Consider the following 56,704-nt stretch of genomic DNA (forward strand, 5'->3'; position numbering starts at 1 on the left):
TTGCCTACAAGGCTTACGGTAACTGGCAGGCCCAGCAGGGCACTGCATCTCGGGGCGAACCGCAAACGGTGGACCGGGTTCCGGCCGCCCAGGTCGAGCAACACAGTCAGGCGATCCTCAAGGCGCTGGTGGCCGCGGCCAAGGCTGATGGTCATGTCGATGAGCGCGAGCGCGCGTTGATCGAAGGCGAGTTCACCAAACTCGACAACGATCAGGAGCTGCAACACTGGTTGCACGCCGAGCTCAACAAGCCGCTCGATCCAACCGATGTGGCGCGCGCCGCCAGCACCCCGGAAATGGCCGCCGAGATGTACATCGCCAGCGTGATGCTGGTGGACGAAGAGAACTTTATGGAGAAGTCCTACCTGGATGAACTCGCTCGGCAGCTGAAGCTGGAGCCGGGTTTGAAGGCCGAGCTGGAAAAGCAGGTACGCCAGGCTGCCCTTTAAGGCTCAAGATCGCCATCGTCGGAATGCCGCCCAGACCTAGCCCGCGATGGCGTCACCAGGCGCGTCACTTCATTCAAAGCCACCGCCAACGTTTTTCCTCGAGATGAGAAGCGCCACGCATCCGTCTTATAAATGAAACACCGCCCTCGGCTATACTCCCCGGCATTTGAAATGGCCCCGAGGACTGACTGTGAAGAACTGGACGTTGCGCCAACGCATTTTGGCGAGCTTTGCGGTGATTATCGCCATCATGCTGCTGATGGTCGTCGTCTCGTATTCGCGGTTGCTGAAGATTGAAGCGAGCGAAGCCAGCGTTCGCGACGACGCGTTGCCCGGTTTGTATTACAGCTCAATGGTGCGTAGCGCCTGGGTAGACACTTACCTGCAAACCCAGGAAATGCTCGGCTTGAAAGAAGGGCAGGGTTTTAGCGCTGAAGAGGCCGAAAAATCCAAAACCTATCAAGCGCACCTGCAGGAGCAGATGGCCCGATATCAGGAAACCGTGACGACCGATGAAGACAAGGTCGAGTACGCCGTCTTCGAAAAGCTCCATGAGAACTACCACAAAGTCCTGGCCGCAGTGCACGACCTGCACAAGCGTAATCAGGAGGTCGAAGCCATCAAGATGTTCAACGAGCAGCTGACCCCGGCCTGGACCGCAGGTCGCATGAAGCTCAACGACATCATTCGCGAAAACAAAGCAGTGGCAGATGTTGATGTTGCGAACATCGATGATGCCGTGATCACCGCGAAAGTCATCATGGGCATCTCCCTGCTGGTGGCGATATTGGCCGCCGGCCTCTGCGGTCTGTTGCTGATGCGCGCGATCATGGCGCCGATGAACCGCATCGTGCAGATCCTCGAAATCATGCGCACCGGCGACCTCAGCAGCCGCTTGAACCTGGAGCGCAAGGACGAATTCGGCGCCGTGGAAACCGGCTTCAACGACATGATGACCGAGCTGACGTCGCTGGTGTCCCAGGCTCAACGCTCGTCGGTGCAGGTCACCACGTCGGTCACCGAGATCGCCGCCACCTCCAAGCAACAACAAGCCACCGCTACGGAAACCGCCGCCACCACCACGGAAATCGGCGCGACATCCCGTGAAATCGCCGCCACCTCGCGGGATCTGGTACGCACCATGACCGAAGTGTCCACCGCTGCCGATCAGGCCTCGGTGGCTGCCGGTTCCGGACAGCAGGGCCTGGCGCGGATGGAAGAAACCATGCATTCGGTGATGGGCGCAGCCGATCTGGTCAACGCCAAACTGGCGATCCTCAACGAAAAGGCCGGCAACATCAATCAGGTGGTGGTGACCATCGTCAAGGTCGCCGACCAGACCAACCTTCTTTCCTTGAACGCGGCCATTGAAGCCGAGAAGGCCGGTGAATACGGCCGCGGGTTTGCCGTGGTCGCCACCGAAGTGCGGCGTCTGGCGGACCAGACCGCCGTGGCCACTTACGACATCGAACAGATGGTGCGCGAGATCCAGTCGGCGGTGTCGGCGGGGGTCATGGGCATGGACAAGTTTTCCGAAGAAGTGCGCCGCGGCATGTCCGAGGTGCAGCAGGTCGGCGAACAGCTGTCGCAGATCATCCATCAGGTTCAGGCGCTGGCGCCGCGGGTGTTGATGGTCAACGAAGGCATGCAGGCCCAGGCCACCGGTGCCGAACAGATCAACCACGCGCTGGTGCAGTTGGGCGATGCCAGCAGCCAGACCGTCGAGTCCCTGCGCCAGGCCAGTTTTGCCATCGACGAACTGAGCCAGGTGGCCGTCGGGCTGCGTAGCGGCGTTTCGCGATTCAAAGTCTGATGAGCGAACTCACGGCCAAACGCACCGCCGTGAAGCCGGCGATGCAGGCGTTGTTTCTGCTGTTTCGCATCGGCAGCGAACGCTATGCCCTGCAAGCGATCGAGGTGGCGGAAGTGCTGCCGCGTCTGCCGTTGAAGCCGATTCCCCGCGCACCGGACTGGGTCGCCGGAGTGTTCGCCTATCGCGGCGCGGTGGTGCCGGTCATCGACCTCAGTGCGCTGACGTTCGGTTTGCCGGCTCAGGCCCGCACCAGCACGCGCCTGGTGCTGGTCAATTACCGCCCGGACGAAACCGTTGACGCGCAGTTGCTCGGGCTGATCCTGGAACAGGCGACCGACACGCTGCGCTGCAACCCGGCGGATTTCCAGCCTTATGGCCTCGACAATCGCCAGGCGCCTTACCTCGGACCTGTTCGCGAAGATGCGCAAGGTTTGCTGCAATGGGTGCGTGTCGCTGACCTGCTGGATGAACAGGTTCGCGCACTGCTGTTTCCGTCACCGCCACTGGATCCGGCGTTGTTTGAGGAGCGGCCATGAGCAGCGACCAGCGGTTTTTCGATTTTCTCAAGGAACGCATCGGCCTCGACGTAACCTCGGTGGGCCCGGCGATCATCGAGCGTGCCGTGCGCCAGCGCAGCACTGCATCGCGGTCGCAGACGGCCGATGAGTATTGGCACACCTTGCAGAGCTCGCTGGATGAGCAGCAAGCGCTGATCGAAGCGGTGATCGTTCCCGAAACCTGGTTTTTCCGTTACCCGGAATCCTTTGCCACCCTGGCGAAACTGGCGACCAAACGCCTGACCGACATCAACCACATGCGTGCGCTGCGAATCCTCAGCCTGCCGTGTTCCACTGGCGAAGAACCCTATTCCATTGCCATGGCGTTACTGGATGCCGGATTCAAGCCACACCAGTTCAAAGTCGAAGGCATGGACGTCAGCCCGCTGTCGGTGGAAAAAGCCAGGCGCGCGCTGTACGGCAAGAACTCGTTTCGTGGCCAGGACCTTGCTTTCCGCGAACGGCATTTCAGCGTTGCGGACGATGGCTATCGCCTCAGCGAGCGAGTCCTGGAACAGGTGCGTTTGCAGGTCGGCAATCTGCTGGATCCGGCGTTGCTGGCCAACGAACCACCGTATGACTTCGTGTTCTGCCGCAACCTGCTGATCTATTTCGATCAGCCGACTCAACAACAAGTCTTCGAAGTGCTCAAGCGTCTGACCCATGTCGATGGTGTGCTGTTTATCGGCCCGGCCGAGGGCAGTTTGCTGGGGCGCTTTGGCATGCGCTCGATTGGCATTGCGCAGTCTTTCGCGTTCAGTCGCCAGAGCGCCCCGGCGCCTGAACCTGTTCCAGCCTTTGTGCCGACACGGCTGCCGGCGCGCCAGCCGGTGCGCAGCGTGACGCCGCCGCCCGTTCGCAACCGGCCTTTCGCAACCGTGACGCCGCTGCCGTTGGTGGTGAAAGCCGTCAACCCGGACGCCGCCACGTTGCTGGCCAACATCGCCGCACTGGCCAACGAAGGCAAAAGCGCCGAAGCTCGCGCCGCGTGCGAACGCTATTTGCGCAGCCATGAACCGGTGGCCCAGGTGTTTTACTGGCTCGGCCTGCTCAGCGATGTTGCCGGCAGTGCTTTCGAAGCCCAGGGTTTCTATCGCAAGGCGTTGTACCTCGAACCGCAACATCCCGACGCGTTGATGCACCTGGCGGCCTTGCTGCAATCCCAGGGCGACACGGCGGGCGCCCGACGATTGCAGGACCGCGCCGCCCGCAGCGAGCGCGTAGACAGTGAGCGCAAACGATGACCGCCGACACCTTTAGCCTCACCCATGAAGATGCCCAGGCCATCGACGATTGCTGGAACCGCATCGGTATCCACGGCGACAAGTCCTGCCCGCTGCTGATCGACCATATTCACTGCCGCAACTGCGCGGTGTATTCGGCCGCCGCCACGCGTTTGCTTGACCGCTACGCGTTGCAGCAGGATGACCGCGGGCAAGTCTCGGTCGCGGTCGAAAGCGATGTGAAAACCCGCTCGCTGTTGATGTTCCGCCTCGGTGAAGAATGGCTGGGCCTGGCCACCCGCAGCCTGGTGGAAGTGGCGCCGCTGCAAGCCATCCATTCCCTGCCGCACCAGCGCTCCCGGGCCTTGCTTGGCGTGGCGAACGTGCGCGGCGCGCTGGTGGCGTGCCTCTCGCTGGTGGAACTGCTGGGGCTGGACGCCACCAGCAGCGTGGCTTCAGGCGCGCGCGTGATGCCGCGCATGTTGATCATTGCCGCCCACGGGGGGCCGGTGGTGGTGCCGGTGGACGAAGTCGACGGCATCCATGCCATCGACGAACGCACCCTCGACGCGGCGTCCCTCTCCGGTAGCCAGGCGAGCGCCAAATACACCCGTGGCGTGTTGCAATTCAAAGGTCGCAGCCTGCGCTGGCTGGATGAAGAACAGCTGCTGTCCGCCGTGACCCGGAGCCTCACATGACCCCCGAGCAAATGCGCGACGCCTCGTTGCTGGAACTGTTCAGCCTGGAAGCCGAAGCCCAGACCCAGGTGTTGAGCGCGGGTCTGCTGGCGCTTGAACGCGATCCGACCCAGGCCGTGCACCTCGAGTCGTGCATGCGTGCGGCCCACTCGCTCAAGGGCGCGGCGCGGATCGTCGGGGTCGATGCCGGGGTCAGCGTTGCCCATGTGATGGAAGATTGCCTGGTCAGTGCCCAGGAAGGCCGATTGTATCTGCGCCCCGAGCACATAGATGCCTTGCTGCAGGGCACCGATTTGCTGATGCGCATCGCTACGCCGAACAACGGGCCAACGCCGGCGGACATCGATAGTTATGTGGGCTTGATGGGGCGTCTGCTGGATCCGCTGGCACTTGCCGCGCCGATCAGCACGCCGATTGCGCCATTCATGACCGGTCCGGAAGTCCCATCCCTCGAACGGTTGACTCCAGAAATCGAGCCAGTCATCGCCGCGCCCGAAGCGCCGGAGGTGCCAGTCGAACCCGTCGCACCGCGTAACACCAAGCGCACCACCGAAAACGGCGAGCGTGTCTTGCGGGTCACGGCCGAACGCTTGAACAGCCTGCTCGACCTGTCGAGTAAATCCCTGGTGGAAACCCTGCGGCTCAAACCGCACCTGGCCACCATGCAGCGTTTGAAACGCCTGCAGAATAACGGCCTGCGGGCACTGGAAAACCTCAACGTCCACCTCAAGGAGCAGGCCTTGAGCCTGGAGGCCCGGGAAGCCCTCGAAGATGCTCGGCGGTTGCTGGCGGAATCCCAGCAATTGCTGGTGGAAAAAAACGCCGAACTGGATGAGTTCGCCTGGCAGGCCAGTCAACGGGCGCAGGTGTTGTACGACACGGCGCTGGCCTGTCGCATGCGGCCGTTTGCCGATGTGCTGACCGGCCAGGTGCGCATGGTCCGTGACCTGGGTCGCAGCCTTGGCAAACAGGTACGTCTGGAGATCGAGGGCGAGAAAACCCAGGTCGACCGCGACGTTCTGGAAAAACTCGAAGCGCCGCTGACGCACCTGCTGCGTAACGCCGTCGATCATGGCATTGAATCCCCGGGGCAACGGTTGCTGGCCGGCAAACCTGAAGAAGGTTTGATCCGCCTGCGCGCGTCCCATCAGGCCGGTCTGCTGGTACTGGAATTGAGCGATGACGGCAACGGCGTCGATCTGGAAAAGGTCCGCCGCAGCATCATCGAGCGTCAGTTGTCTCCGCCGGAAACCGCCGCGCAGTTGAGCGAAGAGGAACTGCTGACGTTTCTGTTCCTGCCGGGGTTCAGCCTGCGGGACAAGGTCACCGAAGTGTCTGGGCGCGGCGTCGGGCTGGACGCGGTTCAGCACATGGTCCGTCAGTTGCGCGGTGCGGTGGTGCTGGAGCAGGCGGCGGGCGAGGGCAGCCGTTTCCACCTCGAAGTGCCGCTGACGCTGTCGGTGGTGCGCAGTCTGGTGGTGGAAGTCGGCGACGAGGCGTATGCGTTTCCGCTGGCTCACATCGAGCGCATGTGCGATCTGGAGCCGGAGGACATCGTGCAGGTCGAAGGCCGTCAGCACTTCTGGTACGAAGGCCGGCACGTCGGATTGGTCGCCGCAAGCCAATTGCTCCAGCGCCCGGCAAATCAGAACAGTCACCAAACGCTCAAGGTCGTGGTAATCCGCGAGCGCGATGCGATCTACGGCGTCGCGGTCGAGCGGTTCATCGGCGAGCGCACGCTGGTGGTTTTGCCGCTGGACGAACGTCTGGGCAAGGTGCAGGACATTTCTGCCGGCGCCTTGCTCGACGACGGTTCGGTGGTGCTGATTGTCGACGTCGAAGACATGCTGCGGTCCGTGGATAAACTGCTCAATACCGGTCGCCTGGAACGTATTGCCCGCCACAGTAATCAGGCGCCCGAAGCGGCGCGCAAACGGGTGCTGGTGGTCGACGATTCGCTGACCGTTCGCGAGTTGCAGCGCAAATTGTTGGTCAATCGCGGCTACGACGTGGCCGTGGCGGTGGATGGCATGGATGGCTGGAACGCCCTGCGTTCGGAGGATTTCGATCTGCTGATTACCGATATCGACATGCCGCGCATGGATGGCATCGAACTGGTGTCTTTATTGCGCCGGGACAATCGATTGCAATCGCTGCCGGTTATGGTGGTGTCTTACAAGGACCGTGAAGAAGACCGTCGTCGTGGACTGGACGCCGGGGCCGACTATTATCTAGCCAAAGCCAGTTTTCATGACGACGCCCTGCTTGATGCAGTGGTTGAGCTCATCGGAGGAGCGCGGGCATGAAAATCGCAATCGTCAACGACATGCCCATGGCGGTAGAGGCTTTGCGCCGCGCCTTGGCGTTTGAGCCAGCGCACGAGGTGATCTGGGTCGCCGGCAATGGGGCCGAAGCGGTGCAACGTTGCGTGGAAAACACCCCGGACCTGATCCTGATGGACCTGATCATGCCGGTGATGGACGGCGTCGAGGCGACCCGACGGATCATGGCGGAGACGCCGTGCGCCATTGTGATTGTCACGGTCGACCGCCAGCAGAACGTGCATCGGGTGTTCGAGGCCATGGGGCATGGGGCGCTGGATGTGGTGGATACGCCCGCGATCGGTGCCGGCAATGCCCAGGAAGCCGCGGCGCCGCTACTGCGCAAGATCCTGAACATCAGCTGGCTGATCGGCGGCAAGGGTAATCAGGTGCGCCCCCCGCCGAGTCCGTTGCGCCACTCGGGCTCCCGACAGAAATTGATCGCCATCGGTTCGTCCGCGGGCGGCCCTGCGGCGCTGGAAGTGCTGCTAAAGGGCCTGCCGCGAGATTTTACGGCGGCCATTGTGCTGGTCCAGCACGTCGACCAGGTGTTCGCCGCCGGCATGGCCGAATGGCTCAGCAGTGCCAGCGGCCTGAACGTGCGCCTGGCCCAGGAGGGGGAGCCGCCGCAGCCGGGCACCGTGTTGCTGGCTGGCACCAACCACCATATTCGCCTCCTGAAAAACGGCACGCTGGCGTACACCGCCGAGCCGGTCAACGAGATCTATCGGCCCTCGATCGATGTGTTTTTCGAGAGCGTGGCCAGTTACTGGAATGGCGATGCCGTGGGTGTTTTGTTGACCGGGATGGGGCGCGATGGCGCGCAGGGGCTTAAACTCATGCGTCAACAGGGCTACCTGACCATCGCTCAGGACCAACAAAGCAGCGCAGTCTATGGCATGCCGAAAGCGGCAGCGGCCATCGACGCGGCTGTGGAGATTCGCCCGCTGGACAAGATAGCGCCACGATTGCTGGAGATTTTCGCCAAATGACTACGCTTAGCAGCAATCCTGGTCCAGGTAGTATTCAGGTGACCGAACATGACTGACTTACAGCTCGACGGCTTCAAAACCGACGAAAACGCCGCGATGGTGTTGTTGGTGGACGATCAGGCCATGATCGGCGAGGCGGTTCGCCGCGGGTTGTCGAATGAAGAAAACATCGACTTCCACTTCTGCGCCGATCCGCATCAGGCGATTGCCCAGGCAATCCGGATCAAGCCGACCGTGATCCTGCAGGATCTGGTCATGCCCGGCCTCGACGGCCTGAGCCTGGTGCGTGAATACCGCAATCACCCGGCCACCAAGGATATTCCGATCATTGTGCTGTCGACCAAGGAGGACCCGCTGATCAAAAGCGCGGCATTCGCGGCCGGGGCCAATGATTATCTGGTGAAACTACCGGACAACATCGAGCTGGTGGCGCGTATTCGCTATCACTCGCGCTCCTACATGACCCTGTTGCAACGCGATGCGGCGTACCGCGCGTTGCGGGTCAGCCAACAGCAATTGCTCGACACCAACCTGGTGCTGCAACGCCTGATGAACTCGGACGGCCTGACCGGGCTGTCGAACCGTCGTCACTTCGACGAGTACCTGGAGCTGGAGTGGCGCCGTTCGTTGCGTGATCAGAGCCAATTGTCGTTGCTGATGATCGATGTGGACTACTTCAAGTCCTACAACGACAACTTTGGCCACCTCGAAGGCGACGAAGCCTTGCGCAAGGTCGCCACAGCCATCCGTGACGCCAGCGCCCGGCCTTCGGACCTGCCGGCCCGTTATGGCGGTGAAGAATTTGCGCTGGTCCTGCCCAACACCACGCCGGGGGGCGCGCGACTGGTCGCGGAGAAACTGCGCCAGACCGTGGCCGCGCTGAAGATCCCGCACATTTCACCGACCGAAGGCTCAAGCCTGACCATCAGCATCGGCCTGTCGACCATGACCCCACAACCGGGCGCCGATTGCCGGCAATTGATCTCGGCGGCGGACAAGGGGCTGTACCTGGCGAAGAACAATGGGCGTAATCAGGTCGGCATCGAGTAACCCGCGACCGGATCTCCGCCTGGCAAATTCCCCCTGTGGCGAGGGAGCTTGCTCCCGCCGGGTCGCGCAGCGGCCTTTTTCACCGAAGGGACTGCTGCGCAGTCCAGCGGGAGCGAGCTCCCTCGCCACAGGTTGCTCGGTGTTCGCTTTAATCAATCGCCGCTAAAGCCGCCAGGCGGGCTGCCGAGACAGTCTGATTACGTTATACTCGCCGGCTTTCAAAAGTTCGCCAACGAGTGCTGCCCGCCATGGAAATCAACCCGATCCTTAACAGTATCAAGGACCTGTCCGAGCGCTCCGAAACTATTCGGGGGTATCTTTGACTACGATCAAAAGCATGAGCGTCTGACTGAAGTCAATCGCGAGCTTGAAGATCCGTCTGTCTGGAACAACCCGTCGTACGCTCAGGAACTGGGCCGCGAGCGGTCCCTGCTGGCGCAGATCGTCGAAACCCTCGACGAAATGCACACCGGCCTGGCCGACGCCAAAGACCTGCTGCTGATGTCCGCAGAGGAAGAAGACCAGGCCGCCGTCGATGACGTCGCCGCCGAAGTCGAGCGTCTGCGCGAGTCCCTGGAAAAACTCGAATTCCGTCGCATGTTCAGCGGTGAAATGGACGCCAACAACGCCTACCTGGACATCCAGGCCGGCTCCGGCGGCACCGAGGCCCAGGACTGGGCCAACATCCTGCTGCGCATGTACCTGCGCTGGGCTGACAAACGCGGTTTCGACGCGACCATCATGGAACTGTCGGCCGGTGAAGTCGCCGGGATCAAGGGCGCCACCGTGCACATCAAGGGCGAATACGCCTTTGGCTGGCTGCGTACCGAAATCGGCGTGCACCGTCTGGTGCGCAAGAGCCCGTACGACTCGGGCAACCGCCGTCACACCTCGTTCTCGGCCGTGTTCGTGTCGCCGGAAATCGATGACAACATCGAAATCGACATCAACCCGTCGGACCTGCGCATCGACACCTACCGCTCCTCCGGTGCCGGTGGTCAGCACGTAAACACCACCGACTCGGCCGTACGGATTACCCACGTACCGACCAACACCGTGGTCAGCTGCCAGAACGAACGCTCCCAGCACGCCAACAAAGACACCGCGATGAAAATGTTGCGGGCGCGCTTGTACGAGCAGGAAGTGCAGAAACGCAATGCCGCCTCGCAAGCCCTGGAAGAGACCAAGTCGGACATCGGCTGGGGTCACCAGATCCGCTCCTACGTTCTCGATGCGTCGCGAATCAAGGATTTGCGCACTAACATCGAACGCAGCGATTGCGACAAGGTGCTCGACGGCGACATCGACGAATACCTGGTGGCGAGCCTGAAACAAGGGCTGTAACCGCCAGTCAAGACCTCAAGTCCCCCGTCATCGGCGGGGGCAACGAACCTGTGATGGAATTTTTAAAGACATGAGCGACCTAGAACTCGACCCGCAAGCCCTGCAACAGGAAGAAAACTCCCTGATCGCCCTGCGCAAGGAAAAGCTTGCCGCCGAGCGCGCCAAGGGCAATGCCTTCCCGAACGACTTCCGCCGCGACAACTACTGCGAAGACTTGCAGAAACAGTACGCGGACAAGACCAAGGAAGAGCTCGCAGAGGCTGCAATCCCGGTCAAGGTTGCCGGTCGCATCATGCTCAACCGTGGCTCGTTCATGGTGATCCAGGACATGTCCGGTCGCATCCAGGTTTACGTCAACCGTAAAACCCTGTCCGAAGAAACCCTGGCGGCAGTGAAAACCTGGGACCTGGGCGACATCATTGCCGCCGAAGGCACCCTGGCCCGTTCCGGCAAGGGCGACCTGTACGTTGAAATGACCAGCGTGCGCCTGCTGACCAAATCCCTGCGCCCGTTGCCCGACAAGCACCATGGCCTGTCCGACACCGAACAGCGCTACCGCCAGCGTTACGTTGACCTGATCGTCAACGATGACGTACGCCAGACCTTCCGCGTGCGTTCGCAAGTGATTGCGCACATCCGCAGCTTCCTGATGAAGCGCGACTTCCTCGAAGTCGAAACGCCGATGCTGCAAACCATCCCGGGCGGCGCGGCCGCCAAGCCGTTCGAAACGCACCACAACGCGCTGGACATGGAAATGTTCCTGCGTATCGCGCCTGAGCTGTACCTCAAGCGCCTGGTGGTTGGCGGTTTCGAGAAAGTGTTCGAGATCAACCGCAACTTCCGCAACGAAGGCGTTTCGACCCGTCACAACCCTGAATTTACCATGTTGGAGTTCTACCAGGCGTACGCCGACTACGAAGACAACATGGACCTGACCGAAGAACTGTTCCGCGAGCTGGCGCAGCTGGTGCTGGGCAGCACCGACGTGCCGTACGGCGACAAGGTGTTCCACTTCGGCGAACCGTTCGTGCGTCTGTCGGTGTTCGATTCGATCCTCAAGTACAACCCTGAGCTGACCGCTGACGACCTGACCGACATCGAAAAGGCCCGCGCCATCGCCAAGAAGGCCGGCGCCAAGGTGCTGGGCTTCGAAGGCCTGGGCAAGCTGCAGGTGATGATTTTCGAAGAGCTGGTCGAGCACAAGCTGGAGCAGCCGCACTTCATTACCCAGTACCCGTTCGAAGTGTCGCCGCTGGCCCGTCGTAACGATGACAACCCGAACGTCACCGACCGTTTCGAGCTGTTCATCGGCGGCCGTGAAATCGCCAACGCCTACTCCGAGTTGAACGACGCGGAAGACCAGGCCGAGCGCTTCATGGCGCAGGTGGCCGACAAGGACGCCGGCGACGACGAAGCCATGCACTACGACGCTGACTTCGTTCGCGCGTTGGAGTACGGCATGCCGCCAACGGCGGGTGAAGGGATCGGCATCGACCGCCTGGTGATGCTGTTGACCAACTCCCCGTCGATCCGCGACGTGATCCTGTTCCCGCACATGCGGCCGCAAGCGTAAGTGTTTCAATTAAAAAGCCGCCTGAAATGGGCGGCTTTTTATTGCCTGTCTGGTACAAACGTATCAATTGGTTACTTTTGAAGTAAGAGAGGAATACCTGCCGTGAATCGCGCAATGGCTCAAGAAGGTGCAGCGGGTGTCGCCACTGCGGTCGCTGAAAGTGTTCAGTACCAGGGCCGCAAGGCCAGCCGCCAGGGCAGTGAGCAGCGTCGACAGGACATTCTCGATGCCGCCATGCGTATTGTCGTGCGCGATGGCGTGCGGGCCGTTCGTCACCGTGCGGTCGCCGCTGAAGCCGGTGTGCCATTGTCGGCCACCACCTACTATTTCAAGGACATCGATGACCTGCTCACCGATACCTTCGCCCAATACGTGGAGCGCAGCGCGGCGTTCATGGCCAAGTTGTGGGTCAACAATGAAGGCTTGCTGCGCGAGATGGTCGTCAGCGGCGATGGCAGTGCCGAGTCGCGCTCGCAGCTGGCGGACGATATTGCGCGGTTGATGGCGGACTATGTCCATCGACAACTGATCAACCGCCGCGAACATTTGATGGCCGAGCAAGCGTTTCGTCAGGAAGCGTTGCTCAACCCCCGCCTGGCGGAGTTGGTGCGCTCGCACCAGCAAATTCTCCTGCAGGGCACGTGTCAGCTTTTCCAGGTTTTGGGTTCCCGTGAACCCCAACAAGATGCCAAAGTGTTGACGGCGATTATCGGACGGATGGAATATCAGGGGCTGCTCAACGAAGCCGAGCCTGCCGCCGAAGCCGAAATGCTCGGCATCCTGACGCGGTACATGCATTTGGTATTGGCATCGGTGTGATCCATTGTGGTGCCCGCTTCCACAGGTTCGGTGGCCGCATCAAGCCGGCGTATGTTTCAAAGGGAGTGTTGAATGAAAGCCTGGCGCGTCGTTGTGATCGCCTTGTCGTTCCTGCTGCTCAGTGGCTGCCTGGTGACTTTCAAGGAGCCACTGCCCACGAGCGACCCTGCGCCCAAGGGATTACTCGGCAAATGGACCAGCACCAACGCCTGGGGCGAACCGATGAACCTGGAGCTGACACGTATCGGCGACAATCGCTATCAGGCGGTCAGCTACTTCAAGGCCAAACCCAAGGAGCGCGAAGCCTATCCCTTCACCGTCTCGCGCCATGGCAGCCGCTGGTACCTGTCGGCGAAAGTGCCGGCGCAGTTCGGCGGGCATTTCACCATTGCCGGTTTTGAACTCACCGACAAGCACGAACTGGTGGTCTACAACCTCGACCTCGAGCAGATCAACCAGGCCCTGGTGCAGAAAGCTCTCAGCGGCGAGGGCTTTCAGACGGACGATGGCGACGGCGTGCTGATCAACACCGACATGGATCAGGTCTTCGCTTACCTCGATGATCCGGCCAACTCCGATGTCTTCGTCGAGGCCGTGCGCTATCAGCGCCTGGCCAAAGCCAAATAAACCCAGCACATAACGGTTTCTTACAGGAGTTTCGGGTGGACGATTACCAGCAGACGATACGCATGTTGTCCGATCGCATTGTGCTGGCGCAGACGCCGATTCGCGTCCTGGATGCGGTGAAGTGGGACGAAAGCATCCGCAAGGGTTTCCTCAAGGGCAAGGGCAAGGAAATGCCGGCGGTGGACCGCGATTACTACCTCAATCGCCCGCTGTCGTTCGATTCCAGCAAAGTGAAGCTGGAGTTCCAGAACATCGAGCGTGACATCACCCGCCAGCTCGGCCAGTTCAACCCGGTCGGCCAGATCATGCGGCGCATGTGCAAGGAATACCGGATGGTGGTGCGCATGCTCGAAGCGCGCGGCACCGAGGACTTCGGCCTGATTTCCCAAGAGTTGTACGGCGCGGCGTCCGATGCGTTTCACGCGGGGGACCCGACCCTGTCCGACCTGGGCCTGATGCTCTCCGATTACCTGAACAACATCGATGGCCGGGGCGATCTGAAGGATGAACCGAAGATCCTCACCGCCAAGGATGCCGTGCATTTGCTGCAAACCCGGCTGAGCAAAGTGTTTGGCGAGGCCGAGGAAACCATTCGGGTGTTCGAGTCCGACGGGATTGTTGCCGATGCGGCGGCCGGCGCCGACTACATCAAGATCCGCACCGACGCGATGTTCAACGAGCGCGACGTGCGCGCCCTCGAAGTCCATGAAGGGCTGGTGCATGTCGGCACTACGCTCAACGGTCTGAACCAACCGATCTGCACCTTCCTGTCCAAGGGGCCACCGTCGTCGACCGTGACCCAGGAAGGCCTGGCGATCCTGATGGAAATCATCACCTTCGCCTCCTACCCGAGCCGTCTGCGCAAACTGACCAACCGCACCCGCGCCATTCACATGGTGGAGGAGGGCGCAGACTTCCTGCAGATCTTCGAGTTCTTCCGCGAACAGGGCTTTGAGATGGCGGAAAGCTACGGCAACGCCAGTCGGGTTTTCCGTGGTTCGGTACCGAACGGTCTGCCATTTACCAAAGACTTGTCCTACCTCAAGGGCTTTATCATGGTTTACAACTACATTCAGTTGGCCGTGCGCAAGGGCAAGCTTGAGCAAGTGCCGCTGCTGTTTTGCGGCAAGACCACGCTGGAGGACATGCGCACCTTGCGCCAGTTGGTCGATGAAGGATTGGTGGTGCCGCCCAAATATCTGCCGGAACAGTTCCGCGACATGAACGCGCTGTCGGCGTGGATGTGCTTCTCCAACTTCCTGAATCACTTGAGCCTGGACCGGATCGAAGCGGATTACTCCAATATTTTGTGACGATAATGCAATCTACTGTGGGAGCGAGCCTGCTCGCGATAGCGGCCTGACATTCAACATTGATGTTGCCTGATACACCGCTATCGCGAGCAGGCTCGCACACAGGGGAAAGGTGTATTTCCACCCAAATTTTCGCGAGGTTTCAACGGATGAGAATCCTCGGCATCCTTTGCCTTCTCCTGACCCTCGGCGGTTGCAGCTCCTTGCTGTTCTACCCCGAACCCGGCCAGTTGTTCACCCCGGAAAAAGCCAAACTCGAATACCGCGACGTGACCCTCACCACCGCCGACGGCCTCAAGCTGCATGGCTGGTGGCTGCCGGCGAAAAAAGGCGTCGAGGTCAAAGGCACGGTGCTGCACCTGCACGGCAACGGCGGCAATCTGCCCATGCATCTGGGCGGCAGCTGGTGGTTGCCGGAAGAGGGCTATCAAGTGCTGCTGATCGATTATCGCGGCTACGGTTTATCCGAAGGTGAACCGAGTTTGCCGGCGATCTATCAGGACATCGACGCCGCGTTCAAATGGCTCGACCAGGCGCCGGAGGTCAGAGGCAAACCGCTGATCCTGCTCGGGCAAAGCCTCGGTGGCTCAATGGCCGTGCACTACCTGGTTCAGCATCCCGAACGCCAGAAACAACTCAAGGCCTTTGTCCTCGATGGCGTGCCCGCCAGTTATCGCAGCATCGGCCAGTTCGCCCTCAGCAATTCCTGGCTGACCTGGGCGTTCCAGGTGCCGCTGTCGTGGCTGGTGCCGGACGGTGACAGCGCGATCCACTCCATGGAGCAGCTCAATGGCGTGCCGAAACTGATCTACCACAGCATCGACGATCCGATCGTGCCTCTTTCCAATGGCATCCGTCTGTATCAAGCTGCGCCGCCACCGAGGGTGCTGCAACTGACCCGTGGTGGGCATGTGCAGACGTTCGCCGACCCGGTCTGGCGCAAAGTCATGCTGCGATACCTCGATGACCCGCAGCATTTCAACGGTCTGCGCCGCCTGGGCGAAATCCCCAATTACCCGGCACCCCCGAATTCAGAAGATGAACCACCAGAGAGCCCGCAATGAGTGAAGAACGTAACGCCATCCCGCTGATCATCACCGGTATCTGCAGCATCCTCGGCACCGTGGGTGCCCTGTGGTGGTACGGCTACCTGCACTTCGCCAAACCCGAGGACGCGCTGCTGTTGAGCGAATTCACAATGCTCAAGACCGTGCCCGGCGAAGACTACAAGATCTCCCTGCAGCCGGCCGCGCAAGTGGCTCAGTGCATCGATGGCGTGCTGGTCATGTTCGACACCGAGCAGAAAGGCCTGACCGGTGTGTTGGTCAACAGCAAGAGAAAAGCCGTGCGCTGCATGGGGCAGGAAACCCCACAGAAGCTGGAGCCCTAGACAGCGGCATAACGGGCTCCCCTTCGGTCAACAGTGATTGAAGGGGACCGTTGGTTCATTGATTTACCCGTACGAGCAAAACAACCTAGGGGACGACTTCAAAGTCGACGTAGTTGTACGGCGATGGGTTGAGGCCCATGACTTGCTGTACGCGCCCCTCGTACTTGCTGGCTGGTAATTGCGCTAGTGTTGAACTCCAGACTCCCGTGGCGTCTGCAACGGTGTTGATCACGTTCCACTTGCTTTCCCCAGACTTTCTATAGCCAATGACCATCCAGGCGCCGGGAGAACCCGTGCCTGAAAAAACGATGGGGTTTTGAGCGGCTGGCGCTCCCGCTACAGGTTTTTGAATGTTGGGCGGCGGTAAAGCCGTGAAGCAACCAGGCAGTGCCTCTCCGTTCACCGCAACGGCAAAGATCGCTCCTTGATCAGAACGTGAACAAAACCCGACAGAGATTTTTGCCTCCTCATCTTTCAAAATTCTGTTTCCTAACAGTGTCGGATCAGCTGTGGAAGCTGTTTCCGGTGTGGCGTCCAGTTGTGTGTTCAAAACAGCCGTTCCCATATTGGTGTACCTCACCCAGACGCCGTTGACTCGATTGTCAGAAGGTGGAAAGTTGTCGAAAGGCGTCGGTTTGCGGTATTCAAAAGCCAGTTGTGTTGGCGCCAACCCCGGACGATTGATGAGGTACAACTGCGGACCCTCCTGACCCAGTACACCCAGGCGATAGAGGCCGGTACGTTCGATCACGGCAACTTGCTTGTTATCCAGCCAGCCGGAATACCAGCGGTTGTTCGCAGGGTAGAGTGTTGCTCCACCTGAAACCGTATCTCCCGTGTCGCCATACCCATTCCTGGTGCAGTTGGCTGGGGCTGTCACAGTGTCGCCGTCTGTCGGGCATCGGGAGTACGTGTACCCATGGGAATATCCCAGGTTATGTCCGAACTCATGTTTGAACAAATGTGGGCTACCTTGACCGTAAACACCCATGTACCGCCCAGGTACATAAGCACTTGCCATCCCCCTACAAGAAATGACATTGATCAGATAATCGAAATTTTTCGGATCAAGCCCATGTGCCCTCGCAGCTTTCTCTCCTTCTGCAATGGACAATGCCATCGGATAAGACGGCCCCCCGCTTTGACATTCTTCCGGCCGAGGACCAGAGGTATAGGAGATTACCTGGCCTTCCAGGGTCAACTTTCCGCCTGACGCAGCCAGGATGTAGGTGCGTAATGAATTTGGGTCTGTAGAAAGGGTATCTTTTAGGGTTAGAGGCGTATCCAGAATGGTTTCACCTTGCCAGTTAACCACGCTGACCAGAACCTTTTTGACCCCTACAACGGGTCGCTGATTGACGCCCGGCTTGGGCAAGGGAATGTCGTTGGGTATGGCGTCTCTATCGTCATACGCAAAATCATTCAGACGTCCATCGTGCTGCACGCAGCCTGCAAGGATTGACGCTATACAAAACATCACTGTTTTACGCATGATTCGGCTCCCTATGCACTCAAAAAGTACGTGAGCCAAACTAAATGCGAATAGAGAACTCGACAACTGTCATAAATGACAGTCGTAAAAAAGCCCCGCCTGATCAGATCAGGCGGGGCTTTTGCGTTTCAGCGGGTTCAGCCTAGTTCGAGCTGACTGCCGAACGCGGGATCACCGGCTGGTTGTCATTGGAAATGGTCACTTCAACACGACGGTTCATCGCACGACCCGAGACGCTGCTGTTTTCAGCAACCGGGTATTCCATGCCGTAACCCTGGGCAACAATGCGCGCAGGATCTACGCCCATCTTCACCAGCGCCATGCGCACGGAACCGGCGCGACGCTCGGACAGCGACTGGTTATGCGAAGCCGTGCCGGTGCTGTCGGTGTAGCCTTCGACAATCGCCTTGCGGTCCGGGTTTTCCTGGAGGAACTGCGCCAGTTTGTTGATATTCACCAGGCCGCTGGATTTCAGATCGGCCTTATCGGTGGCGAACAGCACATCGCCGAAGGTCACCAGCGTACCGCGATCGGTCTGCTTGGCGTTCAGGCTGTCCTGCAATTGCTTGATCTGCGCATCGCGAGCATCCAGGCGAGCCTGGGCGCGTTGTGCAGAAGCGTTCTTCAGGTTGGCTTCAGCGGTGCGCAGGGCGATGGTCTGCTTCGCCACTTCAACTCGCTGATTGGTCAGGTAGGCCAGTTGGTCGACCGTATGCTCGTCCTGCTTGTCCAGATAAGCCTTGTCGGCCTTGTCCAGGTAATCGCTGGCGTCCTTGGTTTCCAGCGCTGCGACTTTGCTCGCCTGCGGGTTGGCTTGCAGGCCGCTGTAGTTGGTGCGGGCCTGTTCAAGGTTCGCGTTAGGCGGCGTCGAGCAGGCAGCCAGTGCAACGCTTGCGGCCAGCAGGGCAGGGATCATCAATTGTTTGCGATTCATGGTTTCGTCCTTTTAAGTCGAGAAAGAAGTACGTCGTAGCGGCACTTATTGCACGGTGCGCTGGCTTTCCTGACGCAGTTCCTGAACCCCTTTCTGAGAGTCCTTCACCGCTTGTTCGGCTTTCATCGCCTGGGCTTTGCGTTCGGCAACACGAGCGTCCCACTCGGCCTGTTCGGCGAGCATGCGGGCTTCGTCATACTTTTTGTCGTGCATGGCGATTTCGGCTTGTTTGAGCTTGTCCTGGGCGGACTTCATTTCAACCGCGGCGAACTCGGTACCGCCCGCGCTGACGGCGCTGTTCACGGCCGATTGGGTCACGGCGTATTGCTCGGTCGGCGGGTTACCGGCGCAACCGGCCAGAACGAAGCTGGTCCCGATCGCCAGGGCAGCCATTTTCAGACCGCGCAGGTGGGTGAACGAGGACGTGGCAGTGCTGATTTTCATGGTCTTCAACTCCATTGGAAAAACTCCTGAACAACTAAAAATCCATCCTGGGCAAGGAGCCGCAACCATCAAATTTCGAAGCCTTTTGAAACGGCCGTCCCAGGCGTGGTTACTGGTTACGACCCGAGGCAATTTTTAAAAGTTCAGAGAAGATGGCCTATCGCCGGAAAAAACTTTGACCGAACGGACAAGGCTCTAAATCGGGAACTTTGGCGATGTGCAGCGGTATTCCCGGCTGTTTCGAGGTGCGGGAACATGCAATTGTTGAAGGGGACTGCGACCCCTGTGGGAGCGAGCCTGCTCGCGATAGAGGAGTGTCAGTCAATAGAAATGTTGAATGTCAGACCGTTATCGCGAGCAGGCTCGCTCCCACAAGTTACCGAGGTGAATTCAGTGCTTCTGCTTGTCTTCGCCGGAAGACAAATCATGTAAATGACGACGGGACAACGCGAGAAAACGCGGGGTTGGGCCGATGTCTTCGTACAGTGGATCGCCTTCTTCATCGGTGGCCACGATGGTCGAACCTTTCACGTACGGGAAGCTTTTTTCCAGTTCTTCGAGCGCAGCGCCGATCAACTCGCCGAGCAGTTCTTCGGGGTGCCGTTTGGGGTACATCTCGATGATCGCCGCCAGTCGTGCGGCGGCCTCCACATCCAGATGAATCGCGTAGCCGGTGTCGGTCAGGCGACCCTTGGCGTTTTCTTCCCAATGATGGGCAAGCTCGCGGATTTTCATAAAAACCTCATGGCGCGCCTGCTCGTGGCAGGCCGGGTAAGTGTCCGGCCATGGCCGGCGAAAGCCGTTGTACGGCTTACTCTTCAGACTAGCTCGCGCGCCCAAGGTTTAAAGTCCCTTCGTCGTGTGCTTGTAAGAAGCGCTTTACGGCGGCACTCTTTAACGCACGAAGCACACCGGATTTTTCGCTGGAGAACGGCTGATGACCGATATTGATGCACGCTTGCGCGAGGACGTTCACCTGTTGGGTGAGCTGTTGGGCAATACCATTCGTGAGCAGTACGGGGACGGTTTTCTCGACAAGATCGAGCAGATCCGCAAGGGCGCCAAGGCGGACCGTCGCGGTTCGATGGATGCCGAGCTGAGCGCCAGCCTCAACCAGTTGAGCGAAGACGAGTTGTTGCCGGTGGCGCGGGCGTTCAACCAGTTTCTCAACCTCGCCAATATCGCCGAGCAGTATCAGTTGATTCATCGCCGCGAAGAATCGCAGCCCGCGCCGTTCGAAGCGCGTGTGCTGCCCGAATTGCTCGCGCGCCTGCTTGCCGAAGGCCATGGTGCCGAATCCCTGGCGCGGCAATTGGGACGACTGCAAATCGAGCTGGTCCTGACCGCCCACCCGACCGAAGTGGCGCGCCGTACGCTGATCCAGAAATACGACGCCATCGCCGCGCAACTCGCGGCACAGGACCATCGCGACCTGACCACCGCCGAGCGCGAACAGATCCAGGCAAAGCTCCAGCGCCTGATCGCCGAAGCCTGGCACACCGAAGAAATCCGCCGCACCCGCCCAACGCCTGTGGACGAGGCCAAGTGGGGGTTCGCGGTGATCGAGCATTCGCTGTGGCAGGCAATCCCGAACTATTTGCGCAAGGCCGATAAAGCCCTGCATGACGCCACTGGCCTGCATTTGCCGCTGGAGGCCGCGCCGATTCGCTTTGCTTCGTGGATGGGCGGCGATCGCGACGGCAACCCCAACGTGACCGCTGCCGTGACGCGCGAAGTCTTGCTGCTGGCGCGCTGGATGGCTGCTGATTTGTACGTGCGCGATATCGATCACCTGGCCGCCGAACTGTCGATGCAACAGGCCAGCGACGCGCTCAAAGCCAAGGCCGGCGACAGTGCCGAACCGTATCGCGCCGTCCTTAAACAGTTGCGTGAACGCCTGCGCGCTACCCGTAACTGGGCGCATGCCGCCTTGACGACGGCGACGCCGGCGCTCGCCGATGTGTTGCAAAACAATCGTGACCTGCTCGATCCGCTGGAGCTCTGCTACCAGTCGCTGCATGAGTGCGGCATGGGCGTGATCGCCGATGGGCCGTTGCTTGACTGCCTGCGCCGGGCAGTGACGTTTGGCCTGTTTCTGGTGCGTCTCGATGTGCGGCAGGACTCGTCGCGGCACTCGGCGGCGATGACTGAAATCACCGATTACCTCGGCCTCGGTCGCTACGAAGACTGGAACGAAGAGGAACGCATTGCCTTCCTGATGCGCGAGCTGAACAACCGTCGGCCGCTGTTGCCGGCGTACTTCAAACCCTCCGCCGACACCGCTGAAGTGCTGGCGACGTGCCGGGAAATCGCTGCCGCGCCGGAGGCTTCGCTCGGTTCGTACGTGATCTCCATGGCCGGCGCCGCTTCCGATGTGCTCGCCGTGCAGTTGCTGCTCAAAGAGTCTGGCGTATTGCGACCGATGCGCGTGGTGCCTCTGTTCGAAACCCTCGCCGACCTGGACAACGCCGGCCCGGTGATCGAAAAACTGTTGCTGCTGCCGGGTTATCGCACGCGCCTGCAAGGGCCTCAGGAAGTGATGATCGGCTACTCCGACTCGGCCAAGGACGCCGGCACCACGGCGGCGGCCTGGGCGCAGTACCGGGCGCAGGAACGACTGGTCGATATTTGCCGCGAGCAGCAAGTCGAGTTGCTGTTGTTCCACGGTCGCGGTGGCACCGTAGGCCGTGGCGGCGGCCCGGCACACGCGGCGATTCTGTCGCAACCGCCGGGGTCGGTGGCGGGGCGTTTCCGCACCACCGAGCAAGGGGAAATGATTCGTTTCAAATTCGGCCTGCCGGACATCGCCGAGCAAAACCTCAATCTGTACCTCGCGGCCGTGCTGGAGGCGACTTTGCTTCCGCCGCCGCCACCGGAGCCTGCCTGGCGCCACTTGATGGATGAATTGGCGGCAGACGGTGTCAGCGCTTACCGCGCCGTGGTGCGGGAAAATCCGCAATTCGTTGAATATTTCCGCCAGTCCACCCCCGAGCAGGAATTGGGGCGCCTGCCGCTGGGCAGCCGCCCGGCCAAGCGTCGCGCCGGCGGGATCGAAAGCCTGCGGGCGATTCCGTGGATCTTCGGTTGGACCCAGACACGCCTGATGCTGCCGGCCTGGCTTGGCTGGGAAGCGGCGCTGAGCAAGGCGCTGGAGCGTGGCGAAGGGGCGTTGCTGGGGCAGATGCGAGAGCAATGGCCGTTCTTCCGTACGCGCATCGACATGCTGGAAATGGTCCTCGCCAAGGCCGACGCCGACATCGCCCGCTCCTACGATGAGCGGTTGGTAGAGCCGGATCTGCTGCCTTTGGGTGCACATTTACGCGACCTATTGTCGCAGGCCTGTGCGGTTGTCCTGGGGTTGACCGGTCAGTCGCAGCTACTGGCACATAGCCCAGACACCCTCGAATTCATCCGCCTGCGCAACACCTACCTCGACCCCCTTCATCTATTGCAGGCCGAGTTGCTGGCGCGTTCGCGACAGCAGGAAGTGGCACAGGGCAGCCCGGTAGAACAGGCGTTGCTGGTGTCTGTGGCGGGGATTGCCGCCGGTTTGCGAAATACCGGCTAAGGTTTTTGTCGTGGGTTCGGGCAGTCGGCGCGGGCGTTGAGTGCCGGTTTGTGCAGGGCTGGAAAGTGCTGCCAGGCGACAGTTAATGATGGGGTTGCGACTTGGAGTACTCCCTCGCAGGGGCACGCGAGGCGCGGGTTTCTCCGACTTTCGGCGGCTTGTGTGGTCCGGGCCTGCTGTGTATCTTGATCAGCCTTTGGCCGTTTGGGCGGTCACGACCCTGTTTTTGAGATTGGCCCCACGAGGCGAATCCGTTGTTATCTATATAAAAAATTGAGGAGCACATCGATGCGCGTCATTCTGCTGGGAGCTCCCGGGGCCGGTAAAGGTACTCAGGCTAAGTTCATCACCGAAAAGTTCGGCATCCCGCAAATCTCCACCGGCGACATGCTGCGTGCCGCGGTCAAGGCCGGCACCGAGCTGGGCCTGATCGCCAAGAGCGTGATGGACAGCGGTGGCCTGGTTTCCGATGACCTGATCATCAATCTGGTCAAGGAACGCATCAGCCAGGCGGATTGCGCCAACGGTTTCCTGTTCGACGGTTTCCCGCGCACCATTCCTCAGGCTGAAGCCCTGGTGAAGGCCGGCGTCGAGCTGGACCACGTTGTGGAAATCGACGTCAAGGACGAAGACATCGTCCAGCGTATCGCCGGTCGTCGCGTTCACGAGGCCAGCGGTCGCGTGTACCACATCGTCTACAACCCGCCGAAAACCGCCGGTAAAGACGACATCACCGGTGAAGAGCTTGTGCAACGCAAGGACGATACCGAAGAAACCGTGCGTCACCGTCTCTCGGTTTACCACGCTCAAACCGAGCCACTGGTGAAGTTCTACCAGCAGTTGTCTGCTGCTCAGGGCAAACCGAAGTACAGTCACATCGAAGGTGTCGGCTCGGTTGAAGCGATCACCGGCAAGGTGCTTGAAGCACTGCGCTGAAAAAACGCTTTATCTTCTACGGCCCGCTTGCGGGCCGTAGTTGTTTATACTGGCGCACTTTTTTCTGACCTCTCTTACGGAAACATCGATGAGCACCTTGCTGGCCCTGGACACCGCGACTGAAGCTTGCTCCGTTGCCTTGCTGCATGACGGCAAAGTGACGAGCCATTACGAGGTGATCCCGCGCCTGCATGCGCAGAAGCTTCTACCGATGATCCAGCAATTGCTCGCCGATGCCGGGACCACCCTGCAAGCGGTTGATGCGATTGCCTTCGGCCGTGGGCCGGGCGCGTTCACCGGTGTGCGGATTGCCATTGGCGTGGTGCAAGGCCTGGCGTTCGCGCTGGATCGTCCGGTGTTGCCGGTGTCGAACCTGGCAGTGCTGGCGCAACGGGCGTATCGCGAACACGGTGTGAGCCAGGTCGCGGCGGCCATCGATGCGCGGATGGATGAAGTGTATTGGGGTTGCTACCGCGAAACGGCGGGGGAAATGCGACTGGTCGGCAACGAAGCCGTGTTGCCGCCGGAAGTGGCGGCACTGCCGGCCGATGCCAGCGGTGAGTGGTTTGGCGCGGGCACCGGTTGGGGGTATGCCGAGCGTATTGCCGTCAGCCTGATGGGGCAGGACGCAGGCATGTTGCCTCACGCCGAAGACCTGCTGACCCTGGCGCGATTTGCCTGGGCACGGGGTGAAGCGATCGTGGCAGATGAGGCGCAGCCGGTTTACCTGCGTGACAAGGTTGCGACGCCGAAAGCCCGTTGATTCCCGCTGTTCCTGTGGCGAGGGGATTTATCCCCGTTGGGTTGCGAAGCGACCCCAAGTTCATCAGGTAGACAGAAGGCGGCCGGTTGGCGACTGCTTCGCAGTCGAACGGGGATAAATCCCCTCGCCACAAATTATTGTCAGTTTCAGCCAATCGTCGTTTTCTAACCCCGCCTTTTAAACCTTTTCGCTTTTCTGTGTTCTAGTTATCACTCGGCGGTTTGCGAAGTGGGTCATGTGCCACTAGACTGCCATCATCGATACCGAGCATGACTTTATGCGTATAGACGGCCTTTCCTCTCAGTCCTACCCCATCAAGCGCAAGCCTCGCAAAGGGCATGTGGTTGAGGACGAATCCGTCGATATCGAGGGCGAGCTGGAACTCCCTTCCGAAGAGCAACTGGCCGCCCGCGCCGCCAAAGCCTCCGCGCAGCGCCTGAGCAATCTTCCCGCGCGTCAACAAGATATGATTTACCACCGCGCCATGAGCAAAACCGTCGCGATGGCGCTGGCCAGCTACCTCAGCACCGCCGGTTTTGTCGATTGGGATTCGGATGTGATGGGTCTCGACCTGTACATCTGATGCGACTGCCTTACTACCTCGGCTGCCCGTCCTGGAGTGAAAACGCCTGGCGCGATTACCTCTATCCGCAAGACGCGAAACCCTCTGATTTTCTTCATCTGTATTCTCAAGTATTCAATGCCGTGGAAGGCAACACGACCTTCTACGCGAGCCCGGCTGCCAGCACCGTGCAGCGCTGGGCCGAGACCATGCCCGAACACTTTCGCTTCACCGCCAAATTTCCCGGCGACATCAGCCACGGCGGTGACCTGCGCGAACAGCTGACCGCCACGGAAACTTTCCTGCAACTGCTCAGCCCCTTGGGCGAACGAGTCTCGCCATTGTGGTTGCAGCTGTCGAAAAGCTTCACACCCCAACGACTGCACGAGCTGGCGGGTTTTATCGACGCCGTGGACCGACCTCTGGCCATCGAAGTGCGTCACGACGATTTCTTCGCCAAGGGGGATGCCGAGCGCTCGCTCAATCGTCTGCTGCTCGATCGTGGCGTCGAACGTATCTGCCTCGATCCGCGTGCGCTGTTCAGCTGTATCTCGACCGATCCTTCCGTCCTTCACGCTCAATCGAAGAAACCCAGGGTTCCGCCCCGTCCGGCGGCGTTCACCCGGTTCCCGCAAGTGCGGTTCATCGGCCATCCGCAACTGGAAGCCAACGATCCGTTCCTGGTGCCCTGGGTCGAGAAAATCGCCCTGTGGATCGAAGAGGGCCGCACGCCTTATATTTTCCTGCACACCGCCGACAACCTGCTGGCCGCGAAGCTGGCGCAACGTTTTCACGCACAACTGATGCTGCGTTTGCCTGGATTGCCGCCGCTGCCTGAGCTATACAGAGAGCCCGCCGCCGAGCAACTTGGCCTGCTCTGAGGCGTTTTCCCCGCCCTTTTCAGGAGCCTGCCAATGGATGCGCAAACCCTTCGAGCCCAGGCGTTCAAAGCGCTGCATGAACGCGACGGGGCTTTTGTCATTCCCAACCCGTGGGACGCCGGCTCGGCGAAAATGCTCGCCAGCCTGGGCTTCGAGGCGCTGGCGACCACCAGTGCCGGTTATGCCTTTTCCCAAGGCCGTCCCGATGGCGGACTGACGCTGGACGATACCCTGGCGAATGTTCGGGCGATTGTCGCGGCGACCGATCTGCCGGTGGCGGTCGATCTGGAAAACGGTTTTGCCGACGATCCGGCCGAGTGTGCGCAAAGTATTTTGCGAGCCGCCGCAGCGGGCGCCGTGGGTGGTTCGATCGAAGATGCCACGGGTCGGGAAGCGGCGCCGATCTACTGCTTCGAGCATGCTGTGGCACGGATCGAAGCCGCTGTCGCCGCCGCTCGCAGTTTGCCGTTCCCCTTCACGTTGACGGCACGAGCCGAGAACTTCCTGCATGGCAATCCCGATCTGGACGACACCATTCGCCGCTTGCAGGCCTTCGCCGAAGCAGGCGCCGACGTGCTGTATGCGCCGGGTCTGCGCAGCGCTGAAGACGTATTGGCGGTGGTCCGCGCCGTGGCGCCCAAACCGGTGAATGTGTTGATGTCTGGCGGGCTGAAATTGACGGTCGAGCAGTTGAGCGAGATGGGCGTCAAACGCATCAGTGTCGGTTCGGCACTGGCGTTGGCAGCGCTTGGCGAGTTCTACCGGGCTGCCCAAGAGATCAAGACTTCGGGAACGTTCAGCTTTACGTCGCGGTCGATGCCGTACGCGCAGGCCAATCAATTGTTCAAAGGCTGACAATGCGGTTTTTGCGGGTGCTGCTGATGTTGGTGCTGATGCTCGGTGTGGCGGGCGTGAGCGTCTGGCGCGGCTGGATCTCGCTGCCGCCGCAGTGGAACCCTTGGGCGCCGCTGGACGTGAAGGCCGAACCTAACCTGTTGACCCGCTACAAACTGATGCGGCTGCGCGATGATCCGCAATTGTGCGAGCAAGCCCTGAGCAGTTCCGGATTGCGCGTCGCCCCTCAAGCCGACAGTCCTGACGCAAAGTGTCCGTTGAACGATGCCTTGCGCGTGCAGGGCGGCGACGTCGCATTGAGCAGCAGCTTCCTCGCCAGTTGCCGCCTGGCGGTGTCATTTGCCCTGTTCGAGCATCACGCGCTGCAACCTGCGGCGCAGGCGGTCTATGGGCAAGCAGTCACCCGTGTCGATCATCTGGGGAGCTTTGCCTGCCGTAATGTCTACGGCCGTGAGAATGGCAGACTCAGCCAGCATGCCACGGCGAATGCGCTGGATATCGCCGGTTTTCGCCTGGCCAACGGGCGTTCCATCAGCGTGCTCAAGGATTGGCCGAAGGATAATCAGGACGCACGGTTTTTACGTCAGGTCCGCGACGGTGCCTGCGACGTGTTCAGTGTGGTGTTGAGCCCGGACTATAACGCCGCCCATCGCAATCATTTTCACGTGGATGTCGGGCCGTGGTGGGTATGTCGCTGAGGGCTTGTTATTGACGGTCAGGCAGCGATGCGCAGGTTCTGCAGAACGATCGGGCGCGCCCAGCCGATGTCGAAATCGAAGTTCTTCTGTTGTTCCGCGAGCTCTTCGGGCGGGAACGGCGGGAAGGGTTTGTCCAGCAGGTCCATTTCGAACTCGGCGATCGGCAGGTGCAGTGGACGCGGTTGTGGTGCAGCGCCTGGGACCGGCAGCGGTTGGCCGTGGGTTAGCACGATCGGGCGAACCCAGCCGCTTTCAAAGTCCTGCTGCTTCTGCTGAGCGACGATTTCTTCCGGCGGGAACGGCGGGAACGGTTTGTCGGCCAGCTCCATTTCGAACTCGGCAATCGGCAGGAACAGCGGCTCGGGTGGCTTGACCTGGGTTTCCTTCACATCGCATTCACGCTGGGAAACGATGTGTGCCAGCAGCTCGCTGCCGATCGTAGGTTCGACCGGGCTCTCGAGATCGACCGCTGGAAAATCGAGAGAAGCCGGCACGACATCGCCCGACTGATCGGCCAGGGCCTGGGCAAAAAAATCTTGCCACAGGTGACTGACGCCGCTCAGTGCCTGGGAATTTCGCAGGCCAAAATCGCCGTGGGGCGAGATGTAACCTATCGATGTGCGTTGAATGTCTGACATTTCTCTCGGTCGACGCTCAGCTCTGGCAAAATGCTCGTTAGTTTTGTTATCGGCCGTTTTTGCCGATCATTAATTTTTTGAGCGTGTTTTCCCATGATTGAGCAACCGGCGGCTTGCCGCATCCATGTCGAGGCCCTGGGCACGGCTTTTCAGCCACAGGCCGAGCAATGGGCCGAACGCCTGGGCCTGCCTTTGCAAGTGACTGATGGCGAGTTTGCCTTGCAGGTGGGCGAGCAGGGTTTGCAGTTGCAACAACTGGGGCCGGACGCGCCGGGGCCGGTGCGGGTGGACTTCGTTGAGGGGGGCGCGGCTCATCGCCGGTTGTTCGGCGGCGGCACCGGTCAGATGATCGCCAAGGCTGTTGGCATCGCGCAGGGCGTGCGCCCGCGGGTGCTGGACGCCACGGCGGGGCTGGGCAAGGATGCGTTCGTGCTGGCGAGCCTGGGCTGCGAGATGAGCCTGATCGAACGCCAGCCGTTGATCGGTGCGTTGCTTGAGGATGGTTTGGCGCGGGGCGCGGAAGATTTCGACGTGGCGTCGATTGTGGCGCGCATGCGTTTGCTCAAGGGCAACTCGATCGAGGTCATGCGCAACTGGGAAGGCGAACCACCGCAGGTGATCTACCTCGACCCGATGTTTCCCCACCGTGAGAAAACGGCGTTGGTGAAGAAGGAAATGCGCCTGTTCCGGCCGTTGGTGGGCGATGACCCGGACGCGCCCGCGTTGTTGGAGGCGGCGTTGGCATTGGCCAGCCATCGGGTGGTGGTGAAGCGCCCGCGCAAGGCGCCGTGCATTGCGGGGCCGAAGCCGAGTCATGCGCTGGACGGGAAATCCAGTCGGTATGACATTTATCCGAAGAAGGCGCTCAAGCCTTAAGTCCGAAGCGTTCCAATCGCGGGCAAGCCCGCGATAGCGTCGGTTCAGACACAAGATCTATCAGACTGCCTCTGGCCGATAAGCCCGCATAAACAACCCCACCACTTCCCGCACATGGTCCTCGGCCGCATCACCGGTCAGCGGCTCACCACAGCCATACAACAAGCGAAAATTCCCCGCGCCCTTGAGCAGGCAAAAGAAATGCTCCGCCGCATTGCGAGGCTTGTCGATGCTCAACGCACCGCTCTGATCCACCTTGCTCAGCAAGCGCTCCATGCCATGCAGCATGCGCTCCGGTCCGGCCTCGAAGAAAATTTGCGAGAGCTTCGGGTCCTGGCTGCCCAGCGTCATCATCAACCGGTGCAGGTTCACCGATTCATCGCTATTGATCAGGTGATGAAAACCGCGCGCGATGTTCAACAGCACCGTTTCCACTGAGACGCCGTCGGGCAATTCGAAAAACAGCGTAGGCAGTTGCTCTTCGCACTTGGCGACCACGGCGGCGGAGAACAGCGTCTCCTTGTCGTTGAAATGGCTGTAGACGGTCAGTTTCGACACGCCAGCCTCGGCCGCGACGGCGTCCATGCTTGTGCTCGCATAACCATTGCTCAGAAACAGGATTTTCGCCGCATCGAGGATCGCCTGGCGCTTGGCCAGATCCTTGGGGCGGCCCGGGCCATTGGGTGTTGAAAGATTGTTCGGCATATTCGTTTTTAATACTGGACTGGTGAGTTTGCTATTAATAACATACTGGCAAGTATAATTATTCCAAGCACCATTAGCGAAAGGTCCTTCGCCATGTTCCGCTATGCCTTGCCCCTCGCGTTGCCAATCAGTCTGGCGTTTTTATTGTCTGCGTGTGGTCACGAAGAGGCGCCGCAAGTCACTGTTCGGCCGGCCATGGTCGTGCAGCCAGAGCCCTCGGCCCAGGCGATGGAAAGCTATCCCGGTGAAGTCCGTGCCCGCTACGAGCCGGACCTGGCCTTTCGCATCGGCGGCAAAGTCAGCCGACGACTGGTCGAAGAAGGGCAGCGGGTCAAGGCCGACCAGCCCTTGGCGGAGCTCGACCCCCAGGATGTGCGTCTGCAACTGGAAGCGACCCGCGCTCAGGTCGCGGCTGCCGAAGCCAATCTCAATCTCGTACGCGCCGAGCGTGATCGCTACAAGACCCTGATGGACCGTCAGATGGTCAGCCGTTCCCAGTACGACAATTCTGAAAATCTCTATAGATCCGGTGAAGCGCGCCTGAAGCAGATCAAGGCCGAATTCAACGTGTCTACCAATCAGGCCAGCTATGCGGTGCTGCGCGCGCCTCAGGATGGCGTCGTGGCCAAGCGTGCGGTGGAAGTCGGGCAGGTCGTCGCCGCCGGTCAAACCGTGTTCACCCTCGCCACCGATGGCGAGCGCGAAGTGTTGATCAGCCTGCCGGAGCAGAGCTTCGGTCGTTTCAAGGTCGGGCAGCCGGTGTCGGTGGAACTCTGGACCCAACCCGATCAACGATTCGCCGGACGTATCCGTGAGCTGTCGCCCGCCGCTGATCCAAAGTCCCGCACCTTCGCCGCCCGCATTGCGTTCACCGCCGGCAAAGTCCCGGCCGAACTCGGCCAGAGCGCCCGGGTGTTCATCCAGACCGCCGATGTGGTGTCGCTGTCGGTGCCACTGTCGGCGCTCACCGCGGAAAACGGCGCCACCTACGTGTGGGTCCTTGGCGCCAACAACACCCTGAAAAAAGCCCCGGTCCGGGTCGGTGCATTCGGCGAGAAAACCGTGCCGGTGCTCGAAGGCCTGAACGCCAGTGACTGGGTGGTGGCGGCCGGTGTCCATGTGCTTCATGACGGGCAGCAAGTGCGCCCGGTGGATCGCTCCAACCGCGTGGTCAATCTGGCGGACAAGGAGTAATCCCCGATGGGTTTCAATCTTTCCGAATGGGCGCTGCGTAATCGCCAGATCGTACTGTTCCTGATGCTGTTGCTGGCGGTCGTCGGCGCACTTTCCTACACCAAGCTCGGCCAGAGCGAAGACCCTCCGTTCACCTTCAAGGCGATGGTGATCCGCACCAACTGGCCGGGGGCCACCGCCGAGGAAGTGTCCCGCCAGGTTAGCGAACGCATTGAAAAGAAGCTGATGGAAACCGGCGAGTACGAGCGCATCGTGTCGTTCTCTCGCCCCGGCGAGTCCCAGGTGACGTTTGTCGCTCGCGACTCCATGCACTCGGTGCAAATCCCGGACCTCTGGTATCAGGTGCGCAAGAAGATCAGTGACATTCGTCATACCCTGCCGCCAGGTATTCAGGGGCCTTTTTTCAACGATGAATTCGGCACTACGTTCGGCAATATCTACGCGCTGACCGGCGACGGTTTTGATTACGCGGTGCTCAAGGACTACGCCGACCGCATCCAGATTCAGCTGCAACGGGTCAAGGACGTGGGCAAGGTCGACCTGCTCGGGTTGCAGGACGAGAAGATCTGGATCGAGCTTTCCAACGTCAAACTCGCCACCCTCGGCTTGCCGTTGGCAGCGGTGCAGCAGGCGCTTGAAGAGCAGAACGCGATGTCCACGGCTGGCTTCTTTGAAACCACCAGCGAGCGATTGCAGCTACGGGTTTCGGGGAATTTTCAGACGGTCGAAGAGATCAAGAACTTCCCGATTCGCGTCGGTGATCGCACGTTCCGTATCTCCGATGTCGCGGACGTGCACCGTGGTTTTAACGATCCACCGGCGCCACGCATGCGCTTCATGGCCGAAGACGCCATCGGTCTGGCCGTGGCGATGAAGGACGGTGGCGACATTCTGGTGCTGGGCAAGGCACTGGAGATCGAGTTCGCCCGAATCCAGAAAAACCTTCCGGCCGGCATGCAACTGCGCAAGGTTTCCGATCAGCCCGCTGCGGTGAAAACCGGGGTCGGTGAATTTGTACAGGTGCTGGTGGAAGCCTTGGCCATCGTTCTGTTGGTGAGCTTTTTCTCCCTCGGCGTGCGCACCGGCATGGTGGTGGCGCTGGCGATTCCGCTGGTGTTGGCGATGACCTTCGCCTGCATGTATTACCTCGGCATCGGCCTGCACAAGATTTCCCTCGGTGCGCTGGTGCTGGCGCTGGGTTTGCTGGTGGACGATGCGATCATCGCCGTGGAAATGATGGCGATCAAAATGGAGCAGGGCTTCGACCGGATCAAAGCCGCGAGTTACGCCTGGACCAGCACCGCGTTCCCGATGCTTACCGGCACGCTGATCACCGCTGCAGGCTTTCTGCCGATTGCCACTGCGCAATCGGGCACTGGCGAGTACACCCGCTCGATCTTCCAGGTCGTGACCATCGCGCTGCTGGCGTCATGGATTGCCGCCGTGGTTTTCGTGCCCTATCTGGGGGAAAAGCTCCTGCCGGATCTGGCGAAGATTCACGCCGCCAAACACGGCGCGGGGCAACCGGATCCGTACGCCACGCCTTTTTATGAGCGTGTCAGACGTCTGGTGGAGTGGTGCGTGCGCTGGCGCAAGACGGTGATCGCGCTGACGGTGCTGTTGTTCATTGCCTCCATTGTGTTGTTCCGTTTTGTGCCGCAGCAATTCTTCCCGGCCTCCGGGCGACTGGAATTGATGGTCGATCTGAAACTCGCCGAAGGTGCTTCGTTGAGCAACACCGCCGACCAGGTTAAACGTCTTGAAGGTTTACTGAAGGATCACGCCGGCATCGATAACTACGTGGCCTACGTCGGCACCGGTTCGCCGCGCTTCTACCTGCCGCTGGATCAGCAACTTCCTGCGGCGAGCTTCGCCCAGTTTGTCGTCCTGGCCAAGACCATCGAGGATCGCGAAACCCTGCGCACCTGGCTGATCGAAACCCTCAACGAGCAATTCCCGGCCCTGCGCTCGCGGGTGACGCGTCTGGAAAACGGCCCGCCGGTTGGCTATCCGGTGCAGTTCCGCGTTACCGGTGAACACATCGAAGACGTCCGCGCCCTGGCCCGCAAAGTGGCGGCCAAGGTTCGCGAAAATCCCCACGTGGCCAACGTCCATCTGGATTGGGAAGAACCGAGCAAAGTGGTTTATCTGAACGTCGATCAGGACCGCGCCCGAGCGCTGGGCGTTAGCACGGCGAACCTGTCGAAGTTCCTGCAAAGTTCACTGACCGGTTCCAGCGTCAGCCAGTACCGCGAAGACAACGAGTTGATCGAGATCCTTTTGCGCGGGACGTTGCATGAGCGCACTGAACTGTCGTTGCTGCCAAGCCTGGCGGTGCCGACCGACAACGGTCGCAGCGTGGCGCTGTCGCAAATCGCGACGCTGGAATACGGCTTTGAAGAAGGCATCATCTGGCACCGCAATCGCTTGCCGAACGTGACGATTCGCGCCGACATCTACGGCAAGGAACAACCGGCGACGCTGGTGCAGCAGATCATGCCGACGCTCGATCCGATCCGTGCTGAGCTGCCTGATGGGTATTTGCTGGAAGTCGGCGGGACTGTGGAGGACTCGGCCCGTGGCCAGAACTCGGTGAAGGCCGGTGTACCGCTGTTCATTGTGGTGGTGCTGACGTTGCTGATGCTGCAACTGCGCAGTTTCTCACGCACGGTGATGGTGTTTCTGACAGCACCATTGGGATTGATCGGCGTGACCCTGTTCCTGATGGTGTTCCGCCAGCCGTTTGGTTTTGTGGCTATGCTCGGCACCATTGCGCTGTCCGGGATGATCATGCGCAACTCGGTGATTCTGGTGGACCAGATCGAGCAGGACATCGCCGCCGGGCTCAAACCCTGGCAGGCGATCATCGAGGCCACGGTGCGTCGTTTCCGGCCGATCGTCCTGACCGCGCTCGCTGCGGTGCTGGCAATGATCCCGCTGTCGCGCAGCGTGTTCTTCGGGCCGATGGCGGTGGCGATCATGGGGGGGCTGATTGTGGCGACGGCGTTGACGCTGCTGTTTTTGCCGGCGCTGTATGCGGCTTGGTTCCGCATCAAGAAAGAACCGGTTTGAGGTCTTGGCGGCCTTTGGGCCGACCAGGCTTTTGTTGGCTGGGTACATATCCTTTTTTGCGGTAACGGCTGCTGGCGGTTTCGCCCTTACGGCGAGTCCCTTTTGGCAAACGCCCCAAAAGGAACCAAAAGGTCTCGCCCCGAGCGTCCGGCCCCTCGCTAAGGCTCGGCGTTCCTTCGCTCCGGCATTCATCCGGGGGCATCGCCCTCCGGTTGGCTTCGCTGGCACCTACATGCGATGAGTTCGACTGCGTCGAACGGCGCTGTGCGCCACTCCCCGGATGAACACCTCCACTCAGCCTCCCGAAGGGGCGGGTAGATCAAGATCAAGAGCGCAAGGCGAGCTAACGCTCGACCTCGTGGTTTGGTGGGGGGGGGGGGTATCTGCTTGTGTAGGCGTCGGGCTTGGTCGCGATGGCGGGCTGACAGTCGACTTGTTCTCTCGGATATACGCTGATCTTGTGGAGCGGGCTTGGTCGCGATGGCGGTGTGTCAGTAGACATCAAATTCGACTGACACACCGCTTTCGCGAGCAGGCTAGGCCCCACAGGATCGGCGTTGAGGCTTAGAGGGTGCCAAACACCTTCTTCGCCAGACTGGTTGCTGCCGCTGCAGGATTCTGGCGAATGGTTTCTTCCTGTTTGCCGATCATTTCGAACAAGCCGTTCAGTGCCTGTTCGGTGACGTAGCTTTCAATGTTGGCATTTTTTGTATCGATCACGCCCATGGTCGCGGCTTGGCCGGCGAACGAGTTGTACTGCTTGGCCAGGCCGACCTGGTCGGTGGCTTGCTTGACGATCGGCAGGAACTTGGCGCGGATTTGTTCGCGGCTGGTTTTGTTCAGGTATTGGGTGGCCGAATCGTTGCCGCCGCTGAGGATGCCCTTGGCGTCTTCAACGGACATTTTCTTCACGGCGTCCACGAGGATCGGCTGGGCCTGGGTCACGGCGGTTTCAGCCGCTTTGTTCATGCTGGTTTCCAGTTGATCAACCTGGTCGCCCATGCCGAACTGCTTCATCTTGCTGGCGACCTTGCCCAGTTTGCCCGGCAGCTCGATTTTCACGTCCGGGTTGTTGCTGAACCCGCCTGGTGTACCGAGTTGTTTGACGGCCAGTTGCGCGCCTTGGGTAAGGGCGTCCTTGAGGCCGCCGGTGGCGTCTTTTTGCGACAGGTCACTGAGCGATAGCGCCATGGCGCTGGCGGAAATCATCAAGCCTGCGCAGAGGCCGGCGAAGCGAAGGGTAGGGCGGAACATGGCGGCTTCCTTGTTCGGAAAAATTGAGCAAAAAGACATTTAACGGACAGCGTCGACGCGGATTTTCAGTGGCTGCGGATCGCTGCCATCCAGTTGCACGGCATGGTGTTCGGTGGTGATGAATACCAGTTTGCCATCCACTTCGATGCGCGCGCTGACGGAATATCGATGTCCGGGTTTGACCTGAGCCGGATCGTAACTCAGATGGAATGGCAGTGGCACCTGACCTTTGACGGGGCCTATCTGTTCGTCGAGCACCACGGCGGGGGCGTCGGCCAGAGACACGTCCTGCAAGCTGACGCTCAGGATGGCGGTCGGCGGCAGGGCGATGCGTTGCAGGTAGAAGACTTCGCCATCGAGGCTGGTTTTGGCGGCGGGCTGCATCGAATGACAGGCTCCGAGCAAAGCGGCGATGGCCAATAGAGAGAGTTTTTTCATGTGATATTTCCAATCTGATGTGGGAGCAAGCCCGCTCCCACAGATTTTTTCGTCAAGTCTCGGGCTGGGTGGTGACCAGATCCGCGGCATCTTCACTACGATGCAATGCCACCTGACGAATCGACAAACGAATTTCTGCCGGCAACACCCGTTTGGCCGCGCCTTCGGCCAGTTCGCCGAGCAGTTCGTGGTAGCTCAACTTGCCGGCTTCGTCACGCTTGAGCACGTCCAGGTCAAGCAGGGTCTGGATGAAGTGGCGGAACAGGCTCTTGTCGAAGAACTCCGGGGCATTCAGCCCGTGCAGGATCGACAGGCGCTGGGCCATCACCGTGCACAGGTCCTCCAGTTCTTCGGCGCTGATGCTGTTCTGGCCACTGTTGAGCAGCAGGGAAACGGTCATGTAGAAGCGTTGCAGCGTCTGGGCGATGCTCTTCGACAGCAAGGTCAGCAACACGAAATGCCGCGAACTCGGCGCCGGGCGCAGGTAAACGTCATTTTCAAAACGCAGCAGGCCCTGCTCGACGAACGCTTCCAGCCATTGATCGATCACGGCATCCAGTTCGTCCAGCGACCAGCGAATGAACAGCTCCGATTGCAGGTACGGATACAGTGCGCGGGTGTAGCGCAGGATCTGCTCACGGCTCATGCGCGAAGCGCTCTGGAAGAAGCTCGCCAGCAGCGCCGGCAACGCGAAAATGTGCAGCACGTTGTTGCGGTAATAGGTCATCAGGACGGCGTTCTGCTCGTCCAGGTACAGAATCTTGCCCAGTGCATCACTTTGTTCGGACAGCAGATCCATGTCTTTCACATGCTCGATCAGTGCGCGACCGTCACCTTCCGGCAGCGTGGTGTGCGGCGAGTACGGCACCTTGCGCAACAGCGCCAGATACAGATCCAGCACCCGTGCCATGGCCCGATCATCCAGTGCCAGACGGCTGGTGGACAGCAATGCCAACGCCACGAGATTGACCGGGTTGATCGCTGCCGCTTCGTTCAGGTGTTGCGCGACTTTTTCGCCGAGGCGGTTGGTGGTTTCGTTGAGCCACGCCGGTTTGAACTGCGGGCCGAGTTCCTGTTGGCGCCAGTCTGGCTGCTCGCTGTCGAGGAATTCTGCCAGTTTGATCGGCTCGCCGAAGTTCACCGCCACCTGGCCGAAGCGCTGTTTGAGCGCGCCAATGACTTTGAAGATGTCGAAGATCGATTCTTTCTTTTTGCTCGCACCGCGCAGTTCGCCGAGGTAGGTCCGGCCTTCCAGCACGCGTTCGTAGCCGATGTACACGGGGATGAAGACGATCGGCATGCGCGACGAGCGCAGGAAGCTGCGCAGGGTGATCGCGAGCATCCCGGTTTTCGGTTGCAGCATGCGCCCGGTGCGCGAACGGCCGCCCTCGACGAAGTACTCGACCGGAAAGCCTTTGGTGAACAGGGTGTGCAGGTATTCGTTGAACACCGAGGTGTACAGCGGGTTGCCCTTGAACGTGCGACGCATGAAGAACGCACCGCCACGACGCAACAGGCTGCCGATCACCGGCATGTTGAGGTTGATCCCGGCGGCGATGTGCGGCGGGGTCAGGCCGTTGCGGAACAGCAAGTAGGACAGCAGCAAGTAGTCGATATGGCTGCGGTGGCACGGCACGTAGATCACTTCGTGACCTTGGGCGACCTTCTGCACGCCTTCGATGTGGTTGACCTTGATCCCGTCGTAGATCTTGTTCCAGAACCAGCTCAGCACCACTTCCAGAAATCGGATCGCGGTGTAGGTGTAGTCCGAGGCGATCTCGTTGCCGTAGCGCAGGGCCTGGGCCTTGGCTTTCTCCGGGGAGATGTTTTCCCGCTCGGCTTCGTCGAGAATCGCTTGCTTGACCAGCGGCTGATTCAGCAGGCCCTTGACCAGATTGCGCCGGTGGGAAATGTCCGGGCCGATGACGGCGGCTTTGAGGTTGCGGAAGTGCACCCGCAGAATCCGCTGGGCCATGCGTACGGTACGCTCGTGACCTTTGTTGTGGTCGATCAGTTCGCGCAGGTGAATCGGCGCGGAGAACTGCACGCGGGTCTTGCGTCCGAGCACGATGATGCTCAGCAAGCGGCGCAGACGTCCGGTAACGGCCCAACTGTCGGCGAACAACAGTTTCCACGGACTCGATTCGCTGTCCGGCGATTGCCCCCAGAACACGCTGACCGGGATGATCTGCGCGTCTTCGGCGGCATTCTGGCTCAGGGCGCTGACCAGGCGGGTCAGGGTCGGCGGCGCACCGCGCTTGTCCTGGCGACCGAGCCAGTCGGGGTCCGGTGTCAGGTAAAAGAACGCGGCGGGTTCCAGCAGATTGCCGACAGACACCGGTAACACCGGGCGAGGCAGGCCGGCCTTGCTGCATTCGGTGTCGACCACGGCGAGGTCGGTCAGCGAAGGGTTTTGCAGGACGTAGAACACCGGACGACTGCGGTCGAGGTTGAGGGTGAACGACGACTGGTTGATCGTCTCGGAGCGAACCCAGAGATAGAGCAGTCGGCGCAGGGTGCCAAACACAAGACGGCGGAACGGGGAACGGGTCATACGGCATCTGCATGAGTGAATAAAACCGAGCGTTTGCTCGGGCGGCCGATAGTGTGCCGGATTCACCGAAAATCGGCAAAAAAGCGCCTAAGTAAAGTTGAGTTGAGAGTTTTGGCAGCTGTCATATACTCGGCGAGCCCGCACTGGCCAGATAGTGGCACCTGGTCCGCGCAAGCACTGTTACCGAGGCTTTCCTGCGAAAAGCCCGATTAATAATAAAAAAGGGGTATGAACAAATGGCAACACGTGAAACCGGCAATGTGAAGTGGTTCAACGACGCCAAGGGCTACGGTTTTATTCAGCGCGCGGACGGGGTGGATGTGTTCGTGCACTACCGTGCGATTCGCGGTGAAGGCCACCGCTCGCTGACGGAAGGTCAGCAGGTCGAGTACGCGGTAGTGACCGGCGAGAAGGGGTTGCAGGCTGAGGATGTGGTGGGGCTTTAAGCCTTAAGATCAAAAGATCGCAACCTTCGGCAGCTCCTGCATTGAAGGATGAACACCCTGTAGGAGCTGCCGAAGGCTGCGATCTTTTTGCTTTTTAAGCCGTTTTCCAGGTGATCTCTTCTTCACCGTCGGCGCTGATGCGCATCCAGCGATCCGCTGTCTCTTCACCTTCTTCCTCGACCCAGCTGCCCGGCGCACAACGTACTTCTACGTTCAGCGCAGCAAACGCGGCGCGGGCACAGGCGATGTCGTCTTCCCACGGCGTCTGGTCGCTTTCCAGGTAAAGGCTGTTCCATTTTCCTACGGCTTTCGGCAACCAGGTCACCGGCACGTTGCCGGCCTTGCACTTGTAGGTCTGGCCTTTCTGAACCCAGTCGGTACACGGGCCCAAAGCTTCACCGAGCCAGGTGGCAACGGCCTTGTAGTCGACGTCGGCGTCTTTCAGGTAAATCTCGATATCGGGTTGGCGCATGGATGTCCTCACTGCGGGTCTGAAAAATCCATTCGCGGATTTAGCCGGCCTCAAGCCGTTGCTCAAGACCAAAAAATTATTGAAGTACGAAGTAATCGTAACGCATCGACACGGTGACCTCGAACGGCTCGGCCTGTTCGATGACCGCCGCCCGGCGTTCGGCGCTGGCGCGCCAGCCGTGGGGTGTCATGGCCAACAGGTTGGCGCGATCCTGACCACTTGAAAGCGTCAGTTTGAATTCCAGGGTTTCGCTGTGCTGCAAAGCCATGCCTTGCGGGACCAGCGCCAGGTGCTTGTCGTCGGTGTACTCACGCACTTCATCGTACAGCCGTTCGCGCAATTCCATCAGATGGCCGCTGGTCGGCCCGACTTTCATCAAGCCGCCGCCGGGACTGAGCAAGCGCTTGGCTTCTTCCCAGTCCAGCGGGCTGAAGACGCTGGCGAGAAACTGACAGCTGCCAGAGGCCAGCGGCACCCGCGCCATGCTGGCGATCAACCAGGTCAGCTGCGGGTTGCGTTTGCAGGCGCGTTTGACCGCTTCCCGGGAGATGTCCAGCGCGTAACCGTCAGCGTTGGGCAAGGCCTCGGCGATTTGTGCGGTGTAGTAACCCTCCCCACAACCGATGTCGAGCCAGCGCTGCGGCGCGTATTCAGCCGCCAGTTCAGCGAGGCGCTTGGCCACCGGCGCGTAGTGGCCGGCGTTCAGGAAGTCGCGTCGGGCTTCAACCATCGCCAGGTTATCCCCAGGGTCGCGGCTGTTTTTGTGCTGCACCGGCAACAGGTTCAGATAACCCTGGCGCGCACGGTCGAAACGATGCCCGGCGGGGCAGGCCACACCATTGTCCACCGCGTTCAACGGTTCGTTGCAGATCGGGCAGGCGAGCATCAGGCGAGCAACTTGATCAGGGTCTGGTAGTAGATTTCGGTCAGCACGTCGAGATCAGCGGCCAGCACACGCTCGTTGACCTGGTGGATTGTCGCGTTGACCGGGCCCAGTTCAACCACTTGTGTACCCATGGTCGCGATGAAGCGGCCGTCGGAGGTGCCACCGCTGGTGGACGCCTTGGTGTCGCGACCGGTGACGTCCTTGATGCTTGATGCCACGGCATCCAGCAACGCGCCTGGTTCGGTGAGGAACGGCAGGCCGGACAGCGCCCAGTCGATGTGCCAGTCCAGGCCATGCTTGTCGAGGATGTCGGCGACGCGCTTTTGCAGACCTTCGACGGTGGATTCGGTGGAGAAGCGGAAGTTGAACACCGCCACCAGATCACCCGGGATCACGTTGGTCGCGCCCGTGCCGGAATTCACATTGGAAATCTGGAAACTGGTCGGCGGGAAGAAATCGTTGCCGTGGTCCCAGTGTTCCGCGGCCAGTTCGGCCAGCGCCGGGGCGGCGAGGTGGATCGGGTTCTTGGCCAGGTGTGGATAAGCGACGTGACCCTGCACACCGCGCACGGTCAGTTTGGCGCCAAGGGAACCGCGACGGCCGTTCTTGACCACGTCACCCACCAGCGTGGTGCTCGACGGTTCACCGACGATGCACCAGTCCAGACGCTCCTTGCGAGCGGCGAGGCGCTCGACGACCGCCTTGGTGCCGTGATGCGCCGGGCCTTCTTCGTCGCTGGTGATCAGGAACGCGACCTTGCCCTTGTGATCCGGGTAGTCGGCGACGAAGCGCACGGCGGCCACGGTCATGGACGCGAGGCTGCCTTTCATGTCCGCCGCGCCACGGCCGCAGAGCATGCCGTGTTCGTCGATCAGCGCGTTGAACGGATCGATCTGCCAGGCCGTCACCGGGCCGGTCGGGACCACGTCGGTGTGACCGGCGAAACACAGCACCGGGCCGTCGTGTTTGCCGTGGGTGGCCCAGAAGTTATCCACATCTTCGATGCGCATCGGTTCCAGGGTGAAACCGGCATCGCCCAGGCGCTGCATCATCTGCTTCTGGCAATCGGCGTCGAGCGGCGTCACGGACGGACGGCGGATCAGGTCGATGGCGAGTTGAAGGGTCGGCGAAAGGTCGGCGTGGGCCGTCATGGAAAACTCCGGAGATCATGAATGTGGGCGCGGACTGAATGTGGGAGCCAGCCTGCTGGCGATGGCGGTGTGGCAGTCAACATAAACGGTGATTGTTACATTGCCATCGCGAGCGGGCTCGCTCCCACAGGGATGGATATCACGCCAAGCCCTGCAAAATGGCGGTTATCTTAAAGCAAAACGGCGGCCATTGGCCGCCGTTTAGTGCATCTGCAAAGATTTAGACTGCCGGTGCCGTTTCGGCCTCGACCGCCGGTTTCGGCAGCGAGGACAGGAACGCCATGATCAGCGCCGCCAGGTACGGCAGCGACTGCACCAGCAACATGATCACCCAGAAGCGCATGTCGTTGCTCGGCAGTCCGTTCACCAGGAAGATCCCCAGCGCCGCGCCCCACAACAGCAACATGATGAACACCTCTTCACGGGCTTCCGAAATCGCCACCCAGAAACCGTGGTTATCGGCGTTTTTCGGCGTACGGAAGAACGGAATGCTGCTGGTGAAGAAACCGTACAGCACCGCTTTGGCGATGGTGTGCGACAACGCCAGGCCTGCCAGTGCCGCGCAGAACGCGTCCTTCAGGTTCACGCCAACGGCGCGACGGTACAGGAAGATGATCTTGCCGACCTTGAACACGAACAGCGCCAATGGCGGGATCGCGAAAATCAGCAACGGTGGATCGACGCGCTGCGGAACGATGATCATCGCCGCCGACCACAACAGTGCGCCGACGGTGAAGAAGATGTTCATGCCATCTGCCACCCACGGCAACCAGCCCGCGAGGAAGTGGTAACGCTGGCCGCGGGTCAGCTCGGTGTCCTTGCCGCGCAGCAAACTCGCGGTGTGACGCTTGATGATTTGAATCGCACCGTAGGCCCAGCGGAAACGCTGTTTCTTGAAGTCGATAAAGGTATCGGGCATCAGACCTTTGCCGTAGCTGGTGTGGTAATACGCCGCCGACAAACCTTTCTCGAACACGCGCAGACCCAGTTCGGCATCTTCACAGATGCACCAGTCGGCCCAGCCCAGCTCCTCGAGCACCGAGCGACGGGTCATGGTCATGGTGCCGTGCTGGATGATCGCGTCGCGGTCGTTACGGGTGACCATGCCGATGTGGAAGAAGCCTTTGTATTCCGCATAGCAGAGCTTCTTGAAGGTGCTTTCGTTCTGGTCGCGGTAATCCTGCGGCGACTGCACCACAGCGATTTTCGGATCGGCGAAGTGCGGCACCATGTGCTTGAGCCAGTTCGGGTCGACGCAGTAATCGGAGTCGATCACCGCAATCACTTCCGCATCCTTGGCGGTGTGCGGAATCAGGTAGTTCAGCGCGCCGCCCTTGAAACCGGCCAGCGGTGCGACGTGGAAGAACTTGAAGCGCGGGCCGAGGGTTGCGCAGTAATCGCGCACCGGTTCCCAGACCGCCGGGTCCTTGGTGTTGTTGTCGATGATCAGGACTTCGAAGTCCGGATAGTCGAGATTGGCCAGGGCATTGAGGGTCTGTTTGACCATCTCCGGCGGCTCGTTGTAGCAAGGGACGTGAATCGACACTTTCGGCCTGTAGTCCGAATCGCCTACAACGGGCAGGAATTCACGCCGCCGCTTGTGGGTCCAGACCGCTTCGGCCAGTTCGTGGGCCTCGGTCAGCAATACGATAAAGACCCCGAGCGCGCCGAGTGCGAGCAGGAATCCGACCGTCAGGCTGAACCAGGTGCTGTATTGCTGGCTGTAGTCATAACCGATCCACACCAATACCGAACCGCACAGGAACGCGATAAAGGTCAGGAAGGTACGGCCACGTTGACGCAGGGCCGAGCCGTCGATCATCAGCAAGGTCAGGGACAGCAAGGCCAGTACCGCCGAGCCGATGGCCAGCACGCGCCATTGCGGAATCGCGACCACCGGGCCTTCGAAGTTGAATTTCTGCTGACGCGCGGCGTTGAACACGCCCCAGTACGCGCCCACCGAACCTTCGTCACTGGCTTTCCATGGCTGGTCAAACGCTTCGATCACGAAGTAGTTGAAGCCTTGGCGGTTGAGCTTGTTCACCAGCGTGCGCAGGTAGATCGCCTGATCCGCCGGGCTCGCATCGGTGCCGCCACGCATGCGGCCGTTGCTCGGCCAGCCAACCTCCGAAAGCAACAGCGGTTTTTTCGGGAACATCTTTTTCAGGTCGCGGGCGCGGTCGAGGACGAATTGGCCGGCCTTGTCCACCGGCACGTATTCCCAGTAAGGCAGAACGTGCGCGGCAATCAGATCGACGTGCTTGGCCAGTTCCGGGTGTTCTTCCCAGACGTGCCATTGCTCGGACGTGGTGACCGGGACCTTCACGGCGGCACGGACGCGATCAAGGATCACGCTCAGTTCCGCAGCGGTAATTTCCTTACGGAAGATCGCCTCGTTGCCTACCACCACGCGAACCACGCTGCGTGAGGAGTTGGCGATTTCGATGGCTCGGGTGATCTCGCGCTCGTTGCGTTCCAGGTCCGGGCTGATCCAGATGCCGAGAGTGACCCGCAGGCCGAACTCTTCAGCCAGCTTGGGAATGTCGCCCAGGGTGCCATCGACCGAGTAAGTACGGATGTTGTCCGTCAGCTTGCTCATGATCTCCAGGTCCCGACGCATTTGATCATCGGTCGGATACTGCTCTTTCTGCGGGTACTGGCCTTGCTGGAACGGCGAGTAGGAGAACCCGGAGATTTGTTCGGGCCAGTTGGGGGCGGTGACCGGGCGGTTGATCAGCGCCCAGAAGCCGGTAAACAAGGCTGCGATGGCGAGCACCACGACCAGGTTGAGTCCAAATTTACGCGATGACATAGCTATTTCGGGTTCCAAAGGCTGTGGAACGAAGTTACGGTCGGCGACTGCCAAGGGGCGCGCATCCTACACCGTGCTTTCCCTGACCGTACAGCGGACAGGGAAAAGCCGGACGTTGGGCAATCCAACTTGGCTTAAGTTCTTTCGTTGGACCCTGCAGGTTAAATCTTGGTTCTGTGCAGGCTGAATAATGAGGTCAGGACGCCCGTTCATAGCTCAAAGATGCTCTTGGCCGCCGACGGCCCTATAATGCGCGCCGGTTTTTGGGGTAATGGTCATGAGTACAGAAGATCCGCGGTTTGCAGGCATCGCCCGTTTGTATGGCATCGAAGGGCTTGAGCGCTTGCGTGCGGCCCACGTGGCGATCGTCGGCGTCGGTGGCGTCGGCTCCTGGGCGGCGGAAGCCATCGCCCGTTGCGGCGTTGGCGAGATTTCCCTGTTTGACCTCGACGACGTCTGCGTCAGCAACGCCAACCGCCAGCTGCACGCGCTGGACAGCACGGTCGGCAAACCCAAGGTCGAGGTGATGGCCGAGCGTTTGCGCGGAATCAATCCCGACTGCACGGTGCACGCAGTGCCGGACTTCGTCACCCGCGAGACCATGGCCGAGTACATCACGCCAAATATCGACTGCGTGATCGATTGCATCGACAGCGTCAACGCAAAAGCGGCGCTGATCGCCTGGTGCAAACGCCGCAAGATCCAGATCATCACCACTGGCGGGGCGGGTGGGCAGATTGATCCGACGTTGATTCAGGTCTGCGACTTGAACCGAACGTTCAATGATCCATTGGCTTCTAAGGTACGTTCGACCCTGCGCCGCGATTACAACTTCTCCCGCACCGTGACCCGTCATTACAGCGTGCCGTGCGTGTTTTCCACCGAGCAACTGCGCTATCCGAAACCGGATGGCAGCATTTGCTTGCAGAAGAGTTTTGTCGGGGATGGCGTGAAGCTCGACTGCGCCGGAGGGTTTGGCGCGGTGATGATGGTGACGGCGACGTTTGGCATGGTCGCGGCGACCAAGGCTGTGGATAAGATTGTGGCTGGGGTGCGACGGCCGGCGGATAAGTTGAAGCCAGCACCGTAAACGGACTTGTGTGGCGAGGGAGCTTGCTCCCGCTGGGTTGCGAAGCGGCCCCAAATCCGGAAATTTCGGTGTTTCAGGAGCGTCGTGTGCAACGATGTACGACTGCTTCGCAGCCGAACGGGAGCAAGCTCCCTCGCCACAGGGCTACTGAGCCAACTCATTCATCCGCTGTAACACGGCGTTGAGGCCATTACTCCGCGAGGGCGACAGTTGTCGGGACAAGCCCAACTGGTTGAACCACTCCGGCAAATCCACCTGCTGCAACTCAACCGCCGACAGCCCGTTAACCCGCGCCAGCAACAACGCCACCAACCCGCGAATCAGGCGTGCATCACTGCTCGCGCTGAACTGCCAATGGCCGTCCTGCAACGCGCCTACCAACCACACCTGACTTTCGCAGCCATGTACACGGTTGGCCTCCACCTTGTCCACATCGCTCAACACGGGCAGACGGTCGCCCCATTGCATCAGCAGCCGCGCCCGCTGTTCCCAACTCGCCGTCTTCTGGAAAGTATCCAGCGCCGTGATGGCGTCAGCCGGCAAGTTCATCGCAACAACTCCAGCGCCTGATCCAGCGCTTCAAAGAACCGCTCAAGATCTTCGGAGTCGTTGTACAGCGCCAACGACACCCGAATCGCCCCGGCCAGTTCAAAGCTTTTCAGCAGCGGCATGGCGCAGTGATGACCGGCGCGTACTGCGATGCCCTGTTCGGTGAGCAAATGCGCCAGATCAGCGTTATGCACACCCTCGACGACAAAACTCGCCAGCGCCAGTTGCGGTTTGCCCAGCAGCCGGATGCCGTTGCGGGCCTCAAGGCCTTTCAACAAATAGTCATGCAGTGCCGCTTCATGGGCTGAGACGGCGTCCTGGTCGAGACCCGCGAGGTAATCCAGCGTCGCCCCGAGGCCGATCACACTGGAAATCGGCGGCGTGCCCGCCTCGAATCCCAGCGGCGCCGGGCGAAAGCGTGCGTGCTGGTAATCCGCGTCCAGCACCATTTCGCCGCCGAATTGCCAATGGCGCAGTTGCTTGAGCGCTTCATGGCGTCCGAACAACACGCCCAGGCCATCTGGACCGTAGAGCTTGTGGCTGGAAAACACGTAGAAGTCGCAGCCCAGTGCCTGCACGTCATGCCGACCATGGACCACGCCTTGAGCGCCATCGACCACGGTCAACGCGCTGTGTGCCTTGGCCATCGCCAGCAAGGCGGGCAGCGGCTGCCAGGCGCCGAGCACGTTGGACAACTGACTGACTGCCAGCAAGCGGGTTCGAGGGCCGATCAGCGACGCGGCGGCATCGAGGTCAATCAAACCGTCGGTAGCCAGTGGCAGGATCACCAGCTTCAGCTCGCGACGGTGGGCCAGTTGCTGCCATGGCAGCAGGTTGGCGTGATGCTCCAGGGCACTGATGACAATCTCGTCGCCCGGATTGAACACGTGTTCCAGGCCATAGGCCAGGAGGTTCAGCGCGGAGGTGGCGCCGTGGGTAAAGATGACCTGCCCGCAATCGCCGGCATTCAGCCAGTGGGCGGCTTTGCTGCGGCTGTCCTCGAATGCCTGGGTGGCATGCGCGCCGGGCAAGTGCTGCGCCCGATGCACGTTGGCCGCGCCATTGGCGTAGTAATGCGCCAGGGCATCCAGCAGGGCTTGAGGTTTTTGAGTGGTGGCGGCGTTGTCCAGATAGGTCTGGTCTTGCCGTTGCAGAGCGGCGATGGCCGGAAAATCGGCGCGCCAAGGAGAGGGAATCATCATGTTGTTCGGCCCTGGTGAACATGGGCGGATATGCGCCTGACCTTGTGGGAGCGGGCTTGCCCGCGAAGCTTTTTGGCAGCCTCAAAGGCTCCTTCGCGGGCAAGCCTGCCCCCACAGGTTCAGTTTCGTCGACCGTGACGCTTAGTTGTGAGCGTGCAGCGCTTCGTTCAGTTCGATCGCCGATTTGTGGGTTTTGCATTCCACGGCACCGGTTTCCGAATTGCGGCGGAACAGCAGGTCAGGCTGACCGGCCAGTTCACGGGCCTTCACGACCTTGACCAGCTTGTTGTTCTCGTCCAGCAGTGCCACTTTGGTGCCGGCGGTCACGTACAGGCCCGATTCAACGGTGTTGCGGTCGCCCAACGGGATACCGATACCGGCGTTGGCGCCGATCAGGCAGCCTTCGCCGACCTTGATCACGATGTTGCCGCCACCCGACAGGGTGCCCATGGTCGAGCAACCGCCGCCCAGGTCCGAACCCTTGCCGACGAAGACACCCGCGGAAACGCGGCCTTCGATCATGCCCGGGCCTTCGGTGCCGGCGTTGAAGTTGACGAAACCTTCGTGCATCACGGTGGTGCCTTCGCCGACGTAGGCGCCCAGACGAATACGTGCCGCGTCGGCGATACGCACGCCGGCCGGTACCACGTAGTCGGTCATTTTCGGGAACTTGTCCACCGAGAACACTTCCAGCAGCTCGCCGCGCAGACGGGCTTCCAGTTGATGCTCGGCCAGTTCGGCGAGGTCGATGGCGCCCTGGCTGGTCCACGCGACGTTCGGCAGCAGCGGGAACACGCCGGCCAGGTTCAGGCCATGCGGCTTGACCAGGCGATGGGACAGCAGGTGCAGCTTGAGGTAAGCCTCAGGCGTGGAAGTCAGTTGCGCGTCTTCGGCCAGAATGGTCGCGACCAGCGGTTTGTGGCTCTCGGCCAGACGGGTCAGCAACGCAGCCTGCGCCGCGTCGACGCCTTTGATGGCTTCAGCCAGTTGCGAGGCCTGAGCGGTGCTGAAGGCGATGGCCTGATTGCCTTCGGTATAGCCCAGGACCGGGGCGATGGCCGCGACCAGTTCGGCCGAAGGATTGAGCAATGGCTGTGCGTAAAACACTTCCAGCCACGCGCCTTGACGGTTTTGAGTGCCGACACCAAAGGCCAGGCTGAATACGGTAGTGGACATGTAAATACCTCTAACAAAATTGAACGGGCGGGCTTACTTGAGCGCTGCCGCGTAGATGTCTGGCTTGAAGCCAATCAGGGTTCGGTCACCGAGATCGAGCACCGGGCGCTTGATCATCGAGGGTTGTGCGAGCATCAGTTCGATGGCTTTCGGCTGGTCGAGATCGGCTTTACGTTCGTCGTCGAGCTTGCGAAAGGTCGTGCCTGCACGGTTCAACACCACTTGCCAGCCGTGCTCGTCGCACCATTGGGTCAGGTGTTCACGGTCGATTCCGGCCGTTTTGTAATCGTGAAAGTCATAGCTGACAGCGTGTTCATCGAGCCAGGTGCGCGCCTTTTTCATGGTGTCGCAGGCTTTGATGCCGAAAAGGTGCAACGTTTTGCTTGAAACGGTCAAGGAATTGCCCCCTTTACAGGTGCTGGAAAAAAAGGTGAAGGATTATGCCATGACCGTCCGGTTAAAGCGCGAAACCCTGTGGGACCGGGCGTGTTCCTACAGGGCTATCAGGCTGTCCGTGCCTGCGTGCGACATTGGTGCAACGGTCAGGCAGTAGGGTAAGCGGCTAATATGGCACTTCAATGCTGTCGATTGTCCGGGAACCACGCTTTATGCAAACCGCTTACACCGTCCTGATCCTGTTGATGCTGGTCAGCGTTTCGCGTCTGGTCGGACGGGTGATCCCGTTACCGTTGCCACTGGTGCAAATCGCCGCGGGTGCCTTGCTGGCCTGGCCGACGCTGGGGCTGCATGTGGCGCTGGATCCCGAATTGTTTCTTTTTCTGTTCCTGCCGCCGCTGTTGTTTTCCGACGGCTGGCGCATGCCCAAGCGTGAGTTGTGGCGTTTGCGCGGGCCGATCCTGACCCTGGCGGTGGGCCTGGTATTGTTCACCGTCGTCGGTGCCGGTTATTTCATTCATTGGTTACTGCCAGGCATCCCGCTGCCGGTGGCTTTTGCCCTGGCGGCGGTGTTATCGCCGACGGACGCGGTGGCTGTCTCGGCGATTTCGCAGAACCGCTTGCCGACGCCGTTGATGCACATGTTGCAGGGCGAGGCGCTGATGAATGACGCCTCGGGCCTGGTGACGTTCAAGTTTGCCCTGGCGGCAGCGGTGACCGGCGTGTTCTCCCTGGCCAACGCCAGCGTGACGTTTGTGTTGGTGGCGGTCGGCGGCCTCGCTGTCGGTGTGGCGCTGAGCTGGCTGGTCGGGCGCTTGCGCTCGTGGATGATCGCTCGCGGTTGGGATGATCCTGCCACTCATGTGGTTTTCATGTTGCTGCTGCCGTTTGCGGCTTACGTGCTGGCGGAACGACTTGGCGCATCGGGCATTCTGTCTGCCGTGGCGGCGGGAATGATGCAGAGTTGGCTCGATCTGCTGCCGCGCCAGACCAGCACCCGGTTGCTCAATCGCAGCGTCTGGTCGCTGCTGGAGTTCGCCTTCAATGGCCTGATCTTCCTGCTGCTGGGGTTGCAACTGCCAGACATCATCAAAGCCGTGGTCAGCCACGAAACGTCTTTGTGGCCGACGTTGCTTTACCGTTGTCTCGACGTGCTGGCGATTTTCGTCGTGTTGGTGGTGTTGCGGTTCGTCTGGGTACAGAGCATCTGGCGTCTGTCGGGACTGTTGCGTCGCTGGCGCGGCAAGGGCGAAATGGTCAACGTGCCGACCGCGCGATCCTGCTGGTTGCTGACGGTGGGTGGGGTGCGCGGAGCGGTGACGCTGGCGGGCGTGTTGTCTGTTCCGATGTTGGTAGCGGGTGATGCATTTCCTGAACGAGATCTGCTGATCTTCATTGCGGCCGGGGTCATTCTGCTGTCGCTGATTGCAGCCTGTATCGTGCTGCCCCTGTTGTTGCGTGGCATCGAAAAGAGCCCGGACGACAAACGTCGCAGTGAGGTGCGCGAGGCCTGGCGAAAAACCGCCGAAGCGGCCATTCATGCCCTCGAAGCCGAAGAAGCCAATCCACAGGACGCCGGGCAGGCGGCGCTCGCCGTCGAACTCAAGGCGCGGATCATGTCCGAGTATCGGCATCAGCTGGAGGTGTTCAACGATTCGGCGGAAGCCCAGGCATTGGCGTTTCAGATGGACTTGCTGGAACGGCGTCTGCGTTTGAAGGCGCTACGGGCGCAGCGGCTGGAGTTATATAAGCTCAGTCGTCACCACCAGATTGGTGATGACGTATTGCGGGAAGTGCTGGGTGAGCTGGATTTGAGTGAGGCTAACTTGGGTAAGTGAAGTAATGAGTTCTGCGTACTGGTTCTGGATGATAATTCAGGGGTAAATTTGACGAGCGAAGGCTTTATCACCTGCACTGAGTTGGTGGTTCTCTGGCTGTTCCCAATCGCCGATAGTGCATATATTTAACACTTGGTAGTGCATGATGGAGTGTCGGTCGTAGGCGGTGTAAGTTTGATCGCTGTTACGAGGGAGGGGGAAAAGATTTTTATCTACAGTCTCTTTCGACCAGCCAAAATTCTGTTTGTATAACTGGTAGGTGTTTTCTCTGTTCCAGGGAATAGTCGCATCGGGATGTTGATGTTCATGGGTCAAGCCCAAGGCATGCCCGAATTCATGAATGACAAGCGCTTCATAGCCGATGGAGGTGTAATTTGTTCCCAGCAGCAATGTTGGCTCCGTAGCGGGGGTTGCTCGCGCATCGGTACCAAGTGCCGAGCGTCCGGTGCCGTTGTACAGCCGGGACAGGTAAATCCGGATATCACCTTCGTACAAGTCTTCGTCGTCAACCAGTTCAACGAATTCGAAAGTCAGATTGACGTAGGGCAGCCATTGCTTGATGGCATTTTTGACTATTTCAAACCCGCCATCGTCATAGTCGCTGATAGCGATTTTTAACTTTCTGCCGGGTGCCCAGTATTTAGTGTGTTTGCCGATAGATCGCTTGTTGCGCCCGGATGACGTGTTGGGTGAATTGGCCGGGTTTTCGCTAATGGCGGCTTCATAAGAAGCCGTAATATCTGCGGGTGTTTCTATGAGGCAAGGAGTGATAGTTGTCATTATAACTTCCATGTTGGTTATGTATTTAGGCGGGAGGGTGTTGTGGCTAAAGAGGTTAATCTGAGAGTGTGTATAAATAAAGTTTGTTTTTTGGTTGTGCTGTAACTTTGTATTTGAACAAGCCTGCACTGCGTTGCACAGTGCAGGCTTTACTAATATTACTGGCGGCGAGAAATAAAGTTGTGAATGCGTTCGGCCGCTTCAACACATTCCGCCAGTGGAGCCACCAGCGCCATCCGCACTCGGCCGGCACCCGGATTGAAACCATCAACTTCCCGAGACAGATACGAGCCTGGCACCACAGTCACATGTTCCTCAACGAACAGATCGCGGCAGAACGCTTCATCATCGCCAGCAACGTTCGGCCACAAGTAGAAACCGCCATCCGGGCGTTGCACGTCCATCACCGGGCCGAGGATTTTCAGCACCGCATCATACTTCTCGCGATACAGCGCACGGTTGGCCCGCACATGCACTTCGTCATTCCAGGCGGCAACGCTCGCCAGTTGCGTTTGAACCGGCATCGCGCAGCCGTGATAAGTGCGGTACAGCAGGAAGCCTTTGAGAATGTCGGCGTCACCCGCGACGAACCCCGAACGCAGGCCTGGCAGGTTGGAGCGCTTGGACAGGCTATGGAACACCACACAACGCTTGAAGTCCTTGCGACCCAATTCCGCACAGGCGCTGAGCAGGCCGGCCGGTGGGGTTTGTTCGTCGAAGTACAGTTCGCTGTAGCACTCGTCCGCCGCAATCACGAAGTCGTATTCGTCGGCGAGGGCGATCAGCTTTTTCAGGGTTTCAACCGGGATCAAGGCGCCAGTCGGATTGCCTGGCGAGCACAGAAACAGGATCTGGCAGCGTTTCCAGATGTCCGGGGAAACGGCATCGAAGTCCGGGTTGAAGCCGTTTTCATCCAGGCACGGCAGGTAATGCGGCTTGGCGCCGGCGAGGAACGCAGCACCTTCATAGATTTGATAGAACGGGTTCGGGCTGACCACCAGCGCATCGTCGCCACGGTTGACCACGGTCTGGGTGAAGGCGAACAGAGCCTCACGCGTGCCGTTGACCGGCAGCACGTTGCGCGCCGGGGCGAGCCAGCCGCTCGGGAGGTTGAAGCGGCGTTCGCACCACGCGGCGATGGCTTCACGCAGCGCCGGAATACCGAGTGTTGTCGGGTAAACGGCCATCTGATCCAGATTGCTGGACAGGGCTTCGGCGACAAAGCTTGGCGAACGGTGCTTCGGCTCGCCGATGGACAAGGCGATAGGGCGTTTGTCCGGGTTTGGCGTGACGCTGCCGAGCAGGGCGCGGAGCTTCTCGAACGGGTAGGGCTGGAGCTGGGTCAGAGCGTTGTTCATCGGGGGCCTCTTTCATTGTGGGGGCGAGCCCTGTGGCGAGTTGGTTTATCCCCGTGGGGGCGCGAAGCGGCCCCGGCATTTCAAAGTTAAACCGCGTTTACGACTGCTTCGCAGCCGAACGGGGATAAATCCCCTCGGCACAGGGCTCGCCCCCACAGGGGGAAATTTGTTAATTCAGATACTGATTCGCGACAACTTGATATCGGGTTCGTTACTGACGGTCAGCTGCTCAACGATCGCATCCTGCAAGCGGCTGCACAGCAATGGGTCGGACAATGGCTGGTTATTGGCGTCGGTGATGAAGAACACGTCTTCCACGCGTTCGCCGAGCGTCGCAATCTTGGCGTTCTGCAGCGACAGGTCGAACTCCAGGAAAATCGTACCGATCCGCGCCAGCAAGCCCGGCCGATCCGGGGCACTGAGCTCCAGCACCGTCACCGGCCGCTGGGCGTCGTTGTGGATCGTCACCTGCGGTGCAAACGCGAAATGCTTGAGCTGGCGCGGCACCCGTCGCTGGATGATCGTCGGGTAATCGTCCGGGTTGCGCAGGGCTTCGGTCAGGCCTTCGCGGATCTGTTTGACCCGTGCCGGATTATCGCCGATCGAATCGCCGTCAGTGTCGAGCACGATGTAGGTGTCGAGGGTGAACTGACTGCTGGACGTGATGACCCGGGCGTCGTGAATGTTCAGGTTCAACTGATCCATCGCCGCCACGGTCACGGCGAAGAAGTCGTGCTGGTCCGGCGCATAAATGAAGATCTGCGTACCGCCCTCGAACTCGCGCTGGGTGGTTTCCTTGATCAGCACCAACGGCCCGCCATCGGCCGGCTGCTGCAGGATCGCGTCGGTGTGCCAGGCCACGTCGCCGGCAGTGTGACGCAGGAAATAATCATCACCCAATTGCGACCACAACTGTTCGACGTCGTCCGGGTCGTTGCCGCCGCGCACCAGAATATCGAGGGCGGCGCTCTGGGTCTGGCGGATCTGCATTTCACGATCCACCGGATTCTCCAGACCGCGGCGCAAGGCGCGCTTGGTCTCGGTGTAGAGCTGGCGCAACAGGCTGGCGCGCCAGGAGTTCCACAGTGTCGGGTTGGTGGCGTTGATGTCGGCGACGGTCAACACGTACAGATAATCAAGGCGGGTTTCGTCACCGACGATCTGCGCAAAATCGTGGATCACTTGCGGGTCGGACAAGTCTTTGCGCTGGGCAGTGGTCGACATCACCAGGTGGTTCTGCACCAGCCAGACGATCAGGCGGCTGTCCCACACCGGCAGCTGGTGGCGCTGGCAAAAGGCCTCGGCATCCACGGCGCCGATTTCCGAGTGATCGCCATGCCGGCCCTTGCCGATGTCGTGGTACAGCCCGGCCAGGTAGATCAGCTCGGGCTTGGGCAGCTTGCCCATGAGCTTGCTGGCCAGCGGGAATTTTTCCGACACTTGCGTGTATTGCAGCTTACGCAAGTGCTTGATCAGGTTCAGCGTGTGCGCGTCGACCGTGTAGATGTGAAACAGGTCATGCTGCATCTGCCCGACAATGAAGCCGAACTCCGGCAGATAACGCCCGAGAATGCCGTAACGATTCATCCGTCGCAGGTTGCGGTGGATGCCGATCTTGCACTTGAACAGCTCGATGAACAGGCTGGTGTTACGAATATCGTTGCGGAAATCGTCGTCGATCAAATGACGGTTTTCCCGCAGCAGACGAATCGTGTCGGCACGCACGCCCTTGATTTCCGGCTGCTGGGCCATCAGCACGAAAATCTCGAGCATGGCGAACGGCGTGCGGCGGAATACATTGTCGTTGCGTGCCTCGATGTAACCGTCGTGCAACTGGAACCGCGAGTTGATCGGTTGCGGCGGCGCTTCATCTTCCGGCGCCAGGATGACTTCCTCGAAGTGCTGGATGATCAGGTCGCTGAGCTGCGCGATGCTCATGACCACCCGGTAATACTGCTGCATGAAGTTTTCGATGGCTTGCTTGGCGTCATCGCCCTCGAAGCCCAGCAGGCCGGCAATCGAACGCTGGTGGTCGAACAGCAAGCGGTCTTCGGAGCGACCGGCGAGCATGTGCAGCGCGTAACGAACCTTCCACAGGAATTCCTGAGAAGAGGCCAGCAGGGCATTCTCGCTCTCGACCAGGAAACCTTCCCCGGCCAGTGCCCGCAGGTTCAGGGTGCCGTACTCGCGACGGGCCACCCACAGAATCGTCTGAATATCCCGTAGTCCGCCGGGCGAGCCTTTGACGTTGGGTTCCAGGTTGTATTCGGTGTCGTTGTACTTATGGTGACGGGCCTTCTGCTCGGCGCGCTTGGCCAGGAAGAAGTCCTTGCTCGGCCACATGTGCGCGGTGCTGGTGACATCCAACATGCGCTGACGCAGGCGTTCGGGGCCGGCGATGGTGCGGCTTTCCATCAGGTTGGTGATCACCGTCAGGTCGGCGCGGGCTTCTACCGCGCATTCGTCGACGGAGCGAACGCTCTGACCGACTTCCAGGCCGATGTCCCACAACAGCGTCAGAAAACGCTCGATGGAATCACGGAAAACTTCGTGGTCGGCGCTGTCCAGCAGGATCAGCAGGTCGATATCGGAGAAAGGATGCAACTCCCCACGACCGTAGCCGCCGACCGCGACCAGCGCGATGTCGGCGTCTTCGCTCCAGTTGAACTGCTCCCAGGCCTTTTGCAGGATGTTGTCGACGAACCAGGCGCGATCCTCGATCAGTCGGCGAATCTCCCGGCCGCTGCGAAAGCGTCCGTCAAGGACCTCTCGGGCCTGGCGGATCGCCTTTTTGAAAGCAGCGATCGGGCTGGCCTTCAGGGCCAGTTCAGCCTGGAACTGGCCACGGTCGAAGAGTTCGGGATCCACCTGCGGCATCGATTGGCTTTCCTTTCTATAAGGCTGGGAGCGGCGCGGTCCGGATCAGGCCGAAACGCGCGGGATGGTGTCATCGCTGCGCAAGGTGAAGATCTCGTAACCGGTCTCGGTCACTACCAATGTGTGCTCCCACTGTGCCGACAACTTGCGGTCCTTGGTGATCGCGGTCCAGCCGTCGCCCAGCACTTTTGTGTCGGCCTTGCCCTGGTTGATCATCGGCTCGATAGTGAAGGTCATGCCGGCCTTCAGTTCCATGCCGGTGCCGGCGCGGCCGTAGTGCAGGATCTGCGGCTCTTCGTGGAACACCTTGCCGATACCGTGGCCGCAGAACTCGCGAACCACCGAGAAACCGTTCTTTTCGGCGTGCTTCTGGATCACTTCACCGATGTCGCCCAGGCGGCAGCCGGGTTTGACGATCTCGATGGCCTTGTACATGCATTCCTGGGTCACTTGCGACAGGCGCTCGGCCCAGACCGGCACAGTGCCGACGTGGAACATGCGGCTGGTGTCGCCGTGGAAGCCATCCTTGATCACGGTGACGTCGATGTTCAGCGTGTCCCCGTCCTTCAATGGCTTCTCGTTCGGAATGCCGTGGCAGACCACGTGGTTGATCGAGGTGCAGATCGACTTCGGGTAGCCCTTGTAGTTGAGCGGGGCAGGAATGGCCTGCTGCACGTTGACGATGTAGTCGTGGCAGATGCGGTCCAGCTCTTCGGTGGTGATGCCCGGCTTGACGTGTTCAGCAATCATTTCCAGGACATCGGCGGCCAGTTTGCCGGCGACACGCATTTTTGCGATGTCCTCCGGGGTTTTGAGGGTGACGGTCATACAGGCTCTCTCTGCGCTCGATGGCGCTTGCTAACACGGAATGGGCAATGTGCGATCGATGTTCGCCGCCCTGAAAAACGCGATTCTAACAGACGATCAGCGCAAATCTGAGCCTCTGTGCATCGCTTCTCTCTATAGATGGGCGCATTCTTGAGCGATTCCAAGGGCGCGGATGAAGGCGCGCGTCAGGAATTGAGAATCCGGGTTCCGTTTTTGCGAGCCCTGTGGTATAAAATGCGCCGCTTTCCGGGGATGCCCCGAAAGGCTTAAATCCACACACGTGTCGACACGATGACCTGGGTGCCTTCAGCTGATGCTGCTGGTTGGTCATTGGGATACGTGGAGGCCAAACCCGACTTATTAAGGAACTATCATGTCCCAAGTCAACATGCGCGATATGCTGAAGGCCGGTGTGCACTTCGGTCACCAGACCCGTTACTGGAACCCGAAAATGGGCAAGTACATTTTCGGCGCGCGTAACAAGATCCACATCATCAACCTTGAAAAAACCCTGCCAATGTTCAACGAAGCTCTGACTTTCGTAGAGCGTCTGGCCCAGGGCAAAAACAAGATTCTGTTCGTTGGCACCAAGCGTTCCGCTGGCAAGATCGTTGCTGAAGAAGCAGCACGTTGCGGTTCGCCGTACGTCGATCACCGCTGGTTGGGCGGCATGCTGACCAACTTCAAAACCATCCGTGCTTCCATCAAGCGTCTGCGTGACCTTGAAGTGCAAGCCGAAGACGGTACTTTCGCCAAGCTGACCAAGAAAGAAGCGCTGATGCGCACTCGCGATCTTGAGAAGCTCGATCG

General features: G+C 60.2%; 50 protein-coding genes (2 of these 50 only partly in view). 29 read left to right on the forward strand and 21 right to left on the reverse strand.

Going from position 1 to position 56,704, the window contains the following annotated elements:
• The 15 genes from ACM6IQ_RS18250 to ACM6IQ_RS18320 all read left to right on the forward strand — a co-directional run.
• Positions 1-449: the 3' portion of a tellurite resistance TerB family protein gene (locus tag ACM6IQ_RS18250; protein WP_414879479.1), read on the forward strand. It extends 274 nt beyond the left edge of the window; only the last 449 of its 723 coding nucleotides appear in the window; its start codon lies off the left edge, out of view; its stop codon occupies positions 447-449.
• A 190-nt stretch (positions 450-639) separates the two neighbouring features.
• Positions 640-2,262 (forward strand): methyl-accepting chemotaxis protein, encoded by a 1,623-nt coding sequence (locus ACM6IQ_RS18255; RefSeq protein ID WP_017336653.1) that lies wholly within the window; start codon positions 640-642, stop codon positions 2,260-2,262.
• Positions 2,262-2,798: a chemotaxis protein CheW gene (locus tag ACM6IQ_RS18260; protein ID WP_017336654.1), complete on the forward strand. Its 537-nt coding sequence runs from the start codon at positions 2,262-2,264 to the stop codon at positions 2,796-2,798. The genes ACM6IQ_RS18255 and ACM6IQ_RS18260 overlap by 1 nt, the downstream gene beginning before the upstream one ends.
• The gene (locus ACM6IQ_RS18265) at positions 2,795-4,063 is read left to right on the forward strand and encodes a CheR family methyltransferase (protein ID WP_414879480.1); all 1,269 of its coding nucleotides are present in this window, start codon (positions 2,795-2,797) and stop codon (positions 4,061-4,063) included. Before ACM6IQ_RS18260 ends, ACM6IQ_RS18265 begins: the two co-directional genes overlap by 4 nt.
• Entirely contained in the window at positions 4,060-4,740 is a 681-nt protein-coding gene (locus tag ACM6IQ_RS18270; RefSeq protein ID WP_414879481.1) for a chemotaxis protein CheW, read from the forward strand. The genes ACM6IQ_RS18265 and ACM6IQ_RS18270 overlap by 4 nt, the downstream gene beginning before the upstream one ends.
• Positions 4,737-7,046: a hybrid sensor histidine kinase/response regulator gene (locus tag ACM6IQ_RS18275; RefSeq protein ID WP_414879482.1), complete on the forward strand. Its 2,310-nt coding sequence runs from the start codon at positions 4,737-4,739 to the stop codon at positions 7,044-7,046. Before ACM6IQ_RS18270 ends, ACM6IQ_RS18275 begins: the two co-directional genes overlap by 4 nt.
• Positions 7,043-8,053 (forward strand): chemotaxis response regulator protein-glutamate methylesterase, encoded by a 1,011-nt coding sequence (locus ACM6IQ_RS18280; protein WP_414879483.1) that lies wholly within the window; start codon positions 7,043-7,045, stop codon positions 8,051-8,053. The genes ACM6IQ_RS18275 and ACM6IQ_RS18280 overlap by 4 nt, the downstream gene beginning before the upstream one ends.
• A gap of 48 nt (positions 8,054-8,101) precedes the next feature.
• The gene (locus ACM6IQ_RS18285) at positions 8,102-9,103 is read left to right on the forward strand and encodes a response regulator (RefSeq protein WP_017336659.1); all 1,002 of its coding nucleotides are present in this window, start codon (positions 8,102-8,104) and stop codon (positions 9,101-9,103) included.
• 248 nt (positions 9,104-9,351) lie between these two features.
• Positions 9,352-10,447 (forward strand): peptide chain release factor 2 gene (prfB, locus tag ACM6IQ_RS18290; RefSeq protein WP_139272976.1). Its coding sequence is split into 2 segments (ribosomal slippage): positions 9,352-9,423 and positions 9,425-10,447, totalling 1,095 coding nucleotides; the frame shifts between segments, so codons are not numbered across the junction.
• A 70-nt stretch (positions 10,448-10,517) separates the two neighbouring features.
• Complete coding sequence (gene lysS, locus ACM6IQ_RS18295) at positions 10,518-12,020, forward strand: lysine--tRNA ligase (protein WP_017336662.1); 1,503 nt, start codon at positions 10,518-10,520, stop codon at positions 12,018-12,020.
• A gap of 102 nt (positions 12,021-12,122) precedes the next feature.
• Positions 12,123-12,839 carry a TetR/AcrR family transcriptional regulator gene (locus ACM6IQ_RS18300; RefSeq protein WP_031318424.1) on the forward strand — a complete coding sequence of 239 codons (717 nt, stop codon included), beginning with the start codon at positions 12,123-12,125 and terminating at the stop codon, positions 12,837-12,839.
• Between the two features lie 72 nt (positions 12,840-12,911).
• Positions 12,912-13,466 (forward strand): hypothetical protein, encoded by a 555-nt coding sequence (locus ACM6IQ_RS18305; protein ID WP_414879484.1) that lies wholly within the window; start codon positions 12,912-12,914, stop codon positions 13,464-13,466.
• A gap of 62 nt (positions 13,467-13,528) precedes the next feature.
• A complete protein-coding gene (locus tag ACM6IQ_RS18310) occupies positions 13,529-14,779 on the forward strand; it encodes a flavohemoglobin expression-modulating QEGLA motif protein (protein ID WP_193393018.1) in 1,251 nt (416 codons plus the stop codon).
• 149 nt (positions 14,780-14,928) lie between these two features.
• Positions 14,929-15,843, forward strand: a complete 915-nt coding sequence (locus ACM6IQ_RS18315) for an alpha/beta hydrolase (RefSeq protein ID WP_414879485.1) — start codon at positions 14,929-14,931, stop codon at positions 15,841-15,843.
• Positions 15,840-16,169: a hypothetical protein gene (locus tag ACM6IQ_RS18320; RefSeq protein ID WP_017336667.1), complete on the forward strand. Its 330-nt coding sequence runs from the start codon at positions 15,840-15,842 to the stop codon at positions 16,167-16,169. The genes ACM6IQ_RS18315 and ACM6IQ_RS18320 overlap by 4 nt, the downstream gene beginning before the upstream one ends.
• An 85-nt stretch (positions 16,170-16,254) precedes the next feature.
• On the opposite strand, the gene ACM6IQ_RS18325 is transcribed toward ACM6IQ_RS18320, so the two are convergent.
• From ACM6IQ_RS18325 to ACM6IQ_RS18340, 4 genes are all read right to left on the reverse strand, one after another.
• The gene (locus ACM6IQ_RS18325; RefSeq protein ID WP_414879486.1) at positions 16,255-17,661 is read right to left on the reverse strand and encodes a transposase; all 1,407 of its coding nucleotides are present in this window, start codon (positions 17,659-17,661) and stop codon (positions 16,255-16,257) included.
• Between the two features lie 142 nt (positions 17,662-17,803).
• Entirely contained in the window at positions 17,804-18,595 is a 792-nt protein-coding gene (locus tag ACM6IQ_RS18330) for an OmpA family protein (RefSeq protein ID WP_414879487.1), read from the reverse strand.
• Positions 18,596-18,640: 45 nt separating this feature from the next.
• The gene (locus ACM6IQ_RS18335) at positions 18,641-19,054 is read right to left on the reverse strand and encodes a DUF4398 domain-containing protein (RefSeq protein WP_017336670.1); all 414 of its coding nucleotides are present in this window, start codon (positions 19,052-19,054) and stop codon (positions 18,641-18,643) included.
• Between the two features lie 375 nt (positions 19,055-19,429).
• Positions 19,430-19,774: a pilin assembly protein gene (locus tag ACM6IQ_RS18340; RefSeq protein ID WP_414879488.1), complete on the reverse strand. Its 345-nt coding sequence runs from the start codon at positions 19,772-19,774 to the stop codon at positions 19,430-19,432.
• Between the two features lie 202 nt (positions 19,775-19,976).
• Between ACM6IQ_RS18340 and ppc the strand changes: the two genes are divergently transcribed.
• From ppc to ACM6IQ_RS18375, 7 genes are all read left to right on the forward strand, one after another.
• Positions 19,977-22,607: a phosphoenolpyruvate carboxylase gene (ppc, locus tag ACM6IQ_RS18345; RefSeq protein WP_414879489.1), complete on the forward strand. Its 2,631-nt coding sequence runs from the start codon at positions 19,977-19,979 to the stop codon at positions 22,605-22,607.
• A gap of 288 nt (positions 22,608-22,895) precedes the next feature.
• On the forward strand, positions 22,896-23,543 hold the full coding sequence (gene adk, locus ACM6IQ_RS18350) for an adenylate kinase (protein WP_017336672.1): 648 nt from the start codon (positions 22,896-22,898) through the stop codon (positions 23,541-23,543).
• Positions 23,544-23,631: 88 nt separating this feature from the next.
• Positions 23,632-24,306 (forward strand): tRNA (adenosine(37)-N6)-threonylcarbamoyltransferase complex dimerization subunit type 1 TsaB, encoded by a 675-nt coding sequence (gene tsaB, locus ACM6IQ_RS18355; RefSeq protein WP_017336673.1) that lies wholly within the window; start codon positions 23,632-23,634, stop codon positions 24,304-24,306.
• 277 nt (positions 24,307-24,583) lie between these two features.
• Positions 24,584-24,889: a hypothetical protein gene (locus ACM6IQ_RS18360; protein WP_017336674.1), complete on the forward strand. Its 306-nt coding sequence runs from the start codon at positions 24,584-24,586 to the stop codon at positions 24,887-24,889.
• Positions 24,889-25,749 (forward strand): DUF72 domain-containing protein, encoded by an 861-nt coding sequence (locus ACM6IQ_RS18365; protein WP_017336675.1) that lies wholly within the window; start codon positions 24,889-24,891, stop codon positions 25,747-25,749. Before ACM6IQ_RS18360 ends, ACM6IQ_RS18365 begins: the two co-directional genes overlap by 1 nt.
• Positions 25,750-25,782: 33 nt before the next feature.
• On the forward strand, positions 25,783-26,604 hold the full coding sequence (locus ACM6IQ_RS18370) for an isocitrate lyase/PEP mutase family protein (protein WP_017336676.1): 822 nt from the start codon (positions 25,783-25,785) through the stop codon (positions 26,602-26,604).
• 2 nt (positions 26,605-26,606) lie between these two features.
• Positions 26,607-27,302, forward strand: coding sequence for an extensin family protein (locus tag ACM6IQ_RS18375; RefSeq protein WP_414879490.1), 696 nt, complete (start codon positions 26,607-26,609; stop codon positions 27,300-27,302).
• Positions 27,303-27,319: 17 nt separating this feature from the next.
• Here ACM6IQ_RS18375 and ACM6IQ_RS18380 read toward each other — a convergent pair whose 3' ends face one another.
• Positions 27,320-27,940 (reverse strand): energy transducer TonB, encoded by a 621-nt coding sequence (locus ACM6IQ_RS18380; RefSeq protein ID WP_414879491.1) that lies wholly within the window; start codon positions 27,938-27,940, stop codon positions 27,320-27,322.
• A 93-nt stretch (positions 27,941-28,033) separates the two neighbouring features.
• Here ACM6IQ_RS18380 and ACM6IQ_RS18385 point away from each other — a divergent pair, with 93 nt between their 5' ends.
• Positions 28,034-28,816: a class I SAM-dependent methyltransferase gene (locus ACM6IQ_RS18385; protein ID WP_017336679.1), complete on the forward strand. Its 783-nt coding sequence runs from the start codon at positions 28,034-28,036 to the stop codon at positions 28,814-28,816.
• A gap of 60 nt (positions 28,817-28,876) precedes the next feature.
• On the opposite strand, the gene ACM6IQ_RS18390 is transcribed toward ACM6IQ_RS18385, so the two are convergent.
• On the reverse strand, positions 28,877-29,521 hold the full coding sequence (locus tag ACM6IQ_RS18390) for a TetR/AcrR family transcriptional regulator (protein ID WP_017336680.1): 645 nt from the start codon (positions 29,519-29,521) through the stop codon (positions 28,877-28,879).
• Between the two features lie 93 nt (positions 29,522-29,614).
• Between ACM6IQ_RS18390 and ACM6IQ_RS18395 the strand changes: the two genes are divergently transcribed.
• Together ACM6IQ_RS18395 and ACM6IQ_RS18400 are read left to right on the forward strand one after the other, a co-directional pair.
• Positions 29,615-30,715 (forward strand): efflux RND transporter periplasmic adaptor subunit, encoded by a 1,101-nt coding sequence (locus ACM6IQ_RS18395; protein ID WP_017336681.1) that lies wholly within the window; start codon positions 29,615-29,617, stop codon positions 30,713-30,715.
• A gap of 6 nt (positions 30,716-30,721) precedes the next feature.
• Complete coding sequence (locus tag ACM6IQ_RS18400; protein ID WP_414879492.1) at positions 30,722-33,787, forward strand: efflux RND transporter permease subunit; 3,066 nt, start codon at positions 30,722-30,724, stop codon at positions 33,785-33,787.
• Between the two features lie 564 nt (positions 33,788-34,351).
• On the opposite strand, the gene ACM6IQ_RS18405 is transcribed toward ACM6IQ_RS18400, so the two are convergent.
• The 3 genes from ACM6IQ_RS18405 to plsB are packed head-to-tail and all read right to left on the reverse strand — an operon-like array spanning position 34,352 to position 38,033.
• Entirely contained in the window at positions 34,352-35,041 is a 690-nt protein-coding gene (locus ACM6IQ_RS18405; RefSeq protein ID WP_017336683.1) for a DUF4197 domain-containing protein, read from the reverse strand.
• A 39-nt stretch (positions 35,042-35,080) separates the two neighbouring features.
• Entirely contained in the window at positions 35,081-35,479 is a 399-nt protein-coding gene (locus tag ACM6IQ_RS18410; RefSeq protein ID WP_414879493.1) for a YbaY family lipoprotein, read from the reverse strand.
• Positions 35,480-35,531: 52 nt separating this feature from the next.
• The gene (gene plsB, locus ACM6IQ_RS18415; RefSeq protein ID WP_414879494.1) at positions 35,532-38,033 is read right to left on the reverse strand and encodes a glycerol-3-phosphate 1-O-acyltransferase PlsB; all 2,502 of its coding nucleotides are present in this window, start codon (positions 38,031-38,033) and stop codon (positions 35,532-35,534) included.
• Between the two features lie 236 nt (positions 38,034-38,269).
• Between plsB and ACM6IQ_RS18420 the strand changes: the two genes are divergently transcribed.
• Complete coding sequence (locus ACM6IQ_RS18420) at positions 38,270-38,479, forward strand: cold-shock protein (RefSeq protein WP_017336686.1); 210 nt, start codon at positions 38,270-38,272, stop codon at positions 38,477-38,479.
• A gap of 94 nt (positions 38,480-38,573) precedes the next feature.
• Here ACM6IQ_RS18420 and ACM6IQ_RS18425 read toward each other — a convergent pair whose 3' ends face one another.
• The 4 genes from ACM6IQ_RS18425 to ACM6IQ_RS18440 form a co-directional block, all read right to left on the reverse strand.
• Entirely contained in the window at positions 38,574-38,951 is a 378-nt protein-coding gene (locus ACM6IQ_RS18425) for a hypothetical protein (RefSeq protein WP_017336687.1), read from the reverse strand.
• A gap of 76 nt (positions 38,952-39,027) precedes the next feature.
• Positions 39,028-39,837: a putative RNA methyltransferase gene (locus ACM6IQ_RS18430; RefSeq protein ID WP_414879495.1), complete on the reverse strand. Its 810-nt coding sequence runs from the start codon at positions 39,835-39,837 to the stop codon at positions 39,028-39,030.
• A complete protein-coding gene (gene dapE / locus ACM6IQ_RS18435; RefSeq protein ID WP_414879496.1) occupies positions 39,837-40,988 on the reverse strand; it encodes a succinyl-diaminopimelate desuccinylase in 1,152 nt (383 codons plus the stop codon). The genes ACM6IQ_RS18430 and dapE overlap by 1 nt, the downstream gene beginning before the upstream one ends.
• 220 nt (positions 40,989-41,208) lie before the next feature.
• Positions 41,209-43,800 carry a glycosyltransferase gene (locus ACM6IQ_RS18440; protein ID WP_017336690.1) on the reverse strand — a complete coding sequence of 864 codons (2,592 nt, stop codon included), beginning with the start codon at positions 43,798-43,800 and terminating at the stop codon, positions 41,209-41,211.
• Between the two features lie 271 nt (positions 43,801-44,071).
• Between ACM6IQ_RS18440 and tcdA the strand changes: the two genes are divergently transcribed.
• Positions 44,072-44,890, forward strand: a complete 819-nt coding sequence (gene tcdA, locus ACM6IQ_RS18445) for a tRNA cyclic N6-threonylcarbamoyladenosine(37) synthase TcdA (protein WP_017336691.1) — start codon at positions 44,072-44,074, stop codon at positions 44,888-44,890.
• A 144-nt stretch (positions 44,891-45,034) separates the two neighbouring features.
• On the opposite strand, the gene ACM6IQ_RS18450 is transcribed toward tcdA, so the two are convergent.
• The 4 genes from ACM6IQ_RS18450 to ACM6IQ_RS18465 all read right to left on the reverse strand — a co-directional run bounded on the left by ACM6IQ_RS18450 (position 45,035) and on the right by ACM6IQ_RS18465 (position 48,159).
• A complete protein-coding gene (locus tag ACM6IQ_RS18450) occupies positions 45,035-45,439 on the reverse strand; it encodes a SufE family protein (RefSeq protein ID WP_017336692.1) in 405 nt (134 codons plus the stop codon).
• Positions 45,436-46,641 carry an aminotransferase class V-fold PLP-dependent enzyme gene (locus ACM6IQ_RS18455; protein ID WP_414879497.1) on the reverse strand — a complete coding sequence of 402 codons (1,206 nt, stop codon included), beginning with the start codon at positions 46,639-46,641 and terminating at the stop codon, positions 45,436-45,438. The genes ACM6IQ_RS18450 and ACM6IQ_RS18455 overlap by 4 nt, the downstream gene beginning before the upstream one ends.
• A gap of 141 nt (positions 46,642-46,782) precedes the next feature.
• Positions 46,783-47,817 (reverse strand): 2,3,4,5-tetrahydropyridine-2,6-dicarboxylate N-succinyltransferase, encoded by a 1,035-nt coding sequence (dapD, locus tag ACM6IQ_RS18460; RefSeq protein WP_017336694.1) that lies wholly within the window; start codon positions 47,815-47,817, stop codon positions 46,783-46,785.
• 33 nt (positions 47,818-47,850) lie between these two features.
• On the reverse strand, positions 47,851-48,159 hold the full coding sequence (locus tag ACM6IQ_RS18465) for an arsenate reductase (protein ID WP_231986532.1): 309 nt from the start codon (positions 48,157-48,159) through the stop codon (positions 47,851-47,853).
• Between the two features lie 266 nt (positions 48,160-48,425).
• Here ACM6IQ_RS18465 and ACM6IQ_RS18470 point away from each other — a divergent pair, with 266 nt between their 5' ends.
• Complete coding sequence (locus tag ACM6IQ_RS18470) at positions 48,426-50,051, forward strand: Na+/H+ antiporter (protein WP_017336696.1); 1,626 nt, start codon at positions 48,426-48,428, stop codon at positions 50,049-50,051.
• A 36-nt stretch (positions 50,052-50,087) separates the two neighbouring features.
• On the opposite strand, the gene ACM6IQ_RS18475 is transcribed toward ACM6IQ_RS18470, so the two are convergent.
• From ACM6IQ_RS18475 to map, 4 genes are all read right to left on the reverse strand, one after another.
• Positions 50,088-50,831 (reverse strand): M12 family metallopeptidase, encoded by a 744-nt coding sequence (locus ACM6IQ_RS18475; protein ID WP_414879498.1) that lies wholly within the window; start codon positions 50,829-50,831, stop codon positions 50,088-50,090.
• Positions 50,832-50,989: 158 nt separating this feature from the next.
• Positions 50,990-52,189 (reverse strand): succinyldiaminopimelate transaminase, encoded by a 1,200-nt coding sequence (dapC, locus tag ACM6IQ_RS18480; RefSeq protein ID WP_414879499.1) that lies wholly within the window; start codon positions 52,187-52,189, stop codon positions 50,990-50,992.
• Between the two features lie 174 nt (positions 52,190-52,363).
• Complete coding sequence (locus ACM6IQ_RS18485) at positions 52,364-55,066, reverse strand: [protein-PII] uridylyltransferase (protein ID WP_414879500.1); 2,703 nt, start codon at positions 55,064-55,066, stop codon at positions 52,364-52,366.
• Between the two features lie 45 nt (positions 55,067-55,111).
• The gene (gene map, locus ACM6IQ_RS18490; RefSeq protein WP_017336700.1) at positions 55,112-55,894 is read right to left on the reverse strand and encodes a type I methionyl aminopeptidase; all 783 of its coding nucleotides are present in this window, start codon (positions 55,892-55,894) and stop codon (positions 55,112-55,114) included.
• 373 nt (positions 55,895-56,267) lie between these two features.
• Here map and rpsB point away from each other — a divergent pair, with 373 nt between their 5' ends.
• Positions 56,268-56,704 carry the 5' portion of a 30S ribosomal protein S2 gene (gene rpsB / locus ACM6IQ_RS18495; protein ID WP_007907989.1) on the forward strand. 301 nt of this gene lie beyond the right edge of the window, so 437 of the gene's 738 nt are visible here — the first part of the coding sequence; it begins with the start codon at positions 56,268-56,270; its stop codon lies off the right edge, out of view.

It is taken from the genome of Pseudomonas sp. IT-P100, assembly GCF_949767185.1.
GTDB classification, from domain to species: Bacteria; Pseudomonadota; Gammaproteobacteria; order Pseudomonadales; family Pseudomonadaceae; genus Aquipseudomonas; species Aquipseudomonas fluorescens_B.

What these genes read in the sequence shown, in the direction of transcription:
- ACM6IQ_RS18260 (WP_017336654.1), top strand. Translation starts at nt 2,262, where the DNA reads ATGAGCGAACTCACGGCCAAACGCACCGCCGTGAAGCCGGCGATGCAG.
- ACM6IQ_RS18265 (WP_414879480.1), top strand. Translation starts at nt 2,795, where the DNA reads ATGAGCAGCGACCAGCGGTTTTTCGATTTTCTCAAGGAACGCATCGGC.
- ACM6IQ_RS18270 (WP_414879481.1), top strand. Translation starts at nt 4,060, where the DNA reads ATGACCGCCGACACCTTTAGCCTCACCCATGAAGATGCCCAGGCCATC.
- ACM6IQ_RS18275 (WP_414879482.1), top strand. Translation starts at nt 4,737, where the DNA reads ATGACCCCCGAGCAAATGCGCGACGCCTCGTTGCTGGAACTGTTCAGC.
- ACM6IQ_RS18280 (WP_414879483.1), top strand. Translation starts at nt 7,043, where the DNA reads ATGAAAATCGCAATCGTCAACGACATGCCCATGGCGGTAGAGGCTTTG.
- ACM6IQ_RS18285 (WP_017336659.1), top strand. Translation starts at nt 8,102, where the DNA reads ATGACTGACTTACAGCTCGACGGCTTCAAAACCGACGAAAACGCCGCG.
- lysS (WP_017336662.1), top strand. Translation starts at nt 10,518, where the DNA reads ATGAGCGACCTAGAACTCGACCCGCAAGCCCTGCAACAGGAAGAAAAC.
- ACM6IQ_RS18305 (WP_414879484.1), top strand. Translation starts at nt 12,912, where the DNA reads ATGAAAGCCTGGCGCGTCGTTGTGATCGCCTTGTCGTTCCTGCTGCTC.
- ACM6IQ_RS18310 (WP_193393018.1), top strand. Translation starts at nt 13,529, where the DNA reads ATGTTGTCCGATCGCATTGTGCTGGCGCAGACGCCGATTCGCGTCCTG.
- ACM6IQ_RS18315 (WP_414879485.1), top strand. Translation starts at nt 14,929, where the DNA reads ATGAGAATCCTCGGCATCCTTTGCCTTCTCCTGACCCTCGGCGGTTGC.
- ACM6IQ_RS18320 (WP_017336667.1), top strand. Translation starts at nt 15,840, where the DNA reads ATGAGTGAAGAACGTAACGCCATCCCGCTGATCATCACCGGTATCTGC.
- ACM6IQ_RS18325 (WP_414879486.1), bottom strand. Translation starts at nt 17,661, where the DNA reads ATGCGTAAAACAGTGATGTTTTGTATAGCGTCAATCCTTGCAGGCTGC.
- ACM6IQ_RS18330 (WP_414879487.1), bottom strand. Translation starts at nt 18,595, where the DNA reads ATGAATCGCAAACAATTGATGATCCCTGCCCTGCTGGCCGCAAGCGTT.
- ACM6IQ_RS18335 (WP_017336670.1), bottom strand. Translation starts at nt 19,054, where the DNA reads ATGGAGTTGAAGACCATGAAAATCAGCACTGCCACGTCCTCGTTCACC.
- ACM6IQ_RS18340 (WP_414879488.1), bottom strand. Translation starts at nt 19,774, where the DNA reads ATGAAAATCCGCGAGCTTGCCCATCATTGGGAAGAAAACGCCAAGGGT.
- ppc (WP_414879489.1), top strand. Translation starts at nt 19,977, where the DNA reads ATGACCGATATTGATGCACGCTTGCGCGAGGACGTTCACCTGTTGGGT.
- adk (WP_017336672.1), top strand. Translation starts at nt 22,896, where the DNA reads ATGCGCGTCATTCTGCTGGGAGCTCCCGGGGCCGGTAAAGGTACTCAG.
- tsaB (WP_017336673.1), top strand. Translation starts at nt 23,632, where the DNA reads ATGAGCACCTTGCTGGCCCTGGACACCGCGACTGAAGCTTGCTCCGTT.
- ACM6IQ_RS18360 (WP_017336674.1), top strand. Translation starts at nt 24,584, where the DNA reads ATGCGTATAGACGGCCTTTCCTCTCAGTCCTACCCCATCAAGCGCAAG.
- ACM6IQ_RS18365 (WP_017336675.1), top strand. Translation starts at nt 24,889, where the DNA reads ATGCGACTGCCTTACTACCTCGGCTGCCCGTCCTGGAGTGAAAACGCC.
- ACM6IQ_RS18370 (WP_017336676.1), top strand. Translation starts at nt 25,783, where the DNA reads ATGGATGCGCAAACCCTTCGAGCCCAGGCGTTCAAAGCGCTGCATGAA.
- ACM6IQ_RS18375 (WP_414879490.1), top strand. Translation starts at nt 26,607, where the DNA reads ATGCGGTTTTTGCGGGTGCTGCTGATGTTGGTGCTGATGCTCGGTGTG.
- ACM6IQ_RS18380 (WP_414879491.1), bottom strand. Translation starts at nt 27,940, where the DNA reads ATGTCAGACATTCAACGCACATCGATAGGTTACATCTCGCCCCACGGC.
- ACM6IQ_RS18385 (WP_017336679.1), top strand. Translation starts at nt 28,034, where the DNA reads ATGATTGAGCAACCGGCGGCTTGCCGCATCCATGTCGAGGCCCTGGGC.
- ACM6IQ_RS18390 (WP_017336680.1), bottom strand. Translation starts at nt 29,521, where the DNA reads ATGCCGAACAATCTTTCAACACCCAATGGCCCGGGCCGCCCCAAGGAT.
- ACM6IQ_RS18395 (WP_017336681.1), top strand. Translation starts at nt 29,615, where the DNA reads ATGTTCCGCTATGCCTTGCCCCTCGCGTTGCCAATCAGTCTGGCGTTT.
- ACM6IQ_RS18400 (WP_414879492.1), top strand. Translation starts at nt 30,722, where the DNA reads ATGGGTTTCAATCTTTCCGAATGGGCGCTGCGTAATCGCCAGATCGTA.
- ACM6IQ_RS18405 (WP_017336683.1), bottom strand. Translation starts at nt 35,041, where the DNA reads ATGTTCCGCCCTACCCTTCGCTTCGCCGGCCTCTGCGCAGGCTTGATG.
- ACM6IQ_RS18410 (WP_414879493.1), bottom strand. Translation starts at nt 35,479, where the DNA reads ATGAAAAAACTCTCTCTATTGGCCATCGCCGCTTTGCTCGGAGCCTGT.
- plsB (WP_414879494.1), bottom strand. Translation starts at nt 38,033, where the DNA reads ATGACCCGTTCCCCGTTCCGCCGTCTTGTGTTTGGCACCCTGCGCCGA.
- ACM6IQ_RS18420 (WP_017336686.1), top strand. Translation starts at nt 38,270, where the DNA reads ATGGCAACACGTGAAACCGGCAATGTGAAGTGGTTCAACGACGCCAAG.
- ACM6IQ_RS18425 (WP_017336687.1), bottom strand. Translation starts at nt 38,951, where the DNA reads ATGCGCCAACCCGATATCGAGATTTACCTGAAAGACGCCGACGTCGAC.
- ACM6IQ_RS18430 (WP_414879495.1), bottom strand. Translation starts at nt 39,837, where the DNA reads ATGCTCGCCTGCCCGATCTGCAACGAACCGTTGAACGCGGTGGACAAT.
- dapE (WP_414879496.1), bottom strand. Translation starts at nt 40,988, where the DNA reads ATGACGGCCCACGCCGACCTTTCGCCGACCCTTCAACTCGCCATCGAC.
- ACM6IQ_RS18440 (WP_017336690.1), bottom strand. Translation starts at nt 43,800, where the DNA reads ATGTCATCGCGTAAATTTGGACTCAACCTGGTCGTGGTGCTCGCCATC.
- tcdA (WP_017336691.1), top strand. Translation starts at nt 44,072, where the DNA reads ATGGTCATGAGTACAGAAGATCCGCGGTTTGCAGGCATCGCCCGTTTG.
- ACM6IQ_RS18450 (WP_017336692.1), bottom strand. Translation starts at nt 45,439, where the DNA reads ATGAACTTGCCGGCTGACGCCATCACGGCGCTGGATACTTTCCAGAAG.
- ACM6IQ_RS18455 (WP_414879497.1), bottom strand. Translation starts at nt 46,641, where the DNA reads ATGATGATTCCCTCTCCTTGGCGCGCCGATTTTCCGGCCATCGCCGCT.
- dapD (WP_017336694.1), bottom strand. Translation starts at nt 47,817, where the DNA reads ATGTCCACTACCGTATTCAGCCTGGCCTTTGGTGTCGGCACTCAAAAC.
- ACM6IQ_RS18465 (WP_231986532.1), bottom strand. Translation starts at nt 48,159, where the DNA reads ATGAAAAAGGCGCGCACCTGGCTCGATGAACACGCTGTCAGCTATGAC.
- ACM6IQ_RS18470 (WP_017336696.1), top strand. Translation starts at nt 48,426, where the DNA reads ATGCAAACCGCTTACACCGTCCTGATCCTGTTGATGCTGGTCAGCGTT.
- ACM6IQ_RS18475 (WP_414879498.1), bottom strand. Translation starts at nt 50,831, where the DNA reads ATGACAACTATCACTCCTTGCCTCATAGAAACACCCGCAGATATTACG.
- dapC (WP_414879499.1), bottom strand. Translation starts at nt 52,189, where the DNA reads ATGAACAACGCTCTGACCCAGCTCCAGCCCTACCCGTTCGAGAAGCTC.
- ACM6IQ_RS18485 (WP_414879500.1), bottom strand. Translation starts at nt 55,066, where the DNA reads ATGCCGCAGGTGGATCCCGAACTCTTCGACCGTGGCCAGTTCCAGGCT.
- map (WP_017336700.1), bottom strand. Translation starts at nt 55,894, where the DNA reads ATGACCGTCACCCTCAAAACCCCGGAGGACATCGCAAAAATGCGTGTC.